Origin of the sequence: Vibrio sp. 10N.261.46.A3 (genome assembly GCF_041472995.1) — a bacterium.
Taxonomy (GTDB): Bacteria; Pseudomonadota; Gammaproteobacteria; order Enterobacterales; family Vibrionaceae; genus Vibrio; species Vibrio coralliirubri.
The window spans coordinates 1-57,671 of record NZ_JBFRRH010000029.1; the positions used below are offsets into that span (position 1 = coordinate 1).

54 protein-coding genes (1 of these 54 running past the window's edge) are annotated in these 57,671 nt (G+C 44.9%); 23 read left to right on the top strand and 31 right to left on the bottom strand.

The annotated features are described in order from the left end of the window. Positions 1 to 72 precede the first annotated feature (72 nt). Positions 73 to 1,032 carry a helix-turn-helix domain-containing protein gene (locus AB4484_RS08345; protein ID WP_372077510.1) on the top strand — a complete coding sequence of 320 codons (960 nt, stop codon included), beginning with the start codon at positions 73 to 75 and terminating at the stop codon, positions 1,030 to 1,032. A 138-nt stretch (positions 1,033 to 1,170) separates the two neighbouring features. Here AB4484_RS08345 and AB4484_RS08350 read toward each other — a convergent pair whose 3' ends face one another. The 5 genes from AB4484_RS08350 to AB4484_RS08370 all read right to left on the bottom strand — a co-directional run bounded on the left by AB4484_RS08350 (position 1,171) and on the right by AB4484_RS08370 (position 7,276). Beyond that, the gene (locus tag AB4484_RS08350) at positions 1,171 to 1,674 is read right to left on the bottom strand and encodes a membrane integrity-associated transporter subunit PqiC (RefSeq protein ID WP_372077511.1); all 504 of its coding nucleotides are present in this window, start codon (positions 1,672 to 1,674) and stop codon (positions 1,171 to 1,173) included. Then, positions 1,674 to 3,299 carry an intermembrane transport protein PqiB gene (gene pqiB, locus AB4484_RS08355; RefSeq protein WP_372077513.1) on the bottom strand — a complete coding sequence of 542 codons (1,626 nt, stop codon included), beginning with the start codon at positions 3,297 to 3,299 and terminating at the stop codon, positions 1,674 to 1,676. The genes AB4484_RS08350 and pqiB overlap by 1 nt, the downstream gene beginning before the upstream one ends. 24 nt (positions 3,300 to 3,323) lie before the next feature. Beyond that, complete coding sequence (locus AB4484_RS08360) at positions 3,324 to 4,571, bottom strand: PqiA/YebS family transporter subunit (RefSeq protein WP_372077514.1); 1,248 nt, start codon at positions 4,569 to 4,571, stop codon at positions 3,324 to 3,326. A 228-nt stretch (positions 4,572 to 4,799) separates the two neighbouring features. Next, positions 4,800 to 6,194, bottom strand: a complete 1,395-nt coding sequence (locus AB4484_RS08365) for a polysaccharide lyase family 7 protein (protein WP_372077517.1) — start codon at positions 6,192 to 6,194, stop codon at positions 4,800 to 4,802. A gap of 215 nt (positions 6,195 to 6,409) precedes the next feature. After that, a complete protein-coding gene (locus AB4484_RS08370; RefSeq protein WP_372077519.1) occupies positions 6,410 to 7,276 on the bottom strand; it encodes a LysR family transcriptional regulator in 867 nt (288 codons plus the stop codon). Between the two features lie 141 nt (positions 7,277 to 7,417). Between AB4484_RS08370 and AB4484_RS08375 the strand changes: the two genes are divergently transcribed. Beyond that, the gene (locus AB4484_RS08375; RefSeq protein ID WP_050652243.1) at positions 7,418 to 7,792 is read left to right on the top strand and encodes a nuclear transport factor 2 family protein; all 375 of its coding nucleotides are present in this window, start codon (positions 7,418 to 7,420) and stop codon (positions 7,790 to 7,792) included. A gap of 210 nt (positions 7,793 to 8,002) precedes the next feature. Here AB4484_RS08375 and proX read toward each other — a convergent pair whose 3' ends face one another. Genes proX through proV form a run of 3 tightly spaced genes read right to left on the bottom strand, consistent with a single transcriptional unit; the run spans position 8,003 to position 11,288 of the window. Beyond that, positions 8,003 to 9,010 (bottom strand): glycine betaine/L-proline ABC transporter substrate-binding protein ProX, encoded by a 1,008-nt coding sequence (gene proX / locus AB4484_RS08380; protein WP_017065372.1) that lies wholly within the window; start codon positions 9,008 to 9,010, stop codon positions 8,003 to 8,005. Next, positions 9,003 to 10,097: a glycine betaine/L-proline ABC transporter permease ProW gene (proW, locus tag AB4484_RS08385; RefSeq protein ID WP_048617625.1), complete on the bottom strand. Its 1,095-nt coding sequence runs from the start codon at positions 10,095 to 10,097 to the stop codon at positions 9,003 to 9,005. The genes proX and proW overlap by 8 nt, the downstream gene beginning before the upstream one ends. Before the next feature lie 3 nt (positions 10,098 to 10,100). Continuing rightward, a complete protein-coding gene (gene proV / locus AB4484_RS08390; RefSeq protein ID WP_048614446.1) occupies positions 10,101 to 11,288 on the bottom strand; it encodes a glycine betaine/L-proline ABC transporter ATP-binding protein ProV in 1,188 nt (395 codons plus the stop codon). Between the two features lie 641 nt (positions 11,289 to 11,929). On the opposite strand from proV, the gene AB4484_RS08395 reads away from it, so the two are divergent. Continuing rightward, positions 11,930 to 12,667, top strand: a complete 738-nt coding sequence (locus tag AB4484_RS08395; protein ID WP_048609434.1) for an HAD-IIB family hydrolase — start codon at positions 11,930 to 11,932, stop codon at positions 12,665 to 12,667. Between the two features lie 40 nt (positions 12,668 to 12,707). Here AB4484_RS08395 and AB4484_RS08400 read toward each other — a convergent pair whose 3' ends face one another. The 3 genes from AB4484_RS08400 to AB4484_RS08410 all read right to left on the bottom strand — a co-directional run bounded on the left by AB4484_RS08400 (position 12,708) and on the right by AB4484_RS08410 (position 16,626). Continuing rightward, the gene (locus tag AB4484_RS08400; protein WP_372077522.1) at positions 12,708 to 12,920 is read right to left on the bottom strand and encodes a TIGR02450 family Trp-rich protein; all 213 of its coding nucleotides are present in this window, start codon (positions 12,918 to 12,920) and stop codon (positions 12,708 to 12,710) included. A gap of 141 nt (positions 12,921 to 13,061) precedes the next feature. Further along, entirely contained in the window at positions 13,062 to 15,515 is a 2,454-nt protein-coding gene (locus tag AB4484_RS08405; protein ID WP_372077524.1) for a molybdopterin guanine dinucleotide-containing S/N-oxide reductase, read from the bottom strand. A gap of 16 nt (positions 15,516 to 15,531) precedes the next feature. Then, positions 15,532 to 16,626 (bottom strand): NapC/NirT family cytochrome c, encoded by a 1,095-nt coding sequence (locus AB4484_RS08410; protein ID WP_050634658.1) that lies wholly within the window; start codon positions 16,624 to 16,626, stop codon positions 15,532 to 15,534. Between the two features lie 307 nt (positions 16,627 to 16,933). Here AB4484_RS08410 and AB4484_RS08415 point away from each other — a divergent pair, with 307 nt between their 5' ends. Both AB4484_RS08415 and AB4484_RS08420 read left to right on the top strand, forming a co-directional pair. Continuing rightward, on the top strand, positions 16,934 to 17,209 hold the full coding sequence (locus AB4484_RS08415) for a nitrogenase-stabilizing/protective protein NifW (protein WP_050645067.1): 276 nt from the start codon (positions 16,934 to 16,936) through the stop codon (positions 17,207 to 17,209). Between the two features lie 135 nt (positions 17,210 to 17,344). After that, positions 17,345 to 18,469, top strand: coding sequence for a M14-type cytosolic carboxypeptidase (locus AB4484_RS08420; RefSeq protein ID WP_048614453.1), 1,125 nt, complete (start codon positions 17,345 to 17,347; stop codon positions 18,467 to 18,469). Positions 18,470 to 18,608: 139 nt separating this feature from the next. On the opposite strand, the gene AB4484_RS08425 is transcribed toward AB4484_RS08420, so the two are convergent. Both AB4484_RS08425 and AB4484_RS08430 read right to left on the bottom strand, forming a co-directional pair. Beyond that, on the bottom strand, positions 18,609 to 18,965 hold the full coding sequence (locus AB4484_RS08425) for a hypothetical protein (protein ID WP_048609429.1): 357 nt from the start codon (positions 18,963 to 18,965) through the stop codon (positions 18,609 to 18,611). 267 nt (positions 18,966 to 19,232) lie between these two features. Further along, positions 19,233 to 19,859, bottom strand: a complete 627-nt coding sequence (locus AB4484_RS08430) for a LysE family translocator (protein ID WP_372077527.1) — start codon at positions 19,857 to 19,859, stop codon at positions 19,233 to 19,235. A 209-nt stretch (positions 19,860 to 20,068) separates the two neighbouring features. On the opposite strand from AB4484_RS08430, the gene AB4484_RS08435 reads away from it, so the two are divergent. From AB4484_RS08435 to AB4484_RS08445, 3 genes are all read left to right on the top strand, one after another. Continuing rightward, entirely contained in the window at positions 20,069 to 21,307 is a 1,239-nt protein-coding gene (locus AB4484_RS08435) for a DEAD/DEAH box helicase (RefSeq protein WP_372077529.1), read from the top strand. A gap of 253 nt (positions 21,308 to 21,560) precedes the next feature. Beyond that, complete coding sequence (locus AB4484_RS08440; protein ID WP_017057116.1) at positions 21,561 to 21,782, top strand: hypothetical protein; 222 nt, start codon at positions 21,561 to 21,563, stop codon at positions 21,780 to 21,782. A 127-nt stretch (positions 21,783 to 21,909) separates the two neighbouring features. Further along, positions 21,910 to 22,212, top strand: coding sequence for a thiamine-binding protein (locus tag AB4484_RS08445; RefSeq protein WP_017065764.1), 303 nt, complete (start codon positions 21,910 to 21,912; stop codon positions 22,210 to 22,212). Positions 22,213 to 22,269: 57 nt separating this feature from the next. On the opposite strand, the gene AB4484_RS08450 is transcribed toward AB4484_RS08445, so the two are convergent. Beyond that, complete coding sequence (locus AB4484_RS08450) at positions 22,270 to 22,437, bottom strand: hypothetical protein (protein ID WP_009846446.1); 168 nt, start codon at positions 22,435 to 22,437, stop codon at positions 22,270 to 22,272. Between the two features lie 109 nt (positions 22,438 to 22,546). Beyond that, a complete protein-coding gene (locus tag AB4484_RS08455; protein ID WP_082241990.1) occupies positions 22,547 to 22,810 on the bottom strand; it encodes a DUF1289 domain-containing protein in 264 nt (87 codons plus the stop codon). A 188-nt stretch (positions 22,811 to 22,998) separates the two neighbouring features. Between AB4484_RS08455 and AB4484_RS08460 the strand changes: the two genes are divergently transcribed. The 5 genes from AB4484_RS08460 (at position 22,999) to AB4484_RS08480 (ending at position 27,969) form a co-directional block, all read left to right on the top strand. Beyond that, positions 22,999 to 23,445: an META domain-containing protein gene (locus AB4484_RS08460; RefSeq protein ID WP_004734625.1), complete on the top strand. Its 447-nt coding sequence runs from the start codon at positions 22,999 to 23,001 to the stop codon at positions 23,443 to 23,445. A 428-nt stretch (positions 23,446 to 23,873) separates the two neighbouring features. Beyond that, entirely contained in the window at positions 23,874 to 25,040 is a 1,167-nt protein-coding gene (locus tag AB4484_RS08465; protein WP_248368262.1) for an ABC transporter substrate-binding protein, read from the top strand. A gap of 5 nt (positions 25,041 to 25,045) precedes the next feature. Further along, on the top strand, positions 25,046 to 26,746 hold the full coding sequence (locus AB4484_RS08470; protein WP_248368264.1) for an ABC transporter permease: 1,701 nt from the start codon (positions 25,046 to 25,048) through the stop codon (positions 26,744 to 26,746). Beyond that, the gene (locus tag AB4484_RS08475; protein ID WP_248368266.1) at positions 26,712 to 27,362 is read left to right on the top strand and encodes an ATP-binding cassette domain-containing protein; all 651 of its coding nucleotides are present in this window, start codon (positions 26,712 to 26,714) and stop codon (positions 27,360 to 27,362) included. Before AB4484_RS08470 ends, AB4484_RS08475 begins: the two co-directional genes overlap by 35 nt. Further along, entirely contained in the window at positions 27,352 to 27,969 is a 618-nt protein-coding gene (locus AB4484_RS08480; RefSeq protein WP_372077532.1) for a CDP-alcohol phosphatidyltransferase family protein, read from the top strand. Before AB4484_RS08475 ends, AB4484_RS08480 begins: the two co-directional genes overlap by 11 nt. 87 nt (positions 27,970 to 28,056) lie before the next feature. Here AB4484_RS08480 and AB4484_RS08485 read toward each other — a convergent pair whose 3' ends face one another. The 4 genes from AB4484_RS08485 to AB4484_RS08500 form a co-directional block, all read right to left on the bottom strand. After that, on the bottom strand, positions 28,057 to 29,010 hold the full coding sequence (locus AB4484_RS08485) for a class I SAM-dependent methyltransferase (protein WP_372077534.1): 954 nt from the start codon (positions 29,008 to 29,010) through the stop codon (positions 28,057 to 28,059). A gap of 8 nt (positions 29,011 to 29,018) precedes the next feature. Further along, complete coding sequence (locus AB4484_RS08490; protein WP_050634665.1) at positions 29,019 to 29,717, bottom strand: TIGR01621 family pseudouridine synthase; 699 nt, start codon at positions 29,715 to 29,717, stop codon at positions 29,019 to 29,021. A gap of 178 nt (positions 29,718 to 29,895) precedes the next feature. Beyond that, entirely contained in the window at positions 29,896 to 31,512 is a 1,617-nt protein-coding gene (locus AB4484_RS08495; RefSeq protein ID WP_372077536.1) for a methyl-accepting chemotaxis protein, read from the bottom strand. 208 nt (positions 31,513 to 31,720) lie between these two features. Beyond that, positions 31,721 to 33,154 (bottom strand): sodium-dependent transporter, encoded by a 1,434-nt coding sequence (locus tag AB4484_RS08500; protein ID WP_082151314.1) that lies wholly within the window; start codon positions 33,152 to 33,154, stop codon positions 31,721 to 31,723. 367 nt (positions 33,155 to 33,521) lie between these two features. On the opposite strand from AB4484_RS08500, the gene cls reads away from it, so the two are divergent. Continuing rightward, complete coding sequence (gene cls / locus AB4484_RS08505; RefSeq protein ID WP_048614466.1) at positions 33,522 to 34,976, top strand: cardiolipin synthase; 1,455 nt, start codon at positions 33,522 to 33,524, stop codon at positions 34,974 to 34,976. Between the two features lie 184 nt (positions 34,977 to 35,160). Continuing rightward, a complete protein-coding gene (locus tag AB4484_RS08510; protein WP_050645075.1) occupies positions 35,161 to 36,345 on the top strand; it encodes a cystathionine beta-lyase in 1,185 nt (394 codons plus the stop codon). Positions 36,346 to 36,431: 86 nt separating this feature from the next. On the opposite strand, the gene AB4484_RS08515 is transcribed toward AB4484_RS08510, so the two are convergent. The 9 genes from AB4484_RS08515 to pspA all read right to left on the bottom strand — a co-directional run bounded on the left by AB4484_RS08515 (position 36,432) and on the right by pspA (position 45,265). After that, positions 36,432 to 36,902: a hypothetical protein gene (locus AB4484_RS08515; protein ID WP_372077539.1), complete on the bottom strand. Its 471-nt coding sequence runs from the start codon at positions 36,900 to 36,902 to the stop codon at positions 36,432 to 36,434. Beyond that, entirely contained in the window at positions 36,893 to 37,831 is a 939-nt protein-coding gene (locus tag AB4484_RS08520; protein WP_372077541.1) for a transcriptional regulator, read from the bottom strand. The genes AB4484_RS08515 and AB4484_RS08520 overlap by 10 nt, the downstream gene beginning before the upstream one ends. Before the next feature lie 109 nt (positions 37,832 to 37,940). After that, a complete protein-coding gene (locus tag AB4484_RS08525; protein ID WP_048609413.1) occupies positions 37,941 to 38,507 on the bottom strand; it encodes a DNA-3-methyladenine glycosylase I in 567 nt (188 codons plus the stop codon). 78 nt (positions 38,508 to 38,585) lie between these two features. Further along, a complete protein-coding gene (locus AB4484_RS08530; RefSeq protein WP_372077542.1) occupies positions 38,586 to 41,696 on the bottom strand; it encodes an efflux RND transporter permease subunit in 3,111 nt (1,036 codons plus the stop codon). Further along, on the bottom strand, positions 41,689 to 42,774 hold the full coding sequence (locus AB4484_RS08535) for an efflux RND transporter periplasmic adaptor subunit (RefSeq protein WP_048614477.1): 1,086 nt from the start codon (positions 42,772 to 42,774) through the stop codon (positions 41,689 to 41,691). The genes AB4484_RS08530 and AB4484_RS08535 overlap by 8 nt, the downstream gene beginning before the upstream one ends. A gap of 1 nt (position 42,775) precedes the next feature. After that, the gene (locus AB4484_RS08540) at positions 42,776 to 43,810 is read right to left on the bottom strand and encodes an efflux RND transporter periplasmic adaptor subunit (RefSeq protein ID WP_048614479.1); all 1,035 of its coding nucleotides are present in this window, start codon (positions 43,808 to 43,810) and stop codon (positions 42,776 to 42,778) included. Between the two features lie 156 nt (positions 43,811 to 43,966). Further along, positions 43,967 to 44,353, bottom strand: a complete 387-nt coding sequence (pspC, locus tag AB4484_RS08545; RefSeq protein WP_372077545.1) for an envelope stress response membrane protein PspC — start codon at positions 44,351 to 44,353, stop codon at positions 43,967 to 43,969. After that, on the bottom strand, positions 44,346 to 44,579 hold the full coding sequence (gene pspB / locus AB4484_RS08550) for an envelope stress response membrane protein PspB (protein WP_004734605.1): 234 nt from the start codon (positions 44,577 to 44,579) through the stop codon (positions 44,346 to 44,348). The genes pspC and pspB overlap by 8 nt, the downstream gene beginning before the upstream one ends. A 14-nt stretch (positions 44,580 to 44,593) precedes the next feature. Beyond that, positions 44,594 to 45,265, bottom strand: coding sequence for a phage shock protein PspA (gene pspA / locus AB4484_RS08555; RefSeq protein WP_010440091.1), 672 nt, complete (start codon positions 45,263 to 45,265; stop codon positions 44,594 to 44,596). 273 nt (positions 45,266 to 45,538) lie between these two features. Here pspA and pspF point away from each other — a divergent pair, with 273 nt between their 5' ends. The 7 genes from pspF to AB4484_RS08590 all read left to right on the top strand — a co-directional run bounded on the left by pspF (position 45,539) and on the right by AB4484_RS08590 (position 52,718). Next, entirely contained in the window at positions 45,539 to 46,561 is a 1,023-nt protein-coding gene (pspF, locus tag AB4484_RS08560) for a phage shock protein operon transcriptional activator (protein ID WP_050621873.1), read from the top strand. 102 nt (positions 46,562 to 46,663) lie between these two features. Continuing rightward, positions 46,664 to 48,286: an ABC transporter substrate-binding protein SapA gene (gene sapA / locus AB4484_RS08565; RefSeq protein ID WP_048614481.1), complete on the top strand. Its 1,623-nt coding sequence runs from the start codon at positions 46,664 to 46,666 to the stop codon at positions 48,284 to 48,286. Further along, positions 48,286 to 49,248 (top strand): ABC transporter permease subunit, encoded by a 963-nt coding sequence (locus AB4484_RS08570; protein WP_048614483.1) that lies wholly within the window; start codon positions 48,286 to 48,288, stop codon positions 49,246 to 49,248. The genes sapA and AB4484_RS08570 overlap by 1 nt, the downstream gene beginning before the upstream one ends. Then, the gene (gene sapC / locus AB4484_RS08575) at positions 49,235 to 50,122 is read left to right on the top strand and encodes a putrescine export ABC transporter permease SapC (RefSeq protein ID WP_017065331.1); all 888 of its coding nucleotides are present in this window, start codon (positions 49,235 to 49,237) and stop codon (positions 50,120 to 50,122) included. Before AB4484_RS08570 ends, sapC begins: the two co-directional genes overlap by 14 nt. Continuing rightward, positions 50,122 to 51,123: an oligopeptide/dipeptide ABC transporter ATP-binding protein gene (locus AB4484_RS08580; protein WP_017060305.1), complete on the top strand. Its 1,002-nt coding sequence runs from the start codon at positions 50,122 to 50,124 to the stop codon at positions 51,121 to 51,123. Before sapC ends, AB4484_RS08580 begins: the two co-directional genes overlap by 1 nt. Further along, positions 51,120 to 51,902, top strand: coding sequence for an ATP-binding cassette domain-containing protein (locus AB4484_RS08585; RefSeq protein WP_017060304.1), 783 nt, complete (start codon positions 51,120 to 51,122; stop codon positions 51,900 to 51,902). Before AB4484_RS08580 ends, AB4484_RS08585 begins: the two co-directional genes overlap by 4 nt. 36 nt (positions 51,903 to 51,938) lie before the next feature. After that, positions 51,939 to 52,718, top strand: coding sequence for a DUF2927 domain-containing protein (locus tag AB4484_RS08590; protein ID WP_372077548.1), 780 nt, complete (start codon positions 51,939 to 51,941; stop codon positions 52,716 to 52,718). 98 nt (positions 52,719 to 52,816) lie between these two features. Here the strand turns inward: AB4484_RS08590 and AB4484_RS08595 are convergent, their stop codons facing one another. Beyond that, positions 52,817 to 53,206: a DUF2750 domain-containing protein gene (locus tag AB4484_RS08595; RefSeq protein ID WP_004734596.1), complete on the bottom strand. Its 390-nt coding sequence runs from the start codon at positions 53,204 to 53,206 to the stop codon at positions 52,817 to 52,819. Between the two features lie 149 nt (positions 53,207 to 53,355). Next, a complete protein-coding gene (locus AB4484_RS08600) occupies positions 53,356 to 54,261 on the bottom strand; it encodes a manganese-dependent inorganic pyrophosphatase (RefSeq protein ID WP_017060302.1) in 906 nt (301 codons plus the stop codon). Positions 54,262 to 54,461: 200 nt separating this feature from the next. On the opposite strand from AB4484_RS08600, the gene AB4484_RS08605 reads away from it, so the two are divergent. Beyond that, complete coding sequence (locus tag AB4484_RS08605) at positions 54,462 to 55,676, top strand: putative manganese transporter (RefSeq protein WP_372077550.1); 1,215 nt, start codon at positions 54,462 to 54,464, stop codon at positions 55,674 to 55,676. A 295-nt stretch (positions 55,677 to 55,971) separates the two neighbouring features. Here AB4484_RS08605 and torA read toward each other — a convergent pair whose 3' ends face one another. After that, positions 55,972 to 57,671, bottom strand: partial view of a trimethylamine-N-oxide reductase TorA gene (gene torA, locus AB4484_RS08610; RefSeq protein ID WP_372077552.1) — the 3' portion only. Its footprint extends 763 nt past the window's final position; 1,700 of the gene's 2,463 nt are visible here — the last part of the coding sequence; its start codon lies off the right edge, out of view; it ends in the stop codon at positions 55,972 to 55,974.

A 57,671-nucleotide genomic window follows, 5' to 3' on the forward strand; every position in this document is an offset into this window, starting at 1 on the left:
TTCAAGTTGATTCGGTATAGCTACTGTATATTAACGATTGATAAAATAGACTATCTGACGAATCGGAACGTAATGTCACTAATCAAAGATGAATATTCTACCATGATGAAATTTCCGCAATTACTGCGCGACGCGCGCAAGAAATTGAAGTTAACGCAAAAGGATTTTGCGGCATACATTAATCACTTAGATGATGAATTCAGCTCTGTAGATGTCGTAACGATAAATCGATGGGAAAATAGCAAAGTAAAGCCAAGTAATTACAAAGCCCTAAAGCTATTGGACTGCCTTGGTCTGGACTTGTATACAACGTTGAAAACCTTTGATTCAGAACATAACGAAGACAGTGCACTACTTGAAGACTTCCTTCGTGAGAGGTTCTTTTCGTTTCAAAGCCGAATATCATCTATCACTAAAGGGGAAATAGAAGAAGGCTGCGACTGTCAGATCATGCCATTGATGACAGATCAGAATGACAAAGCAGTAATAGATAGAATAAAGCTGATTTCACAATATACAAAGGTGGATCCTTCAGCTCTTGATACTATCGACCTGTTTCTCTATTGCAGTGAAAAAAAGGCGCATGGCAGAAAAATGGTCGATGTTAAGGGCGATATTGTTAGTCATAGCCTAGGTTTTTTCTTCAACGAAGAGGTATTCGAGCAATACCAAAATAAGCATCTACATATTAAGCAAGCCTGCTCTTTAGATTCTAACCAGAACTTAAATTACATTGTGGTTAGCGGTCACTCTGAGAAGCGCGAACAATCTGTTGCGAACTTGATTTCCGATATGAAGCTTCTTGCAAGAAATACTAAGATTAAAAAGTATTCCATGATCATAAAGAACCCAAGTGCATTGGAACTTATGAAGAACATCGGATTTGAAATATGGAAGTTTTCAGAACCAACAGAAGAAAAGTCGAACATCACCTTCAAAAACAAAAACTACCGCTATTGCGTACTGACTATCGACAAGATCGAATTACTGAGTAACAAGAATGTTATCGCATTCATTAATAAATATGGTTAATGACTCAGGTTTACTGGATATAAACAGCCACCAAACAATAGGTGGCTTTTTAATTCTCCAAGAGGCTACCCAATAGTAATCAGGTGAATAAGTCAACTAGCCAGATATACGACCAGCGGTATTCATACAGACAAACACCTACGGCAATTGCGTCTGAATATCGGATAACACCTCATCTAACCCCTCACCTAGTGCTTCAACAAGTGCTTCATAACCTGCTTCTTTCAAGGGTACTTTTGATTCGAAGTCGGCACGTGCAAGTACTGTATCTTGGTAGCTCAATACCCAACTTCCTTTCACTTCTGCGTTTCCGGTGTAAGAGCCATTAAACTGTTCAAAAATGAGTGTTAATTCTTTATCTTCCGCGCCAGCAGCATTAGAACTGTTTACCCGCTCTTCAAGCAACCCTTCAAGGTTCTCAGCCCAAACGTGTTTACGCGCAGATATCAATTCATTTTCAGACTTGCGATACGCAATCCCTATTGTGTCGAGATAGTCTGGTAGCTCCACTCTCGTTTTAACCTTAAAGATCGGTTTATCTAGCGTACTTTCCGGCAAGAGGTAGGCGTTAGTACCATCAGTAGGCGTTGAACACCCTAAAAGCCCGAGGAGCGCGATAAGTGATATAAATAGCTTTCTCATTATTCCACTCCCTTAACTGGAATCGGGTCTTCTTCTACTTCGCTACCGAACACCAACGCATTCGGTTTGTCGTTCAGTACTTTAATCAGTGGGCGAAGCTCTTTTAACACATGTTCTAACTCTTCAGATGCACTGATCAATTGCTTGTAAGCGTCGGAGCCATCATCGTAACTTTCTAATGTCGCCTCAAGTTGCTTCATTGTGTCACTCAGATCTTGTGGTAACGCTTTTGCGCCCTCACTACCCATAAGTTGATCGACACTCTTCAGGGTAGTGTCTAATGATGCAAGCGATCCGTTTAAATTGGCGATAGTCGCGTCTAACGGTAGCTCGTTAATCTTGGTTAGGAAATCGGTGATCTGATTTTGAATTTCGGTTAGACCGCCCGCGACAACCGGGAACACAGGGTAACCATCAAATTCTCTTGGTTCGTAAGTCTCCTCATCTTCATAAAAATTAATGTCGACAAACAGCGCTCCCGTGAGCAAGTTACCCGTTTTCAAGGTTGCTCTTAACCCTTCGCCCATTTGCAGCTTGACGCGTTCAGCAAAGGCTTCGGCATTCACGGCTCTAAAGACTTCAGAAACTCGTTCTATTTCCAGCTTGATTAAGATAGGAATACGGTTCGAGACCTTGCCATCTTTATCCATGCGAATTTGTAACGGCACCGTATCCACAGTGCCAATCCTGACACCTCGATACTCCACTGGAGCCCCTTTCCTTAAACCTCGAACCGATTCTTCAAATAGCAACACATACTCGATCGATGTCGTGTACTTACCTTGTAAAACCGCGTCGTAATTGTCGTACAGAGTGTACTCTTGAAGGTTCTCTTTTATCTGCAACCCAGGCTTAATACTCTCGGCTACATCAAAGCTCACACCACCAGTCAGGATGCTTTCTATTGATGCAAAGTTAACGTCTAAACCATTCGCACCAAACTTCACATCGATTCCAGAAGATAGCCAAAACTGCGTTTTTTCAAAAATCAGGCCATCATAAGGTGCAAAGATAAACAATTGGTATTTACCCACTTTATTCTCGTAATCGAAGCTTGTTTTCTCGACACGCCCAACAACAAAGCCATGATGCAATACAGGTTCGCCAACGTTCAGTTGGTTTGCTTTATGGTGCGATAACACCACACGAATGCCTTTGGTGTCTGGTCCTGCGACGGGTGGCGTGTCTAACACATCAAACTTCAATTGCGATTCACTGGATTTCCCTGGCTTCAACTCGATGTATGAGCCAGATAAAATGGTTTCCAATCCGCTGATTCCATCAGTACCAATGTGTGGCTCAACCACCCAGAATTGAGTCTCAGTATTGATCATGCGAGCGGCTTTCTTGTCTATTTGAGCTTTGGCGATGATGTATTCATAGTCTTCACTTAACGCCACGTCTGTGATTGTCCCAACGTGCACATTCTTAGATTTGATCGCCGTTTTTCCTGCTTCTATCCCAGAAGCATCTGGCAGAATTAGGGTGATCTCAGGCCCACGATTGTTGAAATACTGGAACAGCATCCAACACCCGACCAGTACCGCAATGATCGGCACAATCCAGACCGGAGACAGTTCGCTTTTTTTTGATACTTTCGCATCTGAAGTAGTTTGCTTTTCCATATGTCCCACACCTCTTTGGGGAGATTACTTCCATATAATCCGAGAATCGAAAATCATCGCCGACAACATCGTAAAGATAACAACCGACGCAAATGACAGTGCCGCAGGTCCAGGGTAAATAGCCATAACACCATCGAGTTGAACCAAGGCAACCAATATAGCGACGACGAAAATATCTATCATCGACCAACGGCCAATAAATTCGGTGATACGGTAGAGCTTAAGATAGCGACTCGCCCTTTGATTGGTGAGTCCGCGTACCCTTTTTGCCTTCCAGTACAGATAAGCCAAGGCAAACATCTTTGCCATTGGGATGAAAACACTCGCGATAAGAATAATAAGTGCCACGGGGTATGAATCCATATTCCAAAGCAAGATCACCCCTTCCATGATGGTGGAACCTTCACTCGTCCCGAACGCAGACGTATACATCATTGGGTATAGGTTTGCTGGAATATAGAAAACGACAGAGGTGAACAACAGCGCCCACGCTATTTGCAGGTTTTTTATTGGCTCAAATCGATGTAAATGTGTGTGGCAGCGCGAGCAATGGTGTGTAGCCTCACTGTAGCGATGCACTTGACCGCAAATGTGGCAAGCAAGGTGCTGCTTGTTCTGAAAGGTGCTACCAACCGTTTGTTCTTGTGCGTTTTTAGTCGGAACTAAGCGATCCCATAACCAATCAAAATCAACTAACGAAATCGTCTTCACCACCAACATGGCGTAGATACAAAACGCCCAGAATGATATCCCCATCGATACATCGGCTAATGCTGCGATCTTGATTAAGCTGACCAAAACGCCGATCAAAAACACATCGACCATCAACCAAGGCTTTGCCCAACTTAATGACTTCAACGCCAAAAAGGTGAATCGGTTATCCGCATAATGAATGTGCTTCTTTCTGTCTACCAGTAGATAAAACCAGAGAGAAAGCACCAAAAAATAGGCAGGCAAAAGAATCACGGCCAGAAAAAGTAATATCGCAATCAGGCTGTTATCCATTCGGTTCATCATATCAACAGCTTGATACAGGGTGATTTGCTGGCTAATTCCTTGAACGCTGAACGACATATACGGAAATGTCAGGCTCATGATTAAAGCAATAAGGCTAGCCGACGCATAAGCCATCACACCATGCTCTTTATGATGCCCGAGGCTCGATAAGGTGTGAGAACATCTCGGGCAAGAAGCTTCACTGCCCGCAGACAGTTCTTCAAACTGACTAACCAGCCCGCATTCGTGGCATGACTTGGTAAAGCGCTCTGGCAATGATGTCCCCTTTTAGTCTTTATAAGCAACTAGACACTCTAGGTAAATATAAGTAAGGGTTGGATTTTTTGCCAATATGCACCGAATTAAACGCGCACGATATACTAGAAATGAGAGGTAGAAAGTAAAAGGGGATGACCAACTGGCCATCCCCTTTTCAATCATTGAACAAATACAAACCGCCACGAGTTAACTCGCTGCCGTAGCGACGCACTATTTATAGCGTGATCAGTTGTGATTGTTGTCTAACTGATAGAAAGTCACTTGCGCATAATCGCTGTCGTCACTTGAGTTATCTTGCAAGTAGATACCCGCTTTAAAGTACATGTAGTTATCCGCATCGTCATAACCGCTGTTACTCATATCCACTTCTTTTGCCGCTAGCTCTGAGCCATTTTGACTAATGGTAGTAATCAACTTATCACCTTCAACAACAATGGAATACGAGAAGGTTTCATCGAGTGCAATACCGTCACTTGGGTTGCTAGTGCTGTTTAAATCACCGTCAGACGTCACCATGTTACCTAAAAGGTTATGCCAAGTTTCATCGCCACCGCTCGAGTTCGAGGTTTCATGAGCAAAGTAGATTGCGCCTTTGTCGTTGCCTGGTAGTTTATGGTAGTACAAGCGAATAGGTTCGTTTTTCTCAGCGTGGATCTGGCCAATCACGATTCGACCCACTTGTTCAGTGTTCGAAGTCGTTGTCGTCACATGATTGATAGCTAACGTCGTATTTAACGTCCCGTCGATACCACCAAAGTCCGACTGGTCACTCGATGGAATAGACGAAAACGCCCAGTTATTGTCTTTACCCGAAGTAGAGTAAGAGGTATCACCGCGACGAAGCATCTCTCTTAATTCAGTACGAACATATTTTGTTCCGCTAGATGTGGTCACGCCTTCGACTGGTGTGTAGAACACTAAGCCACCATCACTACCGGTATAGAAGAACTGGTCTTCATAACCTGCATCTAGCGTGTTCTCTTTAATAGAAGTCGCGTAGCCGTCACCTTCATCAACGGGAATACTCACATACCAGTCCAGTAAGTCGAAGTTACCTGACGGCGGTAGGTTTGGATCAAGTCCGTAGTCAGGGCTATCATTGCCACTGATTTCGACTTCAGTAATATTCGTCCAAACACTTTCCGCACTGTTTTCAAAGACTTTGATACGAATCCAACGAGCCTGAACATCCGTCACATCGTAGGTTTCAAAACCAGATGTGCTGCCACTACTATATCCATAGTAAACCTTGTCCCAGCTGCTTGAACTTTCATCAGCTAGCGCTCTGATCTCGAACTTATAAGTTTGCTCTTCGCCTTTACCCCAAGCTATCGCGACGTCTTGAACATTTTGTACCGAGCCTAGGTCGAGCACTAAATTGACGGGCGCATTCTGAGCAGCCCAACGTGATGACCAATCAGTGCTTCCATCAATCGTATTCGAAGCTGGGTAAGAGTTGTGCTCTCCACCCCAGTCTGACGCGGATTGAATGTTCAGTGTTTCAGCCGATACGCCATAAGTAGCCATCGCTAAAAGAACCGCACACGACAATTGTTTGTAAGGTTTAAGTTGATGAGTTCGAGGTTTGCAAGAAGTGAGTTTGCAAGGTTTAAAAGTCATACAAGTCTCCATGATATGTTTCACGTATATTATTTATTCCATATTTTGTAGGGTGTTACCGAAGTAACGAGAACCACTATAGGACAATATTTGTACGACAAGTTGAACAAATATCACGATCATGAATTATTATATTACAAATGAATAACTATGTGACATGAACCATTCTTATACCAAACACATCATCTAACAAGACAGCAATATAACGAGAAGCTTTAAACCAAATTACACTCGAGCTTCTCTTCCAACGCTTGGATACACAGCTTGATGGCGATAGGCGTATTAGAAGCGAATGGGTTTAGCGCATAAACCGTGTTAGTCGGTAGTTGGAAGCTTGGCATTATGTCGACAACTTCATTGGATAACTGAGAGAGGTAGAAGTCTGGAATCACGCCGATACCAACACCAGATTTGATCAAGGCAAGACAGCTGTGAAAAGAGTTGGTGGTGCAGCTTGCTTGTTGTTGGTAAACGAAGTCTGTTTCAGTGTGAGAGGTAAAGTAATGAGAGATCTGCTTCCCCTGCCATGAGTTAGCGATATAAGGGATAGAATCAAGTTCGCGTTCACGCATGCTTTCAACGCCACACAACACATCTTTAAATTCACCCAAGCGTTTCTGTTTGAGGTTACTGTCACGAGAACTGCCCACTCGTACCGCGAGATCAATATCGTGTTCCATGAAGTCTAGATGTTGATCGTCGCTGATCAGTTCTGGCTTTAACTTCGGATATTGTTTCATCAGATCGGCAATAACAGGCGCTACCAATAAATCCATCAACGCATTCGGAGCTGTGATACGAATCCGGCCTTGTGGCTCTTCTAGCTCGGCTTTTGCCATATCCCAAGCCGATTCAGCGATCACATTGATGTCTTTGCAACTCAAATAAAAGCGCTCACCCATGCTTGTCAGAGTTTGTCTTCGTGTTGTACGTTTAAGGAGAGAGGCGCCTAACTCTTGTTCTAGAATTTTGAGATGTTGACTGACGACAGATTTAGACAACTCTAACTTTTCAGCCGCAGCGGAGACTGAACCCTGCTCTACGATATGAGCGAAAATCGACATCTGCTTTAGCTTACTCATCTTATTGTTCTCTTTTTACAAACAGTACTTTCTATTATCTCTGTTTTTCAAATCAATTTCCAAGACTAAACTCTATTCAACTTATCGAGATACCAAATCAAAAAGACAGTGCTCGAAACAAGACTGTTATGGAGAAAGACAATGTTAGACAACCAAATTTTAGAAGCATGTAAGCAAGGGATTAACGCGTGGCAAAAAGCTTTCAACAGCCAAGATGCGAAAGGTTGTGCCGATCAATATACTGAAAGCTGTGTAATGGAAGCGCGTCCATTTGGTACTTTTGAAGGTCGTGAAGCGATTCAAGCATTTTGGCAAAACATCATCGACCAAGGCTTCAAAGACGTTGATTACACAGACGTTCAATGGGAAGAGCACCCAGAAGGCGGGTACATTCTTACCGCTAGCTGGACAATGAACAAAGCGTTTGGTGTTGTACATCGTGAACACTGGGCACTTGAAGCCGATGGCTGCGCTCGCTTAGTCAGCGACGACTTCGAAGTTCAAGGCGAACGCTAGAGCTGTAAGTAAAGGCTAGAAGCTCAAAACTCAAAATAGAAACAGAAAACAAAAAGCCAGCAATCCAAATGGACCGCTGGCTTTTTAATGTTCACTCTTGTCGCTATTTCACTTGATTTGAAGGTGATTGAGTGACTCTACACAATCACTCAACACGCTCATCATTTCAAATCAAAATGCCTGGTAAGGCAGAGCAAATCCAAGTCAACGTTACAGTGCTGCTTTCTTCGCTTCTGTAATCCAACCATCGAACGTGCTTTGGTTTGCTTTGATCCAACCATTTACGTGCGCTTCGATATCCGCAGAGCTGTTCTTACCTTTACTCATCATCATGTTCTGAGCACTTACATCATTGATGTTAAGTTTGATGATTTCAAAAAGCTTCGCTGCTGATGGGTTGTTCTTAGCAAACTCTTTATTCGCAATAATGCGCATTGAGTTCATTTCGAAGCCGTAGTTTTTGCCGTTAGATAACGTCGTATCCACGTTCGAACGCTCGCCAGGAAGTGCTGAGAAAGGAACTTCTAACCAAACTACATCTTCGTTAGGCACCAATACGCCACTTACCCAGTAAGGTGTCCACGTGTAGTAAAGGATTGATTCACCTTTTTGGTAACGAGAAATCGTATCTGCAATGATTGCAGCGTAGTTACCTTGGTTGTGAGTCACCGTATCGTCCAGTTTGAACGCTGAAAGTTGGTGTTCAATCACCATCTCACAACCCCAACCTGGGTTACAGCCTGTTAGATCTGCTTTGCCATCACCGTCCGCATCAAACAATTTAGCGATTTTTGGATCAGTTAATTGACCAATGTTGGTGATGTTGTACTTTTCAGCCGTTTTCTTATCAATTAGGTAACCTTGAGCGGCGCCGCTTACATATTGGCCTTCACGGTAGAACTTCTCATCACCGCCTGCCATTGTGTATTTGTCAGCATGAAGCGGGAACCAACCTACCGTTAGGAACGTTGCATCACCCTTTGCAATTGAGGTGTAGCCTACGTTGTAGTCCACTTCTTGAGTTGATTTCACGTCATAACCCAGTTCTTCAAGGGCACGGTTAACGATCAATGTTTGGAACGTCTCTTCCGCTACAGACGATTGAACAGGCTGAACTGATACGCCCTCACCCGGTAGGCTTGCTGCCCACACGTTAGTCGATACCGCTAATGTAGAAACGATGCTTACTGCGAGTTTACTCTTCCATGAATTATTCATTGGTGTTTTTCCTTAATTGAAGTTCTGATTTGTTACCGCGATTAAGTACATTCAGTACAAGGGAAACAGGTCCCATGCGATACCAGCGTAATTTTGTATTACCTGCATTTACCCCGAGAACTTGGGTAATGCGGTCAAGTAGGATTGCTAGAATAACGATGCCGAGACCACCAACAGCGGCCAGTCCCATATCTAGACGGCCGATACCTCTCAGTACCATTTGGCCTAAACCACCTACCGCAATCATTGATGCGATAACCACCATAGATAACGACAGCATCAGTGTTTGGTTCACGCCGGCCATGATGGTTGGCAATGCAAGTGGCAGTTGAATTCGGTAAAGCATCTGCTTTTTGCTTGCACCGAATGAATGACCCGCTTCGATCAATTCTTCCGGAACTTGCTGAATACCCAAGATGGTCAAACGAACAACAGGAGGAAGTGCGAATATGATGGTCACCACCACACCCGGGACGTTACCGATACCAAACAACATTACGATCGGTACTAAATAAACGAAGGCTGGTGTGGTTTGCATAGCATCCAAAATTGGGCGCACGAATTTAGCCGCCGTGTTACTTCGGGCGAGCCATATCCCCATGGGTAAGCCAATCAACAGACAGAAGAATACGGATGTCATGACCAGTGACAATGTGGTCATTGCTTCAGACCAAGCACCAATCAAGCCAATGAAAGTCAAAGACACGGCCGTTGCAACACCAAGCTTCAAGTTTGAAAACTGCCATGCCACTAGAAACAAGATGATCAACATGAATGGTGCTGGCGTAGACACCAACGCCGTTTCAAATGAACTTAGAATAAAATCGATAGGCACACGGATCGCTTGGAATAATGGGCGTCCGTGCTCAACTAACCAATTCAGTCCAGACTCTACCCAAGTGTCGACAGGCAAAACGGCCTCTGCAAAAGGGTTCAGTGGATCAAAAGGTGTCGTTTCAACGGTTTCGCTACTTAACCAATCTGCTGATGGTGAGGTGTCAGTTGCTTGCCCCCAAGGATCACTTGCAGGTTGAGCTGCAGGAGCCGATTGAGACCATGGGTCATTATTTGTTTGTTCAGACGACATGATCTACCCCTTATCCAATGTTTGTAACAGTCGTGACTTAGTCACCACGCCAAAGTAATTACCTTGCTCATCCACAACAGGCACTGAGTAAGGCACACCACCAACTAGGCCAAGCACATCATTGATTGGTAAATCAGGGTTCAGCGTTAATCCATCATCGAGCTGCGCGCTGACGAGTGATTTGTTCTCTTTGTGAGCTTTACGAAGCGAGTCGATAGAGACAATGCCGGAGTAACGGCTGCTCTTCTCAACTACGATGCCGTACTCGCGGTCGTTATCCATCAAAATTTGTAGAGCGGACGCTGGGCCATCGTGTTCTGATTTTTTAAATACCGCAGCTGGCTTCTTACGCGCAATGTCTTTCACAGTAAGTACGCTTGCTACGTTCACACCGCGGAAGAAAGCTTCGACATAATCGTTGGCTGGGTTATTAAGAATATCGTCTGGAGTACCTACTTGAACCACTTCGCCATTTTGCATAATCGCAATTCGGTCACCGATACGCATCGCTTCATCCAAATCATGTGAGATGAAAACAATGGTTCGTTTATCGTCATTTTGAAGGCGAATAAGCTCATCTTGCATTTCAGTACGAATCAAAGGATCGAGCGCCGAGAACGCTTCATCCATCAACAAGATATCTGGGTCACATGCTAGTGCTCGAGCCAAACCAACACGCTGCTTCATACCACCAGATAGTTCATCTGGGTAAGATTCTGAATATGCGCCAAGGCCTACACGCTCTAGCGCTTCAAGTGCTGACTGCTTTCGTTGTTCAACTTCAACACCCGCAAGCTCTAGACCAAACGCGGCATTCTCGATAACCGTCATATGCGGCATCAAAGCGAAATTTTGGAAAACCATGGAGATGTTGTTGCGGCGAACTTCGCGGAGTTCATCTTCTGAGATGTGGGCAATGTCTTTGCCTCGAAGAAGCACATTGCCTTTGGTTGGTTCGATCAATCGGTTAAGAAGGCGTACTAGGGTTGATTTGCCAGATCCTGACAGTCCCATTATGACGAAAATCTCGCCTTCTTGAATACTAAGAGAAACATCGTTAACGCCGATCGTTAGCCCTGTTTCTTCAAAAACTTTATCTTTGTTCGCGCCTTCATTAATCATTGTAAAAGCACGATCGGTGTCTTCACCAAACACCTTGTACAGTCCCTTAACTTCCAGTATGGGATCCATGTAATCTAATCCTTTCTCAGTTATTTAAACTTAAAAATGGTTATTTAAACCCGAAAAACGATTAGCACTCTAAGTAATTAACGCGTGTAAATCAAGGAGCTTCGTTCGGTAAAACAAGGCAAAAGACTAAAACCAGGCCAGTGACCCCAAGACAAAAAAATAAGTAAAAACACAACAAATTACTGATAAATAAAGATTTAAATCACACAAACACACGGGCGATATTATGTATTACTTAGTCGTAGATTATTGAATATTAATTTTACATTAGAGTAATTAATAGGCTAAATGAACCAACAAAAGCCACAATTAGTTCGTGCACAAATAATTCGAATACAAACTATTTATTAAGCTTTCATGACGTTTCATCGGCGAAAGTTCGCTCGGTAAAAAAGATAGGGTCAACTATCAATCTCTAGGTAAAAACCAAAGGTCAACCGGCTAAAGTCAGCGAGTCGAAATCAACTTTTTCAACCAAGAATTTTAATACATCACACCAACTGTGATACTTGCTGCAAACTGTCAGTTGGTGATTATCTAAGCTGGAATTCAACTTGTAGAGTGCTCATTGCTGAGCCATTCTTTATAAAAGAAATAAGCATTTTCCTGTGACGAAATAGAGAAAAAGACAAGGAATTCGAATGATAAAAATGTTGGTGTGCGACTTTGACGGTACGCTTGATGGAGGCTCATCTCACGGTGTTAACCAGTTGTTTGATTACCTCACAGAGCAACCTGATATCCGCTTTATCATCGCGACGGGAAGAACATTACCATCGATTCGAGTGGGTTTAGAATCGGATAACTACCCGAAACCACACAGTATTATTAGCGATGTGGGCACGAAAATTCATCATGTTCATTCCCAAAAACCAGACCATGTTTGGCATAACCAACTGGAAGCTTCTTGGAACAAATCAAAGGTAGAAACGGCTCTCGCACCCCTTGATTTTATGGGTGAGCGCATAGAAAACCATCAAGGCGATTACAAGATCACCTTTGAAGGAAAGCTTTCAGAGCCTCAACACGAACTGATTGAATCTAGTTTGGAGATGCACGGATTAGATGTTCACCTTACTTACTCTCATGATTGGTACTTAGATATCACACCAAAAGGCGTAAACAAGGCGACGGCGATTCACCACCTACTCGAACAACACGATTTGAGCGTTGCAGAAGTGTGTGTCGCCGGTGATTCAGCTAACGACACCTCAATGCTCACCATTGAGGGCGTAAACTCGATACTGGTCGCTAACCATTACCCAGAGGTTGCTCACCTATCTGATAGAGACAACGTGTACACCAGCAGAGCAACACATGCTGAGGGTGTTTTAGAAGGACTTAAATACTGGCAAGGGCGTGCAGCTGCGGGTAATTAGAAATAAGTAGAGGTGACCGACTGCTCCCTACTTCCTATCCTTATTTCCAACCGGGAAGCCAATGATCCTTGTCGGTGAGATCCCGCCAGTTGATGTCTTCCTCTCGTTTGGTCATCACCGCTTCGAGCAAACAACGAATGACCTCCCCTTCTTCAAACTCGACCTCTGTGACCATAAAGTGTTTTTCTTTCTTTATTGGGCTAACGGCCGTCCATTTACTGCGAAGTAGTTTCTTTGGATTGATTCGATTCATGAGCTTATTTCTCGCTTAGATGTCATTGATTATTATGGGTTGTCTAGCCGACATTGAGTAATAGTCTTCATCGCAAGAAAAGGATCAAAAAAAGCCAGCGATTAGGCTGGCTTCGTTCAGGGAGCCATTTCTGGTTAAAGATTAGCCGTTTTTAGGTGGATCAAATGCCGTAAGTTCTAATACTGGACCTGTGTATTTTTCAATCTTCACAAGCGCAGAGTTTGCAGCACAGCCATTCGCCAAACGAGAAGTCGGGATATCCAACGTAAGCACGTTACAGCCACCGTTTTTACATAGACCTGTGTCTTTATCTAAATCTGGCCAACCGCCTTCATGGATACATACAGAGCCTTGTTTGATGCCATCCGTCACTAACGCACCCACCAATACTTGTCCACGACCATTGTGTGCGCGAACCAAGTCACCCGTTTTAATGCCTCGAGCTTTCGCATCTTCAGGGTGAATTGAAATCGGCTCACGGTCTGCAATCGCGTACTCTTCGCGGATCTTCGCGTAGTTGAACTGGCTATGCAGACGGTGCGCGGCGTGCGCTGTCATCAGTTGCAGTTCGCCATCTTTAGCATTACCTGTGTACTCTGTTGGCTCCATCCAAGTTGGATGTGGAGGACAATCATCAAGCTTGTAACCCTCAATCGTTCTAGAAAAGATTTCAATCTTGCCACTTGGTGTTCCGAGTGGGTTCATAATTGGATTTTCACGGAAGTCAGCGTAGCGAACAAACTTCGCATTCTTGTCGTTCCACTTCATCTCAATCAGTTGGTTATCTTCCCAGAACTTGCTGAAGTTTGGCATTGCAACACGTGCAGCGCGGCCACCTTGTTGAGCAGCTTTATAGAATTGGTACAACCATTCCATTTCTGTTTTGCCTTCGGTGTACACCTCATGGCCACCAGGCGCTAACAGTTCTGCCATATCTGCAAATACATCGAAATCGTTACGAGCTTCACCTTGAGGCTCAACCGCTTTCTTCATTGGTACTAAGTGCTGGTTACTATAGTCACCTGTCATCGTCAGGTCATTACGTTCAAAGGATGTTGTAATAGGCAAAACAATATCCGCATGCTTAGCGGCTGCGGTCCAGTAAATCTCTGAAATAACAACCAGTTCCGGTTTCTGCCACGCTTTGATCAAACGGTTGGTGTCTTGGTGATGAGTGAAGTTACCACCGCCCGCCCACCAGATCATTTTGATATCTGGGAATACACGATCATGACCATTGTGCTTGTACGCTTTGCCCGGGTTTTCCAGTGCTTCCACAATACGAGCAACAGGGAACGAGTTGATCACCTTGCCTGTCGCAGACCAGCCACGCTCATCACTACCTGCAACAGCACCCAAAGATGCAGACATTGCAGGCAATACGCCAGCGTCACGAGATGGGTTACCGCCATTTGAGTAGTGGTAAGAGAATCCAAAACCACCACCTGGCAAACCAATCTGACCAAGCATTGCAGCAAGAGTTACTAGCATCCAGTGGCGTTGCTCACCAAATTGTTGACGCTGAATACCCCAACCTGCCATCAACATGGTGCGGTTGCTGCTGAAAATATCAGCCAGTAATTCAAGCTGTTTAGCTGGCACACCACACACGCTTGACGCCCACTGTGCATCCTTCACTACGCCGTCGTCTTTACCCATCAGGTAATCTTCGAAAACGTCATAGCCTGTCGTGTATTTGTCGATGAACGTTCGATCGTGTTTACCTTTGATCACTAACGTGTGGGCAATACCCATCAACATCGCAACATCCGTCATTGGGTGTGGAGCAATCCACTCTGCGTTGTCACCAAAGAACTCGATAGTTTCAGAGCGCATTGGATCGATAGCAATCACGGTTTTGCCAGACTTCTTCAATTGATGGAAGAACTCAAGACCAGAACAGTCGGTTGAACTCCAAGCAATCTTCAAAGTGTTCATTGGGTTTAGCCCCCAAAGCACGACCACATCACTGTGTTCTAACACCATTGGGTGCGTTGTTTGTTGTTCGTATACTTCAATCGAGCCCACAACGTGCGGCATGATAACTTGCGCTGCACCTGTTGAGTAATCGCCCATGTGACCCGAGTAACCACCAGCCATCCCCATGTAACGTTGAAGTAAGGTTTGTGCCTTATGAAGCACACCACTAGAACGCCAGCCGTATGAACCTGCGAAAATCGCATCTGGGGTGTTATTTGCACGAATACGCATGTGCTGTTCGTGTATTAGTTTGTACGCTTCTTCCCAAGATACGCGAACAAACTCATCGCTACCGCGCGCTGCTTTAGGCGCTAACGGATTATCTAAGTAGCTCTTGCGCACCATAGGGTATTTAATACGCGCTTTGGTATGTACTTGGTCTGGGCCCGTTGTTTGAAGGCTGTTGAAAACGGTTTGAGGTACCGCATTCGTTGTAGACACTAGCTTGCCATCTTTCACTTCACACAGCATTGGTCCCATACGACCAGCCGTTAGAACACCTTTACCACGCGTGTTTGACGAAGCGACTGACATTGGAGAGAACGACGTAAACGCCATCGCACCAGCAGTCATACCTGTGCCTTTTAAAAATCCGCGACGTGTAATATCTGTCATTTTTTATTCCTTACAATTAGTGGCCAACAACGTCTTTCGCGTGGTTTTGGAAGTACTTAGTCAGAAGCTCAAGGTTTTGTTCTGAGATATCTGTACGAGCTCCCATACCTTTAGCTACCGGTCCCCAAGCGTTAACGGTGAAGTGCTCACCAGGAATTTTTGCGTGACAAGTTGAACAGTAAACGTTGTCTAACTCTTCTGCGTAAGACCAGATTGGGTCTAGGCTATCGACAACTGGCGATGTAATGTCACCCGTTAACGCAACAGAACGCCACTCGTTACCGTAAGCATCGGCCTTGTATTCACCCGTTTTAAGTGCGGCTTGCCCTTGCTCAGTCAAAGTCGCAACAATTGAGCGCTGGCCTTCACCGAAGTAAAGTACTTGCTCTGCGCCTTTCATTTGGAACGCATTCAAAGTCACATTACGGTTGTCGCCTTCCGCTTTAATCACTTCTAGTTTTGCTGTCGGGTTTAGGTTACCAAATTCGCCCATTGCGATATCGGTTACTGGGTAAACCACTTTCGCATCTGCTGGCGTGTTTTTCGTAAAGGCAATCAGAGTATCGAACGCTTTGCTGTCTAGCTGAGCTTCAGGAGCGAAATGCGCGACACCTTTGTGACAATCAATACATGTTTGGTCATTTTCGCGACCGTATGCATGCATTTTCGCTGCATCACGAGATTGTTCGAATGTTTCCATTGCATCGAAATCGTGGCAAGAGCGACATGTCGCTGAATCGTTTTCACGGAATTGAGCCCAAACTGTCTCAGCCATCTCTTTACGATGCGCTTCGTATTTCTCGGGCGTGTCGATCTTACCCGAGATAAATTCGTGATAGATGTCTTTAGACGCTCTCACTTTAGTGATCACGTAATCCACCGGATCCGTTGGAATATGGCAATCAGCACACTCTGCTCGAATGCCTTTTGCGTTACTAAAATGGACCGAGCCTTGGTACTCTTTATGTGGCGTTTCCATGGTGTGGCAAGACACACAAAACTCAGTGCTCGATGTGTAGTGCATAACCGCTGCTGTTCCACCTAAGGTCAACCAGCCAATGCCTATACCAACCGCTGCTATTAGTGCGATATAACGTTTTTTTATTGTCATAATTTTTAATCATCTTCAACAATTGCTTACAATTACAAGTAGAGTAGTACTTTAGGGGTAGCTATATTTGACGTGGATCATGGTTCGTATTCCGAGGAGCAAAAAATGAACCTTTATTTGAGCACGATGCAAGTTTATGAAAACGCCCCATTCGCAACTCAATCATCATGCGAATCAATATGTGAAAAACTCATTCCCCATAACAATCAATACGTAGTAACGACACTAAATCACTCCTTAGGTCAAAGAACTAAATTGTAACTGCATTACAATGATGACTATCTCTTTTTCATAAACTCCTCACTCAATGAACCAAACAGAATTCCAACAAAAAATGGCGAGTTTTACCTCGATTGAACAAGCGCTTGATTACTTCGAAATTGGGTTTGATAGCAAGTTCATCAACCAAAATAGAGTCGAGCTTGTGAAACGCTTTAATGGTTATCTGATCCTGTCAAAACCCGATGATTGGTTCTCAGGAAGAAGAGCGCTGAAAAACGCTTATTGTAAGGTTCAACGCAGCAAGTTAGATCGCCACACGCGTTCTGCCTGTCGTGGGTGTACAACTTGCCAGCGTCGATAGATCGGAAGTACTGTTCAAAATAGAGAACTAGAAAGTAGATAGTTGAAATAACATCTCATTACGATTTAGTTAGTGGTTTGCTCGAAAAAAAGTGTGCTAGTCTTACGGCAACTCAACTACGAGATAAAAACTACAATGAAAATTTTCAGCAATTTCGAAAGCGGCAACATTCACGTCGTTTCAGCAGATTCACCACAAAACATTCAACTGACTATCCCAGCAGACTACCAAACTGAAATCTCTCAGTGGTTCCACTTCCGCTTAGAAAGTGAAGCTCAACAAGCTCACCACTTTGAAATCGGTCAATTGGCGACATCTGCCTACCCTGAAGGCTGGAAAGATTACGATGTGGTTGCATCGTATGACCGTGAAGAGTGGTTCCGTATCCCATCTCAGTTCGATGGCGATACATTAAGCTTTGATATCATCCCTGAACACGATTCAATGTACTTCGCGTATTTCGCACCGTACTCATACGATCGTCACCAAGATCTTCTGCACAGTGCTCAAACGCACCCAGCTTGTAAGCTTGAAACTCTAGGTCACACACTAGACAACAACGACATCACTTTGCTAACTATCGGTGAGCCAAGTGAAGAGAAGAAAAATATCTGGGTTATTGGTCGCCAACACCCAGGCGAGACGATGGCTGAATGGCTGATCGAAGGCCTGCTACAACGCCTGCTTGATGAAACAGATACGGTCGGTCGCTCTCTGCTAGACAGCGTTGTGTTCCGCGTTGTACCAAACATGAACCCAGATGGCAGCATCCGCGGTCACCTGCGTACTAACGCGATTGGCGTAAACCTGAACCGCGAATGGCAATCACCTTCTATGGAACGCAGCCCAGAGGTATTCCTTGTTCGCGAGCGTATGCTAGAAACTGGCGTTGACCTGTGCCTAGATATTCACGGCGATGAAGCGATTCCATATAACTTTGTAGCAGGCAGCGAAGGCACACCTTCTTACAACGAGCGCATCGCGAAGCTAGAGAACCACTTCAAGCAAGCACTGCTCACTATCACGCCTGAGTTCCAAGATGAATTTGGTTACGATAAAGACGAACCGGGCAAAGCGAACATGACAGTTGGCACAAACTGGATTGGTGAGCAGTTCAAGTGTTTAGCTTACACCGTCGAGATGCCATTTAAAGATCACATCAGTCACGCTGACGAACTTTACGGCTGGTCTCCAGAGCGAAGTGTCGCGTTTGGTCACGACATGCTAGCTGCGGTTTGGGCTACAGTAGACGAGCTATAGAGTCACTAAGCTCTTTAATTTGTCCATATATCTAGCTTGATAGATAGAACAAAGCCCAGCACTTGTGAAAGTGCTGGGCTTTTTAATCTCTGCATAGAATGAGCGATTTGCGCCTTAAGGAATCTAACGTCAGTCGCTTTTAAGCCACTCTTAAGCTTGCAAAAAATACCGGGTATCTTTGCCTAATATGCCTTTGTTCAGACACCATATCTTTGAAGCTTGGGCCTTGTGATAACTGAACGATCACTTCATCGCCCTCTTGTCTCAATACAGCACCACTAACATCGATACTGTTATTGTCATGCAACCTCAAGGTACCAGCCATTGAAAAGCCACGATAAACCGGAATGATGTTACGCATCATCAGGCGTACACCCTTTTCAGAAACTTCACTGACATGAAAAAGCTCATCCTTAATTCGCATCACCGGACGTGCCTTTTGAGGGTACTTTAAGCGGTAATATTTGCGTTTCTGGGTGAATGAATCTTCACGCATTAGTGACTCCCTGTCTCTGTTATTTCGGTCAAGCAATAGACTGTAGCTTCAATTGGTTTTAAACAAACACATTCACCAAATTGATAGCTAATTATTATATCGACTTTCCGAGCTAATGCTTTAGAGATTTATCCAGAGAAACACGGATTGCTGAGCATTCAGTAAAAAATGAGAACTGAATCGAAAATGAAAACTAAGATGGAAATGAGAACTGAATCGGATATGAACTGAGCCAATAGCTAAAAATCCAATTCTTCGCGTCGCACCCTAAAGCTGAAACAATGCCAACTGAATGCTGAAGCCCACGAATAGAACCCCACACACAATGTTCATCATTTGCGAGGTGCGCTTTTGAACCAACAAGCGCTTAAAGGTATCCGCCATTAAGATCACAACCAAGAACCACATCGACACCACTGACGCTTGAATTGCACCGAGCATCAAACTGTCTGTCACAATCGCATCTGTTGAAACAAATTGAGGGAATATAGAAAGATAAAACAGGACGATTTTAGGATTCAGTAGATTAGTGAGAAGCCCTTTGAAAAATTGGTTATAAAGCTTACTTCCCGACGCACTGACCACAGAGAGCACGCCCTCTTGAGCGCGCAGCGCCGCACGAAAATGGTTATACCCAAGCCAGACAAGATACAAAACCCCAGCCCACTTTAGCCCTTCAAAGGCCATGGGAGTGTTCGACAGTAATAGGCTTATGCCGTTGGCCGAGATAAAGGCGTGAAAAAAGAAACCACATGACACGCCCAACACGTTCACAAATGCGAACAGCTTCCTTTGAGTTAAGGCTGTGCTTAATACCAACAGCGCATTTGGGCCCGGGATAATAGCAATAAAAAACACGATAACAATAAACAGCCAGATACTGTCCCAACTCATTTCGATCTCATTTCATGAACATTTTTAGGGCGGACATTGTACGTCCATTCAGTGCCATTACAATATGATAAACGCTTAATTATCGCGTATGGCTAACATACATAACTCGCGCGTATAATGAATGTGTTTATCGTCTAACATACAAAACTGATTCTCTAACATTTGTAGCCCTGTTAGACTCCACCTCCCTTTTGATACTTGGTTCATTTATGTCATTTGCTAGCCTAACCCTTAACGCAAAAACCGTCTCCGCGCTCCCATCTCAATTCAATAAGCCGACAGAGATACAGCAAGCGGTAATTCCTACCATTATTGCGGGGAAAGACGTACTTGCATTGGCTCAAACGGGCAGCGGTAAAACATTGGCGTTTGGCTTACCGTTACTGAATAACATCAACCAAGATGTAAATAAACTGCAAGCACTGATCATTGTTCCAACCCGTGAACTTGCATCTCAAGTGACCAAATCTTTAGAGCCGATCGCAACAGCGCTTGATATCAAATTGGTAACGCTAACGGGCGGCGTGAATACTGATGATCAACAGCAACAATTATCGACTAAACCACAATTAGCCATCGCCACACCGGGCCGCTTACTTGCTTTAATCAAAAGTGGTGAACTGGATGTAGCTCAGTGTTCATCATTGGTTCTTGATGAAGCCGATCGCCTGATCGACATGGGCTTTTGGCCAGATATTCAAGCGATTACTGCAGCACTACCGAGCAAACGTCAGTCACTGCTGTTCTCTGCGACACTTCCGCCCGAATTAGTAGGGCAAGCTGAAGAGCTTCTTTTAAATCCAGTTAAAGTCACGACACATCAAGAAAACAGCGTGGTCGCGACTATTGAAGAAACCCTGTATTTAGTAAACAAAGGCAGTAAAGCTCAAGCGCTCATCGCACTACTCAATCAACACACATGGCCGCAAGTATTGGTATTTATTGGCGCAAAAGACAATGCCGACGCATTAACCAAACGATTGAATAAAGCCAAAATCAGTGTGAGTGCGTTACATGGAAATAAGAGCCAAGAAGAACGAGAGCAAGCATTAGAAAGTTTCAAAAATGGCGAGACTCGTGTGCTTATCGCGACAGACGTGATGGCTAGAGGCATCCATATTGATCAGTTACCTGTCGTAATTAACTTCGAATTACCTTCTCACTCAGCAACTTACGTACACCGCGTTGGTCGTACAGCAAGAGCAGGAAGTACTGGCTGCGCGATCTCTCTGGTTAGCCACAGCGAAACTGATTACCTAAATGCAATTCGCACCCTGACCAATAAGCCGTTAGTGCTGCAACCATTAGAAGGTTTCCCTGTTACCGACAAACCTGCATCTGAAGCGACCGCTCGCAAGCGTCCACCTAAAGATAAAATGGCCAATCGAAGAACAGCCAAAAAGAAGAGCATTAAGCAATTTAAAAGCAAACCAAATAGCTCCAAGTAACCAGAAATAGCGCTAAGCAGCCAGAAATAGAATGGTCAGCCCAGTTTGTACTAGGCTTTTTTATATGCAACAAAACATAAATTCACACCCAAAAACTTACCTAAAGTTGCCAACTTAAATGACACTTTTGTGAATTATGATGCCAACGTATTGATTCTTGGTTGCTCAAAAAAAATACTCTTAAATCACGTTGACGCCCCTATATCTGGCAACTAGATTTTTCTATTAGTGTCTACAACAGGAGGTCATTGAAATGAAACGTGCTAGCTCTACATATCGATTACAACTGATTAAGGAAGTGGCAACCCGCCGAGATCGTCAACGTTCCAATGACCCGATGGCAAACTACATACAAACCCTAATAGATAATAAAGATGATTGTGATACTTCGGTTGAACGCAACCAGAGGTTCAGTGGCAGTCATTTTGATGAGCACATAGGTGGTTGGGTAAGTGACCACTGGGGTAACAAGTAGGACAAAGAGAGTAATCCAACCAGCATAACCGCTGTAGAATTCGTCTCCGCATTAACCTATCATCTGCAACAATTCCCTATCCTAGAGTAAGCAGAAAGTGTCTGAGTTAAAAAGAGAAAAAGAAGTGATGGTTGCCTTCCAAGTGATACCTCGCGTTAAAGAAGGCAACAACTTCGAAGTGGTTGATAAAGCCATTGAAGTTGTGAAAGCTGCCGATGTGCCTTTCCAAGTCGGTGCGATGGAAACCACGATGAAAGGTGAACTCAACCAATTACTCGATATCGTTAAAAAAGCAGAACAAGCTTGCTACGATGCAGGGGCTGTAGAAGTGATCACGAACATTAAGATTCACAGTAAAACCACCGAGGCCGATGATACATTTTGCACGTACCATCGTGGTGTAACGAAAGCGAATCACATGTTTGTTTAATCACTTTTTTGTTTCTGAAAACTGAGCTTTAAAAAAGACTCTGGAGAACCAGTGGTGTTATTGGAAAGGCATGTCTGAGAGGTGAGAAAGGATTTCCATTCGTTCTTCTTCTGACATCGAATGCCAATCACGCGGAGTCTCTTCAGGGTCATCTTTCGCCCCGATCGGTTTTCGGTCCAGTGCTTTGACTGGCTCTTTTTTGAGTTTTACGTTCTTTTTATTCATACCGACACCACTCCTTCAGGTACAAAGGTACCTACCTTAATATTACACCCCAACCATTATGTAAAGTAATAGTTACTTCGGAGTTAAATAAAATCTTAATACTTCCTCTTTAGCCAAAAAGATCTCTTTGGGGACTTGTGTTTCCCTCTTCATCGACCTGCTTACCAACCAAGTTTTTTTGCTTCATTATTTTTCGTCTATAGCGCTGACGACACAGCTTTATCACGTGCAATTGTTCTGACGCTGTCATCGACATCCAATTAAACCGCTCTTCTCTTTTGCGCATACAACCATTGCAATAGCCTTTGTCATCGCTTGAACAAACCCCAACGCAAGGGCTTGGAACTTGGAAAAACTCTAACTGCTCCACCATGCCTCCTTACACATTCAAAATTACGCTTACTCTCTCAAAAATAAGCGATTAATTTGTCGCCTAGCTCATGGAATCCATACTAAACTATGACCTTATACTGACACATATAGTGTTTTGTAAACTATACTTTGAACCCATCAAGTTACACTTATTCGGTAACTTCGTTCTTTCCTTTGGAGCCTTATAATATGAAGTTTAGTTCAAAAAAATTACTAGCAGTAGCCGCTTTACCTATGATGCTAGCAGCATGCACAACAACAGGTGACAACGCGATGCAAGTAACACCAACCGATCTACAGCACCATAATTGGGAACTTGCGCAAATTGATGGCAAGGACATTGTGAAAAGCGAAGACCAAGCAGCTCCTCGTCTAGAGATCGGCGAAAAGATGACTGCAAACGGCATGGCTGGTTGTAACAACTTCTTCGGTCAAGGCGAGCTGAAAGACGGTCAATTCCGTATCAAGCAAATGGGCATGACAATGAAAATGTGTCACGGCTCTGCGATGGAAATCGAACAATCGGTTTCTGCTACTCTAAGCGAGTGGAGCGACGTAACGCTAACGAACGATACGCTAGTACTGAAAAACGATGTACACACGCTAACGTACACCATTCGTGACTGGGTAAACTAATCCGTCATCGAAGCCAAATATTGATTAAAGGAGCCTGATGGCTCCTTTTTTATTGCCTGCTTGCCCTCACTACTTCTTCAAAATTGACGCTCATCGCCGACTTTTCGTACCAACCTCCAATAAACCTCAAAAATCTCTCATTTAGATGCAATAAATTCAACGGTTCAGCGGTCTGTTGCTAGGATGGCAAAAGCCTAGAGTCTGTCGAGTTTTCGAGATGATTACATATCGAACAAAACTCAACCGCGAACTCCCTGCTTGTTCTCAAGTAATTGATTGAATTTACTGTTGAATTAGAATTTATTTCAGAAACAGATAGAATAACTATTAGGGCATGTTGATCTTTCGTTAACCGCGAAAGGTCAATACGCCCTAGGGAGTTTGAAAATACAATGCTCTTGCCCGTTCACTACCAAATGGAAAAGTTTATGAACAAGATAGTAAGTACGTTAGGAATCATGGCAACCGTTGCATACAGCGCAACCATTTATGCTGATGAAGCAACATCCACCGACAGTTGGAACCAAATAGAACAGCAGGCAGAGGGAGAAACTGTCTACTTTCACGCTTGGGGCGGAAGCCAAGAGATCAATCGTTACCTACAGTGGGCAGGCAAGAAATTACAAAGTGACTACGGTGTCACGTTGAAGCATGTGAAAGTGACCGATATAGCGGAAACCACCACTCGACTGCTCGCTGAAAAAGCAGCAGGAAAGAACAGTGAAGGCAGCGTCGATATCGTCTGGATCAATGGCGAGAACTTTCGCTCGATGAAAGACAACGCGCTGTTGTTTGGGCCATTTACAGAATCACTGCCAAATTGGCAGTATGTCGATAAGTCTCTGCCAATTGATGTCGATTTTTCGGAGCCGACAGAAGGCTTAGAAGCACCTTGGGGCGTGGGACAACTTGTGTTCATTCACGACCAAGAGACGCTGCATAATCCACCGCAATCATTCTCTGAGATGTTGAGCTACGCTCAGGCTTTCCCGAACCGCTTAAGCTACCCTCGCCCACCAGAATTTCATGGCACGAGCTTCATTAAGTCTCTACTGATTGAACTAACAAACAATAACCCTGCGCTGGCTCAGCCGGTTTCAGAAGACAACTTCCAAGAAGTGACGGCACCACTGTGGGTTTACTTAGATAAATTCCATAAAGTGGCTTGGCGCGGTGGCAAACAATTCCCAGCAGGCACATCGGAAAGCATCCAACTTCTGGATGACGGACAGATAGATCTCGCGATTACGTTCAATCCAAACTCTGTTTATTCAGCACAAGCAAGTGGTCGCCTAGCCGAAACCACTAAGGCTTATGCTCTAGAAAGCGGCGCTCTATCTAACATTCATTTCCTGGCGATTCCTTGGAATGCCAATGCAACCGCAGGTGCTCAAGTGACCATTAACTTCTTACTGAGCCCAGAAGCACAGTCTCGCAAAGGTGACCTCAATGTTTGGGGCGATCCTTCGGTTCTGAGCAGCAAGTACCTCACTGGCAGCGCTAAAAACACCCAGCAATTTAAATCGGTTGATGAACCACACCCTAGCTGGCAAAACGCGCTCGAGAAAGAGTGGCTTAAGCGATACGGTAACTAGTCTTCATGCTACGCGCTCTATATTTTGTTGTTATAGCTGTATGCATTATCCCAACCATTCCTGGGGTAGCGGGAGTCGTGACTTCGTCACTGAGTTTCATCCCGCCTCTAGGTTTAGAGGAGCCGACACTCAACGGTTTTAGCCAAGTCTTTCGATGGGAAGGGGCTTGGCACTCTATTGGCTTAAGCCTAGGTTCAGCAATTGCAAGCAGCTATATCGCCTGCTTCCTGACCTTTTGTATTCTTCAAGCCTCTTGGGGAAACAAGTTTTGGAGAAAGATTGAGTTAACGCTATCACCAATGCTTGCCATTCCACATGTGGCTTTCGCTATCGGCTTTGCTTTTCTGTTTAGTCCAACGGGGCTTGGCGCAAGAGCGGTACATCACTTGCTCGGCGAATCGGCTACGAGCTCTGAATTGGCGTTATTGGTAAAAGACCCATACGCGTTCGGCTTAATCATTATGCTCGCACTCAAAGAAGTACCCTTCTTGTTGCTGATGAGTATATCGATACTTCAACAAATCGATGTAGAACGTATCACTAAGGTCAGTGCATCACTCGGTTACAGCCGCGCTCAGATCTGGTGGAAATGTATTTTCCCACAATGGTTTACTAAGCTTCGTTTCCCAATGCTGGCGGTACTCGCTTACAGTGTCTCGGTTGTCGATATTGCTCTGATCATTGGCCCAACCAACCCGCCGACCTTTGCCGTTTTGGTATGGCAATGGTTCAACGATCCTGATCTTAACCTACTTCCGCGAGCTGCTGCTGGTGCCATCGTTTTGTTTGGTTTAGCTTCGTTGATCATCGCCTTGGCGCGTTTAGTTGAATGGGCGGTTCTTAAGTACTTTCGAACTTGGCAGTATTCAGGACGAACAGGGGCTAACTTGCCGGGGAAAACAGTATTCACAGTGCTTGCTAGCCTTTCATTGCTGATCATTCCTTTAATGGTAATTTGGAGTGTTGCTCAGCGTTGGCGCTTCCCGGATTTACTGCCTAGCCGCTACAGCATGCGTTTCTGGGAGTTCGAATGGGATGGCATCATGAGTACTGTGGGTCAAAGCTTATGGATTGGTCTTATTGCTGCTTCAGTCGCTCTGTTACTTGCGCTGATTGCTCACGAATACAGAATCAAATACAAGTGGCAAGTGCCAGGCTTCATTATCGCTATTCCAATGTTGATACCACAGCTCTCCGTGTTATTTGGTATGCAGGTCACGACCCTCTACATCGGCAGTAGTGCCTATGAGTTCTGGGTGATTTGGGCGCATGTTTTCTTTGCTTTCCCGTTTGTGTATCTGTCTTTAGACGGCCCGTGGAAAAGCTTCAATGATGGGTTGATTAAAGCCTCGCTGAGCCTAGGTAAATCGCCATTTCAGAGTTGGTATTCAATCAAACTGCCAATCTTACTTCCAGCTATCGCCTTTGCTTGGGCGGTCGGGATCAGCGTGAGTTTGGCTCAGTACTTACCCACCTTGATGCTCGGCGCGGGCCGTATTAGCACGATCACCACAGAAGCCGTTGCCCTTACCAGTGGTTTCGACCGCAGGGTGACAGCAATCTATGCCATTTGGCAGGCCCTATTGCCTCTGTTCTTTTTCTCTTTAGCGATATTAGTCAGCCGACTTCAACTTAGATATCGCCGTCTTACTTTTAAAGGTTTCCTAAGTAATGAGTCTGTACCTCAACGACCTCGCCATCCGTAAAACCGATGGAGATTCGCTGTTCTCAGCGCTAAATGTAACATTAGAATCTGGCCAAATACTGGCTTTGATGGGACCGAGTGGCTGTGGAAAGTCGACCTTACTGGATGCGATTGCTGGTCACTTAAGTCAAGAGTTTTCGTATTCTGGCACCGTTGTGTTGAACGATATTCAGCTCGACGAGCTTCCATCACATCAGCGTGAAGTCGGTATTTTGTTTCAAGATGACTTGTTGTTTCCGCACCTCAAAGTATGGGAAAACTTGGCCTTTTCGTTACCGAACTCTGTTAAGGGTTCCGCTCGTCAACAGCAAGCAATGGCTGCACTAAAAGACATAGAGCTAACTCACTTGGCAGAGTCTTTCCCGGATCAAATATCTGGTGGTCAACGTGCAAGAATAAGCTTAACTCGTATGTTATTGGCGAAGCCGAAACTCGCCCTGCTCGACGAACCGTTCAGCAAACTGGACCAAGAGTTAAGAGCACAATTTCGAGATTGGGTGTTTGAACAATTGACCAAAGCGAATATCCCTACATTAATGGTCACGCACGACGAAGCCGATGTACCTCAAGGGGCAGAAGTACTGTCTTGGCCATGGAGAAGTAACCATGCTGGATAAGTACTCCATTAAGGTCATTAAGTGGCCATTAAATCAGTCGGCTAAGTTACTGAACCAATTGGGTATCACGGCCAATCAAACCACGTTATTCGGATTTCTGGTTGGGTGCTTGGCATTTCCAGCGTTAGCATTTCAGCAATACGAATGGGCGTTGGGGTTTATTGTATTTAACAGGGTTTGCGACGGGCTTGATGGAGCCCTGGCTCGAATCCAAGGCATTAGTGATGCGGGTGGTTTCCTCGATATCAGCCTAGATTTCCTATTCTACTCGTTGATCCCTTTTGGATTTGTCATTGCCAACCCAGAACATAACGCCATTGCCGGTGCATTTTTGATCTTCTCTTTTATCGGCACAGGCAGCAGCTTTTTAGCGTTTGCGGTTATGGCAGGCAAGCGAGGCATCGAAAACCCAGTCTATAAACATAAGTCTCTGTACTACATGTCAGGGCTAACCGAAGGCACTGAAACCATCGCTTGTTTCATTGCTTTCTGTATTTGGCCTCAACACTTTGCGGCTATCGCTTACACCTTTGGTGCAGCTTGTTGGCTAACTACATTTATGCGAATTTATTTTGGTTTCCAGACACTCAAGAATCAAACCAGCTAGTATTAGTTTCAGGTTCCTTTCAAACAAAAACGCCGCTCAGATGAGCGGCGTTTCTATAATCTAGCTAATACTTAAACCTAATTATAATTAGGCATCTGCAGAAGCGTTAATTTTAAATCTCAACACCTTCAAGCTTGAATCAAGGTCGACATCGACAAATTCAGGCGGGTTGTCCAGACGCTCTATGAACTCAACGCTTGGTGCTTCTTCTGCCATCGTCTCAATCAGGAAGTTTGGTGATACTGCTGGTGAGTTAACACACGCAATCACTTCACCGCCTTCAGTTAGAAGTTCGGGCAAACGACGTAAGATCTTTTTGTAATCTTTGGTTAGAGCAAAGCTGCCTTTTTGGAACGAAGGTGGATCGATGATAACGAGCTCGTAAGGACCGCCTTTCTTGATTTTTCCCCACGACTTAAAGATATCGTAGCCAAGGAAGTTAACCGAGCGCATATCGTGTTCATTCAGACGGTGGTTATCGCGGCCTTTATTTAGTGAGCCGCGAGACATGTCCACATTCATACATTGACGAGCGCCACCAGCGATAGCCGCGACAGAGAAACCACAAGTGTATGCGAACAGGTTAAGAACGTTCTTATCCTTGGCATTATCTTGTACCCACTGACGACCATTACGCATGTCTAGGAACAAACCGAAGTTCTGATTACGGCCAATGTCTAATTGGTACTTAAGACCATGCTCAACCACAACCGGAGAGTCATTCAACTCGCCCCATAGAACCTCTGAAGGTGCACCATCGGCATAACGGTGTTGCAGAACAATGCTTGTGCCCTGCTTTGATTGCCAGACATCTTTGTTAGTGAGTTCAACCAATCCAGCTTTAAGAGATGACAAGAACTCGTCGTCCACCTCTTTAAATACGTTAACCAGTAGCTGCCCATCAACCCAGTCACATGTCAGTTGCTCTAGACCAGGCCAAAACTTACCGCGGCCGTGGAAAATACGACGTAGTTCGTTTGGCACTTCATTAAGTTGCTGTTCAATATGACTAAAAAACAGAGGTAAAGCTGATGCTTCCATTATTTCACTCACTTAGTGTTTAGCTTTGGCCAAGTTAATGACCAAGGTTCAAGCCAACTGTCCAAACCGTTCGACACGGTTTCCTGATGCCACTTCTCACCCAAGGAGTTTAAGCTTCTTGGATCGCAGACATATTCGTAGGCTTGTGATTGATAGGTAAATCGAATCGCGAAGGCATGCAGATAACCTCTGTCAGCCTCACTCGATGGATTATAAATAGGGTCACCAACAATGGCTGAGCCGATCGACTTCATCGCGACACGGATCTGGTGAGTTCGCCCCGTATAGGGTTTACATAAAAGTAAACGCTCACCGGGTTCAGCCGTTGCTGATAAAAATTGAGTAATCGCAGGGTTCTCTTTGGATGTCAGAAGTTTCCAACTTGAGCGTCGTGAACGCTCCATGTCTCCTGAGATCAAACCTTGCTTTTTCTTTGGCTTCTTAGAACCGATCGCAAGGTAGTATTTCTCTACTTCACGCTTTGCAAATAGCTGTGAAAGCTCGCTCGCCGCCGACGCATTTTTTGCCAGCAGCAGAATGCCCGAGGTCATTTTATCTAGTCGATGAACGAGATACAGCTTAGGCTCATTGATTGCTTTAGCAACTTCTTGAAGCAACATGGTATCGCCATCGTCTTTGTGGACGCTGACTCCAGGATGCTTATTGATAAGTAAAAAATCAGAGTGGTTCAGAAGAATATCGAACATGTAAAGGCTAGCTCCATTGTAGAAGGAGGAGTATACCGCGTCTGAACCCAGATTCCAGCTACGAAAAAGCCCAACTCACTCAATAAACATTGAATCATTGGGCTTCTTTTCAGCAAGTAGCGATCAGTGCTTGGTCTTTACTCGATTACCACACGGTAAATAGAACCAAACCACCGCTTTACGCCAGTTTAAACTTACCGACTAATGCTTCTAGCTCAGCAACCTTAGCGTTCAAGCCTGATGTGTTTTCAGAGCTTCGAGTCGCCAGTTGCAAAGATTGCTCAGAGATATCGCTAATCGCGGTAATATCCGCTGCAATTTCTTTGGTCACAGCCGTCTGTTCTTCTGCCGCAGTCGCAATAGAGTTGACCATGCTTTGTACATTGCCCGCGCCGCTCACAATCGCTTCTAGCGCAGAAACAGCACCTGAGCTTTGCTCGACACCAATCTCAACTAAACGACAGTTGTCTTGAGTGTAAGTCACCGCTTCTTGAGTGCCCGATTGAATCGATTGAATGATGCCCGAGACTTCTTGTGTCGCTTTGGTTGTTCTTTCTGCTAGCGCTCGCACTTCATCGGCTACCACAGCAAAACCACGACCAAATTCGCCTGCACGTGCCGCTTCAATTGCAGCATTCAAAGCTAACAGGTTGGTTTGCTCAGCAATGTCTTCGATGACTTTAATAACGCTACCAATCTGCTCACCATGCGAACCCAGCGTGTTCATTTGTAGCGACATGTCACTCATTTGAGTCGACACTTGTTGAATACTTGCCACCATCTCAACAATCACGTTGCGACCATCTTCTGCAGAGGTTTCAGAGCGACGTGCTTCCTCATAAGTAGAAGTACCTTGTTGAGCCACTTCAGAAATGGTCAAACTTAGCTCTTCAGCAGCAGTTGCAATCAAGTTAGCTTTGTCTGCTTGAGCTGATGCACCAGTAACGATGTCTTGGCTGATAGAAGAGAGCTCCCCTGTCACAGATTGGACTTGGTGAGTCACAGACGAGATAGAACCTAATAGGTCTACTAGTGATTTCTGCATCTGGTTAATCGACTTAGCCAGTTCAGCCAATTCATCTCCAGAATCATCAATAATGTCGCCTGCCGTTAGGTCACCATTTGCTACACGTCGAGCTACTTGTTCAACACGAGTCAGACGATTGGTAATAGAGCTAGACAATAGATACGCAATCACACAACCAAAGACAATCGCAATAGCAGACAACACCATGATGGTGCGCTCGATGGTAGTAAACGTATCGGTTAGTGTCAGTAGTGACTGTTCTGTATCTGCGCGCTCACTTGCTGATGCTTGATCCAGCAAGTTCTCAATAGGGATAAGATTGCTCTCATACAAAGATCGTAGCTGTTGAATGTTGGCTAGGAGCGCAGCTTCATCATTGATCTTCGGCACAAGCGTTGATTCAAACTCTTGAGTGAAACGCCCCATCAGGTCTTCAATTCGCTGAATACGACGGTGGTCTTCCGAACCTCTACTCTCCAAACGCTTCGCCTGCTCGATTGCTTGAGCAAATTCGTTCTTATTGGTTCGATAATCGTTAAGCGCGTTATCAACCTGAATGATCGCACCCAACGCATCTCGGTAGACATCCCCAGCTTCATCTATCAAAACAAGATAGGTAACAGTGCCCGGTACATCGTCCATTCTGATTTCATCAGCACTTTTATGAGCGCCAATAACCTCTATCCATACAATACTGACTAACGTGACAAGCACCGCCAATATAGAGCCAAAACCGGCATACAGTTTCTTTCTCACCGATAATTTCATACAACACCTACCTAAATAAAATACGGCTTAGAAAACCTTTGATATTCAATATATCGGCTAGCACACGGATAACTTGAGTGAATATACGACATTTATTTTCCATCGATAATTAAGTTTCGGACATAAAAAAAACGGGAGCCAATGGCTCCCGTTTCTTAACTTACTTTAACTCGCGATTGTAGCTTCTAAGAGCTATGGTTTCTTAGAACTATAACTTCTTAGAGATAAGCGCAGAGCCAGCAATGATACCAATACCTAGTAGCATGATTGCACCTTTACCGCTGTCGAAGCCAGAAGAGATACCCATGAACGCTACGATAGCGATAGCTACTGGGATGATGTACTTAACTAGTGTGTACCATAGACCGAATAGAGGGAAAGATACTTCACCGTCGTTAGTGATTTCTTTCTCAAGGTCTGCACGGTTTAGTCTCCAACCAGCGAAGATACATACCAACATACCGCCAACGGCTAGGAAGATCTTATCAGTTAGTAGGTCGAAGATATCGAATGCGCCAGTACCGAACAGTGTAGGACCGAAGCCACCAAGTGATAGAGAAGCGAAAATACATAGAATCGCCATTACTACACTTGCAGACAGTACTGCAGTCACACGCTTCATGCCTTTCTCATCGATTAGGTAAGAAACCACAACTTCTAGTAGAGATACTGAAGAAGTCAGTGCCGCAACACTTAGACCAACGAAGAACATTAGAGCGAATAGAAGACCAACTACGCCGCCCATTTCAGCGAATAGCTGAGGAACAACAACGAATACTAGACCAGGACCAGCCGCAGGTTCCATACCGAATGCGAACATTGCAGGGAACATTGCAACACCAGCTAGGATAGCAACACCAGTATCCATTGCCGTAACCATAGCTGTAGTTTGAACTAGGTTCTCTTTCTTCTTAAGGTAAGAACCGTAAGTCAACATACAACCCATACCAAGAGATAGTGAGAAGAATGCTTGACCTAGTGCAGCTAGGATTACACCGCTGTCTACTTTAGAGAAATCAGGGCTGAATAGGAATTCAAGACCAGCCATCGCGCCCGGAAGCATGATGCCTTTGATTGATACCACGATAAGGATAATGAATAGAAGTGGCATCAGGATCTTACCAGCTTTCTCAATACCACCAGAGATACCCTTCATAACAATAACAATGTTAAGCAGTAGGTATAGGCCCATCCACATAAGTGGTTGAACTGGGTTTGAGATAAAGCCACCGAAGCTGTCACCGATTGCTTCAGGTGCATCTAGTAGACCACCAGCAATCTTACCGATGTATGCGATAGACCAGCCACCTACTACAGGGTAGAAACCCATGATAAGTAGACCACTGACTACGCCGATAACACCAGCGAACGTCCAACGACGGTCAGTTGATTTGAATGCACCTACTGCTGATTTTTGCGTATGACGGCCAATCGCAAATTCAGTCAGCATTACACTGAAACCGATAAAGATTACAAAAAACAGGTAAATTGCAACGAATGCACCGCCGCCACTTTCGCCTGCTGTGTAAGGGAATTTCCAAATGTTACCTAGACCAACAGCAGAACCTGCTGCAGCCATTACGAATCCTAACTTCGAACCCCAGGTATCGCGGGGTGTTGTGGTTGTATTACTAGTAGCCACGTGTACTCCAAACTTTTGTGTTATGTGATGTTGTGTTTTGCTTTGGGTGGCGTCTTTAAAAGATAAGGCGTATAAAAAAATTTACACACCTAAAAGATTTGATTGACGCTCGTTATCTGGCAAGTAAACCAGTTTAAGAATAAAATTGGAAGCCCGAACCGTACATATTTCGTTACCAATGTAAATTTTTATGGTTAAATGCCGCCTTTTCATACAAAACAATCGTTTTCGTCTTAAGTTAACCAAAACTTAACAACTATAACCTGTTTACAGCTTTAGCTCTAATTTGTAAATAGTTGATTCCTTAAATTCCCATATCCGCAAAATAGCATTACTATCTAAGTGTCTCTTTTTTCGAGTATTCAATGTGGAAAAGCTCTACCATTTTTTAACTTTAGCTTCTGTCGCTTTGTACTGGGTACTTGTAGCCGGTGTGACTTTCCGTGTCGTACTAAAACGACGCTCTGTCAGCGTTTCTCTCGCGTGGTTGATGGTTATCTACATTATCCCAATTGTAGGTGTCGCTTGTTACTTCCTTTTCGGAGAGCTAAACCTTGGAAGAAAAAGGGCTGAGCGCGCTCACCGCATGTTTACTCCGTTTGGTGATTGGTTCCGAAAACTAGATGATTGCCAGCTCCACCTGCCAGGAAAGGTCGGCTCCCCAATCCACAAGATCGATGAACTTTGTAATAATCGAATGGGCATCCCAGCACTCAGCGGAAACACACTTTCACTGCAAGCTTCGCCCAATGAGATCTTACACGCAATTATCGAAGATATAGAAAATGCCCAAACCAGTATCAAGATGGTTTTCTATATTTGGCACCCTGGAGGCTTAACGGATTCGGTTGCTTCCGCACTCATTCGAGCGGCGAAACGTGGCGTGGATGTTAAAGTCTTGCTTGACTCTGCAGGTAGCCCGCGCTTTTTCAAAAGCCACTGGCGTTCAATGATGAAAGACGCAGGTGTGCAAGTTGTACAAGCACTAGAGGTTAGCCCTTGGCGTATTTTAATACGTCGCCTAGACCTAAGACAGCACCGTAAAATCATTGTGATTGATGAAACCATTGCCTATACCGGTTCAATGAACATGGTCGACCCTGCTCACTTCAAACAGAGCTCAGGTGTTGGTCAGTGGATTGACGTCATGGTTCGCGTAACTGGCCCTACCGTTAATGTGCTGTCAGCCATTCATGGTTGGGATTGGGAAGTGGAAACAGGTGAACGAATCCTTCCTGATTTACCAGAGTGTCCGGTTGAAGAGGTAATGACGCATCATCCAGTTCAGGTAGTACCATCAGGCCCGGGCATGCCGGAATATTTGATCCTACAAGTTCTGACCATTGCGATTAATCAGGCAAACCATTCAGTTCGCATCACAACACCCTACTTTGTACCAAGTGCCGATTTATTAGAAACACTCAAAATGACAGCGCAACGTGGTGTCAACGTAGAATTAATAATCCCACATAACAACGATTCACTGATGGTTAAGTGGGCTTCGCGCGCTTTCTATACGGAGTTACTTGAAGCTGGCGTTAAGATTTACGAGTTTTACGGTGGGCTTCTTCACACTAAGTCAGTAGTGATTGATGAAGAGTTTTGTTTAATCGGAACGGTCAATATCGACATGCGCAGTTTATGGCTTAATTTCGAAGTGACGCTAGCCGTTGACGATGTGCATTTCACTCAGCAGCTATCTGAACTTCAGCAATCTTACATCGAGTCATCGCACCCAGTAGAACTCGAGCAGTGGGAGCAGAGGAATCTGCGTAACCGCTTCTTCGAAAGATTGTTTTATCTGTTCAATCCACTGCTGTAATCCAATCAATGGGTCCATGCCGACTCATCTCTCACTGCCTATCTGATGTTTTAACCTTTCACGATAAACGACGTGAAAGGTTAAAAAGAGAAAGAAAAGCATAAAAACTCCCGCTTCACTCTTGCTTTGAAGGCTATTGGCATGTTTTAAATAGGACATAACCGATTGATAAGGAATTCACAGCATGTCCGAGAACAAAACCACTAAGCTGATCACTGCAGGTCGTGATAAGAAGTGGACCAATGGTGTCGTTAACCCACCAGTACAGCGCGCTTCAACTGTCGTGTTCAACTCAGTCGAAGAAAAGCGCAAAGCTACGATTAATCGCGCTAACAAAACGCTTTTTTACGGACGTCGTGGAACCAATACTCATTTCGCTTTCCAAGATGCCATGGTTGAAGTGGAAGGTGGCGCTGGCTGTGCGCTATATCCTTGTGGTACGGCAGCGATCTCTAATGCCATCCTCTCTTTTGTAGAAACTGGTGACCATATTCTGATGGTCGATACCTGCTACGAACCGACACGTGATTTCTGTGACACCATCATGAAGAAGATGGGAGTCGAGACGACTTACTACGAGCCAACCATTGGTGAAGGCATCCAAGACCTTATTAAGCCAAACACTAAGGTTCTGTTTACCGAATCTCCGGGTTCAGTCACCATGGAAGTTCAAGACATTCCAACGCTTGCGCGTATTGCTCATGAACATGACATCATCGTTATGTTAGACAACACATGGGCAGCCGGTGTTAACTTCTCTCCGTTTGACTTCGGTGTTGATATATCTATCCAAGCAGCGACTAAGTACATCGTTGGTCACTCTGATGTGATGCTAGGGACTGCGGTAGCCAACGAAAAATGTTGGGACCAACTGCGAGAGCAGAGCTACCTGATGGGACAATGTGTTTCGCCAGATGACGCTTACCTAGGACTACGTGGTATTCGTACTCTTGATGTTCGCCTACGCCAACACGCAGAGAGCAGCTTGAAAGTCGCAAAATGGTTAGAGACTCGTCCTGAGGTTGACCATGTTCGTCACCCTGCACTTGAGTCTTGCCCAGGCCATGAATTCTTCAAACGAGACTTTACCGGTGGTAATGGCTTGTTCTCTTTCGTGCTGAAAAACTCAAATACAAAAGCGACCACAGCGCTGCTTGATGGCATGACGCACTTTAGCATGGGTTACTCATGGGGCGGCTTTGAGAGCTTGATTCTTGCGAACGAACCGAACAGCTTTGATAGTCTAAGAACAGTAGCGAACCCTAACTTCGAAGGTACCTTAATTCGAGTTCATATCGGCTTAGAAGACGTTGATGACCTGATTGCAGACCTAGAAGCAGGGTTAGAACGTTACAACGCCCTCGTTTAATTTAAAGCGTTAACAGACTCAGACCAAAAAGGCAGGATATTCCTGCCTTTTTCAGATTAGCGTATTAGACACATAGTTTTAAAAAGCTACTGAACGTTAAAACACGCCCAATTGAATATTTCAGTTCGATGCTCATTGAACATATACAAAGACTGATCCTTCACTGCAATAGCGTAGTCAATCGTCACCCCTTTATACTCACTGTAATCCTGATTAATAACAGGGTCATGAAAAGGCGTTGCGGTTCTCACATCAAGAATGCTCATCGACAGGTTGTTTCCATCCAGTCCGTAGTAGCCGGAATAAAGGTTTTCCATCGTACTCTCGTTACCGTCTTGTTCAGTAATCGTCACAAACTCTCTAATGCTAAAAGTATGGTCAGACTGAAAAGTAAGGCTTATGCGCTCGTACAGTGCTTGATATGGTTGGAATGCCTGAGATAAGAAATCCGTTTTGATCGTTTTACAGTGCCATCGAGTGCCAGCTAATTCGTTTTGGTCTAACAAGAAGCTCGAAGCAGCGATTGCACAAAGAATGAGTAAGCCAATTAGTCGCAAAAGTAACTCCTCTTTTCCATGTACTGAGCAAACGAATCAAAAGACGACGCTACATTGAAAATAGAAGCGCTATAGTTCAACGCTTCGCCATCCTTCTTTTGCACCAACATGTATAACGTATCATTTTCAGGTTGGTCTACAGACGGATAGATACGGACAAAAACATCAACGTTGCAGTGGCTAGGTATCGCATCCGTTAGCTTTTGAGTGATCGCAGGCAACGAATAGGATTCATTGTGCGCAATATGGAAAAAGTAGTGATTGGTATTATCTGTGTAGCTGTCGCGATATTCGGCTTTATCAATAAAATAAGGCAGTGGCGTATAATAGGTTTGGAAAAGGTTGAACGCCGTTACGACGACACAAATCAATGCGACTAAATAGCCCGCTTTAACGAGGTGCGTATTACTTTTTGAATTTGAAGGTTCTAATTCAGCTACGTTCAATGCTTGGTTGGAAGACGTCTTGAGAGAGGAATCAGTGACCGTTGCAATGTTAACGCCTGTAAAGATTTCAGTCGCAGCCAACACTTCTTGCTCGACAGGCGAAGAATTTGATTTAGACACCCTCTCAGTCACTTGAGAAGGCTCAGTTTCAGTTTTGCTAGGCTTTATCGACTCATCTATTTCAAGTGAATAGCCCGTTTTACTGACCGTGCGAATCGTCGCACAGCCACAAGTCACTCGTGACAGCGTTTTTCTAATCTTAGATATCACGTTAGTGAGCGCTTGCTCTGAGACAATCACATTGCCCCAGCACCTATCAAATATCAGGCCTCGTTCAACACACTCACCAGCATTTTCAAGTAAGAACAGAAATACCTTACCTTCCATCGGTGCGATAGTTTCTACGTGGCCATCTTCACGCACAAACTGCCTAAGCAAGGGATCATAACGAGCATCACAGATTTGGTAGCTTTGTTGTTTCACTATCGTCTTCTAGGTTTGAATTTGGTCGCATATGATATTGAATAGTTTATAAATGACCAGTAAATTTTTCTATATTAACGCAATTATTTTTCGACGATAAATAACACTTTTATTTGTGCGGACAACCTACGATATGGTCATTAACCATGCCTGTCGCTTGCATGAACGCGTAACAGATTGTTTCCCCTACAAACTTAAAGCCTCTCTTCTTTAAAAACTTACTCATCGCTTTAGATTGCTCGGTAGAAGCAGGAACTTGAGACATCTCGGTCCATTGATTCACGATCACCTCATTATCGACAAATTGCCATAACGCATTAGAAAGAGAGCCGAACTCTTTCTGTAATTCAAGCGTTGCTCGCGCATTGTTGTATACCGAAGCAATCTTACCCTTGTGTTTAACCACATCGAAGTTTTCAATGATGTGCGGCACGTTGTCTTCATTCAACTCAGCTAGCTTGTTTAGATCGTAATTATCGAACGCGGCACGATACCCTTCACGCTTTTTCAGGATCGTAATCCAACTCAGGCCCGCCTGAGCGCCTTCTAAAGTAATGAACTCAAACAGAACTTGGTCATCATAAACAGGCACGCCCCACTCTGCGTCGTGGTACTCCCTTTCAAGCTCATGTTTAAGCGCCCATGCACACGTTCTATCTGATGTATTTACGTCCATTTTTGTATTCTCTTTTTATCAATCGGTATATAAAAATAATGCCCCAATTAGGGGCATTATTTCAAAGGTCAGTTAACGTTAAGCCACTTCAATTTTATGGAACAGACGATACAGCACAGGTACTACGATTAGCGTGAGTACAGTCGCAAAGCCTAAACCAAACATGATGGTTACAGCCATTGGCTTGAAGAAGATATCTGGTAGTAGAGGGATCATACCAAGAATGGTAGTGATCGCCGCCATACATACCGGACGAACACGACTCAGTGCCGCATCAACAACCGCTACATACGGATCTTTACCGGATTTCATCTCAATCTCAATTTGATCAAGCAGTACGATACCATTCTTCAGAAGCATCCCAGATAGGCTCAAGAAGCCCAACAGCGCCATAAAGCCGAATGGTGTATTCAAGGCTAATAAGCCTGTCGTTACCCCGATTAGCGCTAATGGAACCGTTAGCCAAACAATCAGCGGCTCTTTGACCGAGTTGAACAAGAACACGGTAATCAAGAACATGAACAGGTAACCCATCGGCATAGTGGTAAACAGTGACGCTTGTGCATCAGCAGATGACTCATATTCACCACCCCACTCCAACGAATAACCTGGTGGCATCTCAATCGCTTCGATTTGTGGCTGTAAGCGTTTCTGTAACGTCGAAGCCGTTTCTTCACCCAATAGGTCGTTGTCGGCCATTACCGTCAGCATGCGCTTACGGTTCTTACGGATGATAAGTGGATCTTCCCATTCTAATTCGTAGCCAAGCGTCACTTGCTGCAACGGAATGTATTCGCTTAATGCCGGACTCCAAATCTTCATACCTTCGATGTTACGAATATCGACACGCTCATCTTCAGGTAAACGAGCCACAATCGGCATCAACGTTGTACCATCACGATACACACCAATCGACTTACCAGAGAAAGACATTGCTAGGAAATCATCAACGTCAGATTTGGTAATACCATAACGACGCGCTTGGCTTTCATTGAACTGAGGCTCTAATACCTTCGTTCTTTCACGCCAATCGTGACGAACGTTAAATGCGCCTTCATCTGCACGCATGATGTCCATAACTTGAGCAGCGATTGAACGTAACACTGTTGGATCAGAACCCACAATTCGCGCTTCAATTTTCGCACCGCCACCAGGACCTAATTCAATCTGTTTAAGCTTGTAATCAATCTCAGGGAACTGGCTACCCACATGCTCACGGAAACGTTTCATTAGCCCTTCAAGCACTTCATAGCTCTTCACACGAACCGTTATCTCGCCGTAAGCGCTATAACTTTTCTCAGGAGAGTAAGTCAACATGAAACGTTGCAGGCCTTTACCCGCCGTTGTCGTGATGTGCTCAACTTCGTCTTGTTCTGCTAACCAACCTTCAAGCACTTTAAGCTTGGTATTGGTCGCTCGAATATCGGTACCTTCAGGCATCCAAACATCCACTTGGAACATAGGTGTGGTTGATGACGGGAAGAAGGCTTGCTTAACGAAACCAAAACCGTAAACACTTGCGCCTAAACCAATAATCAGAACAAACATGGTTAACCAAGCACGCTTCATACAGAACTCAAGGAAGTTTTTATAGATAACAAAAACCATCCCGTTGTATGGGTCCTTACCTTCGTTATCTGGGTCGACCTTCTGACCTTTAAAGAACATGTCAGCAAAGAACGGCGTGAGCGATATGGCAGTAAACCAACTCAGCATCAAGGAGATCAGTAGCACCGTGAACAAGGTGCCACAGTATTCGCCTGTTGAGTCTTCCGATAAACCAATTGGAGCAAACGCAGTCACCGCAATAACCGTCGCACCAAGTAGCGGCCATTTGGTTTGGGTTACGATATCTGTGGCGGCCTGCATCCGGGTTCGCCCCTTCTGCGTGCCGATCAATATCCCTTCCACCACCACAATGGCATTATCCACCAACATCCCCAAGGCGATAACCAACGCGCCCAGTGAAATACGTTGTAGGTCGATCTTGAAGTACTGCATGAAAATGAAGGTACCAAAAACGGTCAACAACAATATCAAGCCGATCAACAGTCCCGAGCGTAGTCCCATGAAGAACAGTAACACCACGATTACGATCGCAACCGCCTGCCCTAAACTCACCACAAATCCGCTTACCGACTTGTCTACCTCTTTGGGTTGGTTATAAACCTCGGAGATGTCGATACCGACGGGTTGTTGATACTTTAGCTCGGCCAGTCTTCGGTCAAACGCTTCACCAACCGCTACTACGTTCACGCCTTGCGCAAAAGAGACACCAAGGTTAAGTGCGAGTTTGCCGTTATAGCCAATGATGTTACTTGGCACTTCAACATAACCACGAGTGACGTTCGCCACATCTTTTAGATAGATGAGACCTTGAGCGCCGCCTTCTGTCAGAATCAAATCACCAAGCTGTTCAACATTCTGGAACTCACCCGTTGGATGAATTCGAATGTACTCGTCGCCAATTCTGACCGCGCCAGCACTTGATACAATATTTTGAGTCGATAAAAGGTTAAATACCGTGCTTGGAGACAGACCCAGAGAGCTTATCCGTTTCATCGATATCTCAATGAACACTTGCTCTTGCTGTTGGCCGGATACCGAGACCTTACTGACCCCATCGACCAACTCAAGCTCTCGCCTTAGGTAATCAATGTAATCCAGCAGCTCTTTATAGCTATAACCATCACCCGTCACCGCCAGCAAAATACCGTAAACGTCACCGAAGTCATCGATGACTTGAGGGTCATTGACCCCGGGTGGCAGTTCAACCTTAAGATCATTCACTTTTCGGCGAAGTTCATCCCAAATTTGCGGAAGATCATCAGGGCCATAGTTATTCTTCATCGTTACCGTTACCTGAGACAGGCCACGGCTTGAAATAGAGTTTACTTCGTCGACATAGGTAAGTTGTTGAATCGCTTTCTCTAGTGGGTAGGTAACTTCTTCTTCCACCTGCTGAGGCGTTGCCCCTGGGTATGAAGTCACGACCATTGCATCTTTGATGGTAAAGGCAGGATCTTCTAAACGACCCAGACCGAAGAACGCAGAAACACCACCAATAAGAAAGATCAGAGATAGCATCCAGCTAATGACTTTGTTACGTATAAAGTAAGAAGCAACACCTGTGATCTGATCATCACCCTGTTGATCGTCATTTTGAGGCTTGTTATTTACTTCACTCATTGTTCGTCTCCTGAGACAATACTTCCACTGTCATCCCATCTCGCAATCGCGATACGCCTGCAACAACGACATGCTGCCCCATTTCCAGTCCTTTCATGACCTGCAATGTTTTCTGATTTGCTTTTCCTAATACGACTTGCTGTTTCGAGACGGTATTGTCGTCATTGAGCACCCATACATAAGAGTTCTGACGCGTTAAATCATCACCATCGGCATTGAACACAGCTTCAATTGGAATCAGCACACCGGCTTTTAGCTCTAAGCCGATTTCTCTCCCATTTGAAGTCACCTCAACCGCCATACCGTCCAAAATCAAATCATCTTCAGGCATAGGCAAAGCAAGCGTCACCGTAAATGTGCCCGTACTTGGATCCGGTTCTGTTGTGAACTCCTTAATACCTGCCGTGTATTCATTGCCACTTGGCACTCTAACTACAGCCTCAACGTTCGATAACAGTTGTTCACTCGGTTGGTTGACGTAGATTTGGTCAGGCAGTTGAATTACGACTTCAACATCTTCGACACTGTGGATGTTCACCACTTGTTGGCCTACCTGAATATTTTCATATTGGTCGACACTGACTCGAGAAATAATCCCATCAACAGGCGCACGAAGCATGGTGAACGATAAGCGCAGTTTCGCAAGTTCCAACTCGGCATAAGCAATCTGGCGTTGAGCAGCAATTTCATCGAATTGCGACTTAGCCAATAAGCCTTTCTTCACTAGCGGACTCGAACGTCGGTATTGACTATTGATTACCGTGTAACGAGCTTGAGCATTGTCCACATCCAATTGATAATCGGTTGGGTCAAGCTCAGCAATGATGTCCCCTTTGGAAACACGTTCACCTTCCTTCACATCTAGCTTGAAGATTTCACCGGCCACTCGGAAACTGAGGTGAGCTTTCTCAGCAGCATTAGCAACTGCAGGGAAATAGAGTTTGTCGCTAAAGTCGATGACTGAAATCTCGATAGCTTTAACTAAGGGCGTGTTATTCACTTCTACAGCTTGCTTATCTTCACAAGCCGTCAGTAAGGCTAAACACGACAGGCCAGCGGCCACTTTAAGTGTTTTCATGTTATAGCCCCCTTTCCTTGATCCACTCTCGAACTTTAATGCCCGATTCAAGACCATTGACGCCAGAAGTCACAATGCGATCGCCATCGTTCAATCCAGAGACGATATGACGTTTTTCATCGATGACAATGGCAACATTTTCAACAATGCCATCGCTATTCACACGCCACACAGAGACATCATCCCCGTCGGTCATCATTGCTGACGTTGGAATTTTGGTGGCCGCCGCTAACGATGAAACGAGATTTACCGTGCCAGACATACCGGGCAAAATACCCACATCGGTTGGTCTTTCCATTACCATGGTGACCTTGTACGAACCTGTTTTCGGGTCGGCTTCGGTATCCACTTCTTGGAAGGTTAGAACATAAGAGTTTTCAGGAAATGCATCAAAAACCATGGTTGCATCTGTCTCGAACCCTGATGAAAAGCGCGTAATAAGTTGGTCGGGTAATAAGAAGACGACTTTAAGAATCTGATTGGTTTGAATATTCATCACGCCTTGTTTAGCAGCAATGTATTCATGATTTTCAGCCGGAATAATGGAAATCGTTCCATCGTAAGGCGCGACAAGAGTGGTATAGCGAAGGTTTGCTTTGGCTTGATTAAGCATCGCTTTAGCAGAATTGTGATTGGCTTTCGCTTGGTCGAAATCTTGTTCTGATACGACTCGGTCTTTACGTAACTTAATCGAACGTTGGTATTGAACGTCAGCAAGCTTAAAGTTGGCTCTTGCTTGCTTCTCTAACAGCTGATATTCGTCGGGATTGAGCGTTGCAAGCCCTTCACCTTTACTGACCTTTTGACCAGATGTGACATCAATAGTCTGAAGTAGCCCTGGAACACGAAATGCCAGTACGGCTTTGTCACCCGCTTCAGTGGTGGCTGGAAAGCTACGTTCAAAGGCATTACTACCGACGGAAACAGTGAAGAGTTTGGCGGGTCTAGAATCAGGTTCAGGTACGGGAGGAAGCTCCTTACCACACCCAGACAACCCAGCTAAGGCTGTCAATAGGACAACGGAGGCTCTATACATTGGTGATCATCCATATCTATAAATATTTTTATAACATAGATTAATCACATGTAACTTACCAGTTATCGTAAGATTTATTTAGACAAAATTATTAAAAAAAATAACGGCTTGGAATAAATTTTCCTAAACCGTTATCGAATCTTTTTAGACTTATCGCTACATGTTCTTAAATGCGCGGTCGACTTTGAAAGTATCGGAGGTCACATAAGCTTCCATGTTGCGGACACTGGTCTCTAACTTCTGGAAATCACCCTCTAAAGTGCCCAGTAACGACTCTGCCGTTTGCCCTTTTTCCCAAGGCTTCTGTTTGAGTGTGTGCTCTTGCTTGGCTTTCATCTCATCAACATAGTGAGGTGGTTGTTTTTCAAGCATAAATGTCAAAGCTAAATACGCTAATAACACCAGAAAGCTACCACCAAGCAGTGCCGCAGAGATAACTAAGATGCGAACCAACCACACTTCAAGGCCAAAGTAGTTCGCTACCCCTGCACACACACCAGACAATTTGCCGTTAATCGTGTCGCGATACAGTTCTCTACTCATAGTTTCGTCTCCAGTTAGGCGACTCCGCATCCAGTATTTTTTCTAGCGTTTTCACTCGGTCTTGCATGGATTCGGCTTGCGCAGAAAGCTTATGCAAACGTTGAAGATCGGTTTCTGAAAGACCATTGCTGGATTTCTTCTTGCTGCGGTAATGTAAGAATAACCATAGCGGTGCCACGAAGATTAAAAAGACAATCAGTGGACCTGCAATTAGAAATGTTGACATAGACAACTCCTAAATTATTTATCGCGGTTTTCAACTTGTTGCTTCAGTTTCGCTAGCTCTTTTTCGATTTCATCTTGAGCTTGTAGTTCGGCAAATTCTTGGTCTAAAGATTTTGCGTTGCCAGTCTTAGCGTAAACGTCCGCTTCAGCTTCTAATTCATCCACTTTACGCGAGAATTGCTCAAACTTCGCCATTGCTTCGTTGGTTTTGCTTGAATGCAGGTGTTTTTGAACATCACGACGATTGCTCGCCGCATTATTACGAATCATTAATGCTTGTTGCTTTGCGCGAGTTTCTGCAATTTTGGTTTCAAGCTTGCCGATCTCACTGGTTAGCTTTTCTATGGTTTCATGAACCAAAGTTTGCTCTGTGTGAAGGCTCTTGATGATGTCTTCCAGTTTCTGCTTTTCGATTAGCGCCGCTCTTGCCAGATCTTCACGTTGCTTAGTCAGTGCGAGTGTCGCTTTGTTTTGCCAATCTAGAATCTGAGTTTCGATAGCTTCAACTTTACGTGCTAGCTCTTTCTTGTCTGCGATTGCTTTTGCTGAGTTAGTACGAACCTCAACCAGCGTATCTTCCATTTCTTGGATAATCAGGCGAATCATCTTTTCAGGATCTTCGGCCTTATCTAATAGTGCACTGATGTTTGAATTTACAATGTCTGCAAAGCGAGAAAAAATACCCATGAGGAACTCCTTAATTACAATGATGGCAAATGCGTTTCAAATCGTTGTGCGACTTTATCAATCCACTTGCTCAAAAAGTTACGTTTGTTGTTAAACCTACCATAAGTAATCCAAGTAGCGTGCCAACTTTTAAGCCATTTATTATCAGCCACTTACAATAAAATGGTGATTAACCCGAACCATGCTATGATGAATTTAGCCAAGTATTGGTATTTTTCACCACTACGGCTCTTACATGACCTCTCCAGCGCTCAATTCATACAAGGACCCGCTATGCAGCAGAACCTCATTGGTGAATCACCTAGCTTTCTCTCTGTGTTAGATAAAGTTTCCCAACTCGCACCAATAGAAAGACCCATTCTGATCATTGGCGAACGTGGCACAGGTAAAGAGTTGATCGCACAAAGACTGCATTACCTTTCAAGACGTTGGGATCAACCTTTGATCTCATTGAACTGCTCAACCTTAAGTGAAGGTTTGATTGATTCAGAACTGTTTGGTCATGAGTCTGGTTCCTTTACTGGTTCAAAAGGTCGTCATCAAGGTCGCTTTGAAAGAGCAGAAGGAGGAACGCTGTTTCTGGATGAGCTAGCGACCACTCCCCTTGCGGTTCAAGAGAAGCTATTGCGCGTTATTGAATACGGGCAATATGAACGTGTCGGCGGGCAAAAGGCGCTAAGTGCCAATGTCAGACTGGTGTGTGCAACCAATGCCGACTTACCAGACATGGCATTAAAGGGCGAATTCCGAGCAGACCTATTAGATAGACTGGCGTTTGACGTCATTACTATCCCTCCTTTGCGTGAGCGAAAAGAAGACATCATGCTACTGGCTGAATACTACGCCATTAAGATGTGTCGTGAATTGGAATTGGAGTTGTTCGTTGGCTTTGCCCCTTCTGCCGTTGAATCGCTTTTGGATTATTCTTGGCCAGGGAATGTACGAGAGCTCAAAAACGTGATTGAGCGAGCTATCTATCAGCATGGAAAAGACCCATATCCTATTGAATATTTAGTGTTTAACCCATTTAAACCCGCATGGAAAACAGAGCAAGATTCCTCGCCGGAAACTGGCAATGAGCCGTCTAACAGCCATACTTCATCAGAGAGCTCGTTTTCTTTGCCGCTTGATTACAAAGCATGGCAAGAACAACAAGACATCAAGCTACTCAACCAAGCCCTCAAACAGAGCAAATATAACCAGAAACAAGCCGCAGAATTACTTGGGTTAACCTACAACCAATTACGTGGAATGGTGAGGAAGTACGCGATTGTCGGACAAGCTAACGATAAATAGCTGTCCACACTTGATTATTATTTGGAGCCGAATAAATAAAATGTTAAATTGTCCGGATCTTGAGGCTCCTCTAACGCCTCGTTTCGAAAAGTATTTCTTTTTATGAAAGCACTAATAAGACTATCACTGAGCATCTGCACGCTGAGCTTTCTCGCAGGATGTGGTGAGAGTGTGAATCACGAGCAAATCCGTGAAAAAGGCTTCATTTATTGCGGCCAAGGTAATCCTAGTACCTTCAATCCACAGCTGGTTGATAGTGGTATTACCGCAGAATCGCTGAGTCCTCAAATCTTCGATACACTGCTCACTCTTGATCCGATGACGTACCGACCAAAACAGAACTTGGCGACAAGTTGGTCTGTTGATAAATCAGGTACAGAGTACACGTTCAAACTGCGCCCAAATGTTGCGTTCCAAACGACAGACTGGTTCACCCCAACTCGTAGCATGAATGCACAAGATGTGGTGTTTAGCTTTGAACGTGTCATTGATAGTTCAAACCCATTTCATTATGTGGGTGGCGGCCTATATCCGTGGTTTGCCGGAATCGACTTCAAGAACCTGATTGTCGATATCACCGCAGTCGACGACCTAACAGTGAAATTCCAATTAAGTCGCCCAGACAATTCATTTCTCAATAACATCGCCACCAGCTATGCGGTCATTCACTCTAAAGAGTATGCCAACAAGCTCATTGCAGCGGATGAGAAAAATAGAATCGATTCCAACCCTGTCGGCACTGGCCCTTTCTACTTGGATGAATACCAAATCAACGACCTAGTGCGCTTGAAAAAGAACAAGCACTACTGGAAGGGTGAAGTACAAATGGATCAGGTTGTGTTCGATACGTCACAACGTGGAACGGGCACACTTGCCAAGCTTCTGCGTAGTGAGTGTGACGTGCTCAACTCTCCGATTTCTAGCCAAATCCCTATTATTCAGGCCCATGAAGAGTTGAAGATCTCTGCCACTCCGGCGGTTAATGTCTCTTTCATCGCGCTGAATACTGAGCACCCTGCACTGCGTGACTCTCGAGTTCGTAAAGCGCTCAATTTAGCCATCAACCGCCAGAACATTCTTGATTCTGTGTATTACGGTACAGGAACCAAAGCCTACACCTTGCTTCCTCCTACTTCTTGGGCTCACCAAAAAGACAGTGTTCAAGTTCGCTACGACCGAAACTATGCGGTTGCGCTTCTTAAAGAAGCCGGCGTTGAACCTGGGTTAGAGCTTTCAATGTGGGTACCACTAGAGCCACGCGCATACAATCCAAGTCCAAGAAAAACGGCAGAACTGATCCAAGCAAACTTAGCCGATATTGGTATTGAATTGAAACTCTATACCGACGACCGATTTGACCGCACACAGTTGTCCTCTATTTCCTCAACAGACTTGTTGCTTACAGGCTGGATAGGCAATACCGGTGATCCAGACAACTTCTTGCGCCCGCTGCTCTCATGCAGTTCCGAGCGCGCAGGGTTAAACGTCTCGATGTGGTGTAATTCAGACTTTGATTTCCTTCTCGACTTAGCATTAGAGATCAATCAACAAAGGCACCGTGTGAACTTGTACCGACAAGCCCAAAACATTCTCAATGAAGAAGTTCCTGTGATTCCTTTAGCTCATGGCGTGCAATTCCGCGTGCACGATCGTTCGCTAACAGGCTTTAAAGCAAGTCCCTTCAATGCCCAACCTTTTGATCAAGTCAGAAGAGAGGTGCAGTAATGTTTTGGTATACCTTAAGACGTGTAAACTTATTCGTTATTACGCTAGGGATTCTGACCTTAGTGGGTTTCTCCCTGCTTCGATTAGACCAAACCTCACCATGGGCAATTCAAGATTTTTGGCCCGGTTGGATTAGCTATATCACTGAATTATCGACGCTAAACTTTGGCCTAAGTAAACACGGTGTACCTATCATCGATGAGTTGGTCGTGGTATTCCCTGCAACGCTAGAGCTGTGCTTCTTTGCCTTTGTGTTGGCGCTCATCATCGGTATCCCTTTTGGCACCATTGCTGGTATGAGACAGGGTAAGTTTGTTGATACCACCATATCGTTCACCTCAATGGCCGGCTACTCTGCACCTATATTTTGGGTTGCGTTGCTGATGATCATGGTGTTTTCACTGCACTTTGAAATGTTCCCAGTTGGTGGCCGATACGACCTACTTTACGAGATTGAACACGTGACTGGCTTCGCGATGATTGACGCCTTTTTTGCCGAAGGTCGCTACCGTGCACACGCACTACAAAGTGTTATCGAGCACATGGCGTTACCTTGTCTTGTTTTAGCGCTAGCGCCAACGACTCAGGTCATCCGATTGATGAGAGCGTCAGTGGCTGAAGTAATGACGCAAAACTACATCCGCGCTGCGCGAATTAAAGGTCTTTCAACAAGAGAGATCATCACACAGCACGTGCTAAGAAACGCGATACCTCCGATTATTCCAAAGGTCGGCGTTCAACTATCAAGTATGTTAACGCTTGCTATTATTACCGAGTCTATCTTTAACTGGCCGGGCATTGGTCGTTGGTTGTTGGATGCCTTATCGAATCAAGATTACGTTTCAATTCAAGCAGGCGTAATTGTGGTAGCAACCTTGGTTTTGACCGCCAACATTATGTCCGATCTACTGGGCGCGATGATCAATCCACTGGTAAGGAAGGAATGGTATGCTAACAAATAACGTCTACCAAGAAGAACAGATTCCAACCCAGTTCGAACGTTTCTGGCGCAGTTTCCGCAGCAATAATCTGGCTATGTTTGGCTTGTGGTGTTTGGTGCTTATCATTCTGGTCACCGTCACTTCACCGTGGCTAGCCCCGCATGATGCACAAGAACAAACCGGTCACCTATTAACGCCGCCCTCTTGGGATCCAGCGGGAACGGTTGAATACTTTCTAGGTACGGATGACTTGGGCCGAGACATTCTCTCTCGCTTGATTATTGGATCTCAGCTTACCTTCGGCGCAGCAGTGGTGATTACCTTTATCGCAGCCGTCATTGGTTGTCTGATTGGTGTACTTGCCGGGATGACTCGTGGGTTACTTTCAAGCACACTAAACCACCTGCTTGATACCGTTATGTCGATTCCATCTCTTCTGCTGGCAATTATCTTCGTGGCATTCCTTGGCTTTGGCGAGTTCAATATCTTGCTCGCCTTGTGTTTGGCACTGATTCCGCGCTTTATACGCTCGGTGTACATTGCCGTGCATGCTGAAGTAGAAAAAGACTATATTCTGGCTTCTCGCCTTGATGGTGCGAACGATTTTTACCTGCTATGGAACTCAATCCTTCCGAACATTCTTACCGTGATCGCACTTGAAGTGACGCTTGCGCTGTCAGTCGCAATTCTTGACATCACGGCCTTGGGCTTCTTAGGGCTTGGCGCTCAAGCACCGAGTACCGAATGGGGCTCAATCTTGGGTGATTCGGTCGAGTTGATTTACCTTGCGCCATGGACAGTTACCCTACCCGGCTTAGCTATTATGTTTACAGTGATCGTGATTAACCTCGTCGGTGAAGGTGTTCGCCAAGCGCTAAATGCAGGAATCGAATAATGCCGTTACTTGATATTCGACATCTAACCATCGAGATTGAGACCCCTCAAGGGATGGTTAAAGCAGTAGATCGAATGAGTATTACCCTCAATGAAGGGGAAATTCGTGGCTTAGTAGGTGAATCAGGCTCAGGTAAGAGCTTGGTTGCAAAAGCGATTGTCGGGGTTTGTAAAGAAAACTGGAAGGTTTCCGCAGACCGAATGCGCTTAGGTAATATCGACCTACTGCAACTGACGCCGAAAGAAAGGCGCCGAGTGATTGCCCGCGATATTGCGATGATCTTCCAAGAGCCATCGACCTGTCTTGATCCTTCTGAAAAAGTAGGCAACCAGCTCGTTGAAGCGATCCCTTCCCATTCGTTTGAAGGTCGTTGGTGGCAACGATTTAAGTGGCGTAAGAAGCAAGCGATCGCGTTACTGCACAAAGTCGGCATCAAAGACCACTCTCGCCTAATGGACAGTTACTCTTATGAGCTGACCGATGGTGAGTGTCAGAAAGTCATGATCGCAATGGCGATCGCTGCCAAGCCAAAAGTCTTGATTGCTGATGAACCGACCAACGATTTGGACCCAATAACTCAGTCTCAAATATTGCGTCTGTTAAGCCGTATGAATCAGATCAATAACACCACCATCGTGCTGATCGGCCATGACTTAACCACCATTACCCAATGGGCAACCCGCATTACCGTGATGTACTGTGGTCAATCGGTAGAATCCGCTGATACGCCGAAGCTGTTGGACGCACCCAAGCACCCATATACCGTTGCTCTGCTAAAAGCGATGCCTGACTTTAACGATTGGATTCCTCATAAAGAGAAGCTCCAGTCTTTGCCAGGGTCAATTCCACCGCTGCAACATCTTCCTATTGGTTGTCGATTAGGGCCTCGCTGTCCATACGCGCAAAGGCAGTGTGTCGAGATCCCACATACTAAACGTATCAAGAACCATAAGTTTAACTGTCACTTCCCTCTGAATATGGAGAAGAAAAAGAAATCATGAGTGCATTATTAGAAGTCAGTGATTTGTCTAAAGACTTTACGACTCGCTCTGGTCTTTTCCGTAAAAAGATTCATCAAGCCGTAAAGCCAGTGAGCTTTAGTCTTGAAGCTGGACAGACGATTGGTTTTATCGGCCAGAATGGTTCTGGCAAATCAACATTAGCCAGAATGCTCGCAGGCATGGTTGAACCAACCGCAGGCGAGATCCGCGTGAATGGCGAAAAGCTAGAACACAAAGACTACTCGACTCGTTGTAAGCTGATTCGAATGATCTTCCAAGATCCGAATACGTCACTTAACCCACGCATTCAGATCGGTCGAATTCTTGAAGGTCCATTAAAGCGAAACACCAACATGCCACCAGAAGCCCGTATGCGTCGTGTGAAAGACACACTACTGCGCGTGGGCCTTCTACCGGAACATGCTTACTTCTACCCTCAGATGCTTGCTGCGGGTCAGAAACAGAGGGTTTGTTTGGCTCGTGCCTTAATACTTCAACCATCCATCATTGTCGCTGATGAAGCTTTAAATGGTTTGGACATGGCAATGCGCTCGCAAATCATCAATTTGTTCTTAGAGTTACAAGAAGAGATGGGCGTATCGTTCGTTTATGTATCTCAACACCTCGGTATTGTGAAGCACATTACCGACAAGATCATCGTCATGCACGAAGGCAATGTGGTTGAGAGTGGGGAGACGGATCAAGTGTTGACCAATCCAACTCACCAAATCACCCAAAGATTGGTTGAGAGCCATTTCTCCAAAGCACCCAACCACTAATCTGGAATCACGCTGCATTCAGCAGAGGGGAAAAGTATGTTACAAACAGCTTCAATGCTTCCCCTCTTGTTGGTGCTGTTGTCCTTTAACGCGACAAGCACACCGATCACATGGCTAGATAGAAGCTTCGTCGAAACTGCCTTTTATAACGTCGCGCTTCAACACGAATACTCCCAAGGCAACAAGCCGCTCGCCAAGTGGAAACAACCTATCAAGATTTGGATCGATCATCGAGTGGGCGATGAGGAACTGCATCAAGAGCTCACAGAGCTTCATATCCAACACTTATCTGAAGTCACCCAGCATCCGATAACAATCGTCAGTAAAGAGTCCGAAGCGAACGTTAAATGGATATACACGAGGCAGAATCAGTGGGTATCTGAGGCGAAATCGGTACTCAAGCTCAAATCAACTCAGCATTTAAATAGCGCCATCTGTACGGCGGGTTATCGAACCAATGCTAAAGGTGAGATTGTATACGCTGGGATTGTAATCCCCGTTGATCAGGCCAGATCGCGAGGTAAGCTAGTTGCCTGTATCGTGGAAGAGATCACACAGGTTCTTGGCCTGCCGAATGATTCAGATAAAGCCTACCCTTCTATTTTCAACGACCATACACCAGAAGACTTATTATCGCCCTTAGACGTGGTGCTACTGCAACTACTGTATGAACCAGAATTAAAAGCTGGAATGACAAAATCTGAAGTAAAACCTATCGTTCGAAAGATACTCAAGAGGTACAGTAAAACAGGTGTGCTTCAACAAGCTTCTAAAGCCGCACAGCAAGCGCCTTTGTATCAGTTGATTGGGTATTGACGAATATACGTTGGAAGTAACTTAGATGGGATAATTGAATGATAGCGCTGCCTAAGAAAGGCAACGCTGACTTACGATGTTACTGTATTACGAAAGAACTAGCGCTTAGCAGCCTGCTTTTTCAATTCGAAATCGAACTCATCCGGGAACAAGATAACGCCTTCTTCTTGCTCGTTCGGGAATACTACAACAGCAAGTTCGTCGTCTTCTAGACCGTTCGTCCAGCGACTGTGCCATTTGTTCAACGAAATAGACTCAGCTTTACACTCAGACCAATCACCCGTTGCCCATGATTCTGCGAACTCTTGGTTTGGCCATACTGGAACACAATCTTCATCTTCTGTGTTCAGCATTACACAACCGTGTTCATCGGTTAAGATCCATACTTCACGATTTGCTACGATTTCTTTCACACAGTATTTCAAGCGTTGCTCGCCCGTATACTTGTTGATTTCAGCGATTTTTTTATCGTCTAGCTGTGTAGTCATCTTAATTTCCTACTTTAGTCAGTAACTTTGCTCTTAAAGCTATTTTATGCCGAGTGTTTTTAACTTCAAACATTATCGATGAAGAAGAAAGTCTACTTCAAAGAAAAACGCCTGCTAAATAAGCAGGCGTTTAATATTAAGCGACTTGATTAAACAAGCTCACCTTGTAGCCAAGGCCAGCCTTGCTTCTTACGGCTTAGTGTATTTTCCATCATCAATACGCCGTCTTTCTCGTGCTTAACCAATTTCTCAGCCCACTCACCTTTGTATAGAAGGCGAGTTTGAGCAGTAGTGATATCTGTTAGCATTACCGCAGCAAATGCTAGACCGTCTTTCTCACAACGCTCTTCAAGATCAGCTTCTAGAGCTTCGATCATGCCGTCTACTTGCTCAAGAGTCGCAAGTTCAACTTGACCAACAACAACATCACGACCGTTGAATGGGTAGCCTTTAAGGTCTTTTTCTACTAGCTGTGCAGCAGATAGGCCTTCGATGTTTGTTTTAGCGATTAGAAGCGCTTTGATGAATGCATCAACGTCAGTTACGCCAGCGATTTCAGCAAGCTCAGCAACTGCGTCTTTGTCTTTTTGAGTACATGTTGGAGAAGCGAAACCAACTGTGTCTGAAAGAATTGCAGACATCATTAGTTTAGCGATTTGTTGAGAGATTGCGTGACCTTCAATCTTGAACATGTTGAAAAGTACAGTGTTTGTACAACCAACAGGCCAGATCCAAGCTTCCATTGGGTTTACTGTCATCACGTCGCCTAGACGGTGGTGATCGACAATACCTACGATCTCTGCATCAGCAACATCATCTGGTGCTTGTGCTAGGTCTGAGTAGTCTACTAGCCAGATTTTCTCACCAGCAACAGAAGTACGAAGCTCTGGCTTTTCAGCACCAGCGACTTCTAGAATGTGTTGAGTTTCGCGGTTGATCTCGCCTTGGCGAATTGGTGTCGCTTCCTCGCCACGAGCTTTAAGAAGCTCTGTTGCAACTAACGCACTACAAATACTGTCACTATCAGGGTTTTTGTGACCAACAACTAAAATCATGTTTCTTCCTATTACACTAACAATTATGACTCTACCTTTAGAGCCTCTCTTTATTAGCCATACTTTACCTCATTTTTTTAGATTGGTCATGTTTCGTGGGTTTAGCCAATAGTAACAATAGATAAAAAACAACAAATGCAATTGATAATTATTATCATTCGTATATATTTATCTTAAGCCACTAATTTTGAGTAACACCTATGGATCGACTAATCTCTTTTTTGCCCAGCAGCAGCGCTGCGAAAACAACTCAGTTTTCACTGTCATTTAAGCGCCTGCTTTTGCCTATCTCACTTTCAGCTTTAGTAGCGGCTCCTGCCACGCGAGAATTAACGGTCACCACCTTGTCAGACGCCTTCTGGGCAGTGTCTTGTTATGTCGCTTTAACCTTGGCTATTTACCACTGGTTAAGCCTGTACATCAACAAAGATAACGTCTTCAATAAGCTCGTCCATCAATCTCGTTCAAACCAAGTGGTATTCGCGGCTCTCATGGGGGCGCTACCCGGCTGTGGCGGTGCGATAGTGGTGACCACACAATTTATCTCGGGAAAACTCGGATTTGGTGCAGTAGTTGCGGTGCTCGTCTCAACCATGGGTGACGCGGCGTTCCTACTCATAGCGAGCGAGCCGAAGACAGGTTTAGCCATGATGGCGATGGGCGTGATTGTGGGTACTGCGTCAGGCCGAATTATTAACTTATTTCACGCAGACGACTTCTTACGCCCGAAACAAGCAGAAAAAAATGAAACCACCAACAGCTGCGCTTCTCAGTCTCAAGACAAAGAATCGGTCTCTAAAAAAGCGATAAACCTGCAAGGTTACCTTTGGTCTGTACTGATTGTTCCTGGTGCTGCCGTTGCCCTACTTGGCTCTTTTCAAGTCGATGTGAACGAGCTGCTCGCTTTGCCTGAAATGTCGATGGAATGGGCGGGGACAATTTTGCTAATCAGCTCGATGTTTCTATGGGGGCTGACCCGTGAAATTGAGGATTACAAATCAGCCGTGAGTGAGGACGAAAAATGTATAGGCTCTCACCCATTGCAAAAGACCGCTCAAGATACAAACTTTGTCACCGCTTGGGTGGTGGTTGCCTTTCTTTTCTTTGAATTTGGCTCTGTGATAGCAAATGTCGATTTTGCGACGCTATTCTCAAGCTGGGGCATCATGCTCCCCCTGGCTGGCGTGTTGATGGGTTTGCTACCGGGCTGTGGGCCACAATTATTGGTGACTAGCTTATACCTTTCAGGCGCACTGCCACTTTCGGCTCAGGTAGGTAACGCAATTTCAAATGATGGTGATGCACTATTTCCTGCGATTGCGATGGCTCCTAAAGCTGCACTGGTCGCGACCTTATACTCTAGTGTACCCGCACTAATCTGTGCTTATGGATACTGGTTTATGTTTGAGATCTAACTTGAGTACAGTTAACTCCATAGGCTTCTGTAAGGTCGGTACTTTGTATCGGCCTTTTTGTTTCCGTCTGCTTAAGTCTTTCCACAGGTTCTTTTTACATTCCCTTCCTGCCCCACTGTTTCTACTACTGCTCTCAAACATCACGTTACAGCCTGTCTCAAAAACGCCCTCTATTAGCCCTGTACAATGCTTATTTAGAAACACCAACTCTGATATCAAAAATACAAAAAGCCCCTGTAAGAGCACTTACAGGGGCTTTAATTCAAGCTTTAATCTTAGCTTTTAAGCGAGATGCTTAAGAAACTTCGATTGGACCGCCGAATGAAGTTACTGGAGGCAGTTTGCCTTGGAACTTCTCGAAGTCTACCAAACATGTGTTTGCTGACGTCGCTTGAGCAAGTTCAGACGTACCGATGTCTTGAGTCAGTGTGTTTGGATCGCCGTATGTATCTAGCGCGCCCACTTTCTCGTTAATCGGACCGTACCAAGCACCTTCTTCGATACGAACAACACCAGGAGCGTAGCTATCCATTAGAACAGCACCTGCTAGTAGTTGACCACGGTCGTTGAACACACGTACTACGTCACCATCTTTGATGCCTTTCTTCTTAGCATCTACTGGGTTGATGTAGATTGGCTCACGGCCTTGTACCGCGTAAGTCGCACGCCACTCTTCAGATTCACACATCTGAGAGTGAAGACGCTTGTCTGGGTGACAAGATTGTAGCCAGTACGGGTGTTTGTCAGAGCCTGGACCACCGTGTGAACGTTCAGATTTCTCGAACCACATTGGGTGTTCTTGACAGTGCTCGTAACCCATATTGCCAACAGTACGGCTTGTGATTTCGATGAAACCAGAAGGAGTACCTAGTGCGTTGATCTCTGGATCTTCACGGAATGAAGCGTGACGAGTCCATGGCTTACCTTTACCGAAGTCTAGGAAACCTTTCTCCCAGAACTCAGCAAACTCAGGCATTTCGAACTTGCCTTGGTTTTCCGCGCGACATTCGTCGTACAGAGATTTAACCCACTGCATTTCGTCCATACCACGGGTGTAATCGTCGTAACGGCCCCAACGCTTAGTCAAGTTAGACATGATCTCGAAGTCAGTCTTAGACTGGAACAGAGGATCCACTAGCTTGTGCATTGCGATCAAACCACGACCAGAATATGCGCCGTAACCATCGATATCGTTACGTTCCCACTGAGTACAAGCTGGAAGAACAATATCAGAGTGACGACAAGTTGCAGTCCAAGCGAAATCAACAGCCACTACAGTTTGTAGGCTCTTGAATGCTTTACGCATCTTGTTGCGATCTTGGTGGTGGTGCCACGGGTTGTTACCACTGAATACCATCATCTTGATGTCAGGCAGTGTCACTGTCGCGCCGTTTGCTTTGATCTTCTTACCTGGCTCTAGCAAGCTATCTACCCAACGAGCAACAGGGATTACGCGGCTGTAACCGTTGTAATCTGTGTTGGTGTACTTAGGCGTTTGACCTTGGTCGATGTTCAGCGGGAAAGAACCCGGAGCACCGAAGCCAGTTGAAGATACACCGATACCAGAGTAGTGGTGACCGTAAGAGATACCACCGCCCGGAAGACCGATTTGGCCAACCATTGCTGCGATAACTGCACACATCCAGTAAGGCTGTTCACCGTGCTCTTGACGTTGGATACTCCAACCAACAAGAATCTGTGTACGACCGTTAACCAGCATCTTAGCGAAGTCACGGATAGAGTCCGCGCTTGCGCCACAGATAGCAGAAGCCCACTCAGGAGTCTTCTCAACTTTATCTTTCGTTTCACCTTGAACGTACTTGATGAAATCTTCAAAACCTAGACAGTAAGTTTCGATGAACTTCTTGTCGTATAGGCCTTCGTTGTAAAGAACGTGAGCAACACCAAGCATGAACGCCACATCAGTTTGTGGGTTGATGTACATTTGCTCGTTTTCTAGGTAACGGCCTGTTTTGTTTTTAACAGGGTCAACAG

Excerpts from the sequence above, each read along its gene's own strand:
- AB4484_RS08345 (WP_372077510.1), top strand. The coding sequence starts at position 73 with ATGTCACTAATCAAAGATGAATATTCTACCATGATGAAATTTCCGCAA.
- AB4484_RS08350 (WP_372077511.1), bottom strand. The coding sequence starts at position 1,674 with ATGAGAAAGCTATTTATATCACTTATCGCGCTCCTCGGGCTTTTAGGG.
- pqiB (WP_372077513.1), bottom strand. The coding sequence starts at position 3,299 with ATGGAAAAGCAAACTACTTCAGATGCGAAAGTATCAAAAAAAAGCGAA.
- AB4484_RS08365 (WP_372077517.1), bottom strand. The coding sequence starts at position 6,194 with ATGACTTTTAAACCTTGCAAACTCACTTCTTGCAAACCTCGAACTCAT.
- AB4484_RS08370 (WP_372077519.1), bottom strand. The coding sequence starts at position 7,276 with ATGAGTAAGCTAAAGCAGATGTCGATTTTCGCTCATATCGTAGAGCAG.
- AB4484_RS08375 (WP_050652243.1), top strand. The coding sequence starts at position 7,418 with ATGTTAGACAACCAAATTTTAGAAGCATGTAAGCAAGGGATTAACGCG.
- proX (WP_017065372.1), bottom strand. The coding sequence starts at position 9,010 with ATGAATAATTCATGGAAGAGTAAACTCGCAGTAAGCATCGTTTCTACA.
- proW (WP_048617625.1), bottom strand. The coding sequence starts at position 10,097 with ATGTCGTCTGAACAAACAAATAATGACCCATGGTCTCAATCGGCTCCT.
- proV (WP_048614446.1), bottom strand. The coding sequence starts at position 11,288 with ATGGATCCCATACTGGAAGTTAAGGGACTGTACAAGGTGTTTGGTGAA.
- AB4484_RS08395 (WP_048609434.1), top strand. The coding sequence starts at position 11,930 with ATGATAAAAATGTTGGTGTGCGACTTTGACGGTACGCTTGATGGAGGC.
- AB4484_RS08400 (WP_372077522.1), bottom strand. The coding sequence starts at position 12,920 with ATGAATCGAATCAATCCAAAGAAACTACTTCGCAGTAAATGGACGGCC.
- AB4484_RS08405 (WP_372077524.1), bottom strand. The coding sequence starts at position 15,515 with ATGACAGATATTACACGTCGCGGATTTTTAAAAGGCACAGGTATGACT.
- AB4484_RS08410 (WP_050634658.1), bottom strand. The coding sequence starts at position 16,626 with ATGACAATAAAAAAACGTTATATCGCACTAATAGCAGCGGTTGGTATA.
- AB4484_RS08415 (WP_050645067.1), top strand. The coding sequence starts at position 16,934 with ATGAACCAAACAGAATTCCAACAAAAAATGGCGAGTTTTACCTCGATT.
- AB4484_RS08420 (WP_048614453.1), top strand. The coding sequence starts at position 17,345 with ATGAAAATTTTCAGCAATTTCGAAAGCGGCAACATTCACGTCGTTTCA.
- AB4484_RS08425 (WP_048609429.1), bottom strand. The coding sequence starts at position 18,965 with ATGCGTGAAGATTCATTCACCCAGAAACGCAAATATTACCGCTTAAAG.
- AB4484_RS08430 (WP_372077527.1), bottom strand. The coding sequence starts at position 19,859 with ATGAGTTGGGACAGTATCTGGCTGTTTATTGTTATCGTGTTTTTTATT.
- AB4484_RS08435 (WP_372077529.1), top strand. The coding sequence starts at position 20,069 with ATGTCATTTGCTAGCCTAACCCTTAACGCAAAAACCGTCTCCGCGCTC.
- AB4484_RS08440 (WP_017057116.1), top strand. The coding sequence starts at position 21,561 with ATGAAACGTGCTAGCTCTACATATCGATTACAACTGATTAAGGAAGTG.
- AB4484_RS08445 (WP_017065764.1), top strand. The coding sequence starts at position 21,910 with ATGGTTGCCTTCCAAGTGATACCTCGCGTTAAAGAAGGCAACAACTTC.
- AB4484_RS08450 (WP_009846446.1), bottom strand. The coding sequence starts at position 22,437 with ATGAATAAAAAGAACGTAAAACTCAAAAAAGAGCCAGTCAAAGCACTG.
- AB4484_RS08455 (WP_082241990.1), bottom strand. The coding sequence starts at position 22,810 with ATGGTGGAGCAGTTAGAGTTTTTCCAAGTTCCAAGCCCTTGCGTTGGG.
- AB4484_RS08460 (WP_004734625.1), top strand. The coding sequence starts at position 22,999 with ATGAAGTTTAGTTCAAAAAAATTACTAGCAGTAGCCGCTTTACCTATG.
- AB4484_RS08465 (WP_248368262.1), top strand. The coding sequence starts at position 23,874 with ATGAACAAGATAGTAAGTACGTTAGGAATCATGGCAACCGTTGCATAC.
- AB4484_RS08470 (WP_248368264.1), top strand. The coding sequence starts at position 25,046 with ATGCTACGCGCTCTATATTTTGTTGTTATAGCTGTATGCATTATCCCA.
- AB4484_RS08475 (WP_248368266.1), top strand. The coding sequence starts at position 26,712 with ATGAGTCTGTACCTCAACGACCTCGCCATCCGTAAAACCGATGGAGAT.
- AB4484_RS08480 (WP_372077532.1), top strand. The coding sequence starts at position 27,352 with ATGCTGGATAAGTACTCCATTAAGGTCATTAAGTGGCCATTAAATCAG.
- AB4484_RS08485 (WP_372077534.1), bottom strand. The coding sequence starts at position 29,010 with ATGGAAGCATCAGCTTTACCTCTGTTTTTTAGTCATATTGAACAGCAA.
- AB4484_RS08490 (WP_050634665.1), bottom strand. The coding sequence starts at position 29,717 with ATGTTCGATATTCTTCTGAACCACTCTGATTTTTTACTTATCAATAAG.
- AB4484_RS08495 (WP_372077536.1), bottom strand. The coding sequence starts at position 31,512 with ATGAAATTATCGGTGAGAAAGAAACTGTATGCCGGTTTTGGCTCTATA.
- AB4484_RS08510 (WP_050645075.1), top strand. The coding sequence starts at position 35,161 with ATGTCCGAGAACAAAACCACTAAGCTGATCACTGCAGGTCGTGATAAG.
- AB4484_RS08525 (WP_048609413.1), bottom strand. The coding sequence starts at position 38,507 with ATGGACGTAAATACATCAGATAGAACGTGTGCATGGGCGCTTAAACAT.
- AB4484_RS08530 (WP_372077542.1), bottom strand. The coding sequence starts at position 41,696 with ATGAGTGAAGTAAATAACAAGCCTCAAAATGACGATCAACAGGGTGAT.
- AB4484_RS08535 (WP_048614477.1), bottom strand. The coding sequence starts at position 42,774 with ATGAAAACACTTAAAGTGGCCGCTGGCCTGTCGTGTTTAGCCTTACTG.
- AB4484_RS08540 (WP_048614479.1), bottom strand. The coding sequence starts at position 43,810 with ATGTATAGAGCCTCCGTTGTCCTATTGACAGCCTTAGCTGGGTTGTCT.
- pspC (WP_372077545.1), bottom strand. The coding sequence starts at position 44,353 with ATGAGTAGAGAACTGTATCGCGACACGATTAACGGCAAATTGTCTGGT.
- pspB (WP_004734605.1), bottom strand. The coding sequence starts at position 44,579 with ATGTCAACATTTCTAATTGCAGGTCCACTGATTGTCTTTTTAATCTTC.
- pspA (WP_010440091.1), bottom strand. The coding sequence starts at position 45,265 with ATGGGTATTTTTTCTCGCTTTGCAGACATTGTAAATTCAAACATCAGT.
- pspF (WP_050621873.1), top strand. The coding sequence starts at position 45,539 with ATGCAGCAGAACCTCATTGGTGAATCACCTAGCTTTCTCTCTGTGTTA.
- sapA (WP_048614481.1), top strand. The coding sequence starts at position 46,664 with ATGAAAGCACTAATAAGACTATCACTGAGCATCTGCACGCTGAGCTTT.
- AB4484_RS08570 (WP_048614483.1), top strand. The coding sequence starts at position 48,286 with ATGTTTTGGTATACCTTAAGACGTGTAAACTTATTCGTTATTACGCTA.
- sapC (WP_017065331.1), top strand. The coding sequence starts at position 49,235 with ATGCTAACAAATAACGTCTACCAAGAAGAACAGATTCCAACCCAGTTC.
- AB4484_RS08580 (WP_017060305.1), top strand. The coding sequence starts at position 50,122 with ATGCCGTTACTTGATATTCGACATCTAACCATCGAGATTGAGACCCCT.
- AB4484_RS08585 (WP_017060304.1), top strand. The coding sequence starts at position 51,120 with ATGAGTGCATTATTAGAAGTCAGTGATTTGTCTAAAGACTTTACGACT.
- AB4484_RS08590 (WP_372077548.1), top strand. The coding sequence starts at position 51,939 with ATGTTACAAACAGCTTCAATGCTTCCCCTCTTGTTGGTGCTGTTGTCC.
- AB4484_RS08595 (WP_004734596.1), bottom strand. The coding sequence starts at position 53,206 with ATGACTACACAGCTAGACGATAAAAAAATCGCTGAAATCAACAAGTAT.
- AB4484_RS08600 (WP_017060302.1), bottom strand. The coding sequence starts at position 54,261 with ATGATTTTAGTTGTTGGTCACAAAAACCCTGATAGTGACAGTATTTGT.
- AB4484_RS08605 (WP_372077550.1), top strand. The coding sequence starts at position 54,462 with ATGGATCGACTAATCTCTTTTTTGCCCAGCAGCAGCGCTGCGAAAACA.